We start from the raw sequence: 55,675 nt of genomic DNA on the forward strand, positions 1-55,675 counted from the left end.
ACCCCCTTCGACTCCCTCGGTGGCGATGGCGCAGCCGGGGGCCTGAAAGCGAGAACGCCCGCACACCGGGGAGTGCGGGCGTTCTCGTGCGTCCGGGCGGCGCGGCCGCCCGTCGTCGGAGTCGCGGGTCGTTACGCGAACAGGCGCTGCAGGCGCTGCACGCCCTCGAGGAGCGGTGCGTCGCCCAGCGCATAACTGAACCGAAGGAATCCGCTGGGGCCGAACGCCTCGCCGGGAACGGCGGCGACCTCGGCCTGGTCGAGGATCAGGTCGGCGAGCTCGAGCGAGTTCGTCGGCGTGACGCCGCCCCACTCGCGACCGAGCAGCCCCGAGACATCCGGGTAGACGTAGAACGCGCCCTCGGGCACGGGAACCGTGAGCCCGTCGATCTTCGACAGTTCCGACACGATGAGCCGGCGACGGCGGTCGAACGCGCGGCGCATCTCCTCCACGGCGTCCTGGGGGCCGTTCAGCGCGGCGATCGCCGCCCGCTGCGACACGTTCGACACGTTCGACGTGAGGTGCGACTGCAGGTTCGCGGCGCCCTTGATGACGTCGGCGGGGCCGACCATCCAGCCGAGTCGCCAGCCGGTCATGGCGTACGTCTTCGCGACGCCGTTGACGAGGATCGTCTGGTTCGCGAGCCCGGGCACGGCCTCGACGATCGACAGGGCGCGAGGCGCGGGCGCCTCGGCGTCGCCGTCGATGGGCGCGTACGTGAGGTTCTGGTAGATCTCATCGGAGACGACCCAGATGCCGTGCTCGAGCGCCCACTCGCCGATGGCGCGCGTCTGCTCGGGGGAGTACACCGCGCCGGTCGGGTTCGACGGCGACACGAACAGCAGCACCTTGGTGCGCTCGGTGCGAGCGGCCTCGAGCTGCTCGACCGTCACGAGGTAGCCCTGCTCGGAGCCGGCGAAGACGTCGACCTGCACGCCGCCGGCGAGCTTGATCGCCTCGGGGTAGGTGGTCCAGTAGGGGGTCGGCACGAGCACCTCGTCGCCCGCGTCGAGCAGCACCTGGAACGCTTGGTAGACGGCCTGCTTGCCGCCGTTCGTGACGACGACCTGGCCGGGCGAGACCTCGAGGCCGGAGTCGCGCAGGGTCTTCGCGGCGATCGCCTCGCGCAGCTCGGGCAGGCCGGGCGCCGGCGTGTAGCGATAGTTCTTGGGGTCGTGCACGGCTGCGAGCGCCGCCTCGACGATGTGCTCGGGCGTCGCGAAGTCGGGTTCGCCCGCGGCATACGAGATGACGGGGCGGCCCTCGGCCTGCAGGGCCTTCGCCTTCGCATCGACCTTGAGGGTCGCGGACTCGGCGATGGCGGCGATACGGGAGGACAGGCGCGGCTTCTCGGTCACCCGAGAAGTCTACCGAGCGGATGGCGCGGGCGACGGAGTGCGTCGCGAACGGTGTCGGATGCCGCGTGCCTGCGCCGCGGCATCCGTCGCCTGCGTGCCGGCCTGCCGCCGTCAGTCCGCGTCGCGCGCCGAGAGGGGCTCGGCGATGTCCTCGAGCGACTTGCGCTCGGCCGAGACGCCGAGGAAGACCTCGACGAGGCCGGCCCCGATCATGAGCCCGGCGCCGATGTAGTACCCGACCGCGACGGCCGGGATGCCGTCTTCGATCAGCTGGCCGAAGAGCACCGGGCCGATGATGCCGCCGATGCCGGTGCCGAGGGCGTAGAAGAACGCGATCGACATGGCGCGGGTCTCGAGCGGGAAGATCTCGCTCACGGTGAGGTACGCGCTGGACGCCCCGGCCGAGGCGAAGAAGAAGACGACGACCCAGCACGCGGTGAGCCAGAACGCGTCGAGCACGCCGTTGGCGAAGAGCATGCCCGTGCCGACGAGCAGCACGCCCGAGACGATGTACGACGACGAGATCATGACCTTTCGGCCGACGCTGTCGAAGAACCGGCCGAGCAGCAGCGGCCCGAGGAAGTTGCCGATCGCGATCGGCACGAGCGACCACGGGGCGATGTCGTCGGGAACCCCGAGCAGCTTCGTGAGCACGAGCGCGTAGGTGAAGAACACGGCGTTGTAGAGGAAGGCCTGGCCGATGAAGAGCGAGAGCCCCAGCACGAACCGCTTCGGGTACCGGGTCACCGCGGTCTTCGCGATCTCGACGAAGCCGGTGCTGGCCCGCTGCTTGATGCGGATGGCCCGGTCGTCGTCGACGGGATCGAGCTCGCTCCCCGTCTCCTCCTCGATCGTGTGCTCGATCTCGCCGACGAGCCGCTCGGCCTCCTCGTCGCGGCCGTGGATGAACATCCAGCGCGGCGACTCCGGCACGTTGCGCCGCACGAGGAGGATCACGAGCCCGAGCACGGCGCCGAGGCCGAACGCGAGCCGCCAGCCGACGTCGGGGGCGAAGAGCGCCGGGTTCAGCAGGAACACGGTGAGGACCGCGCCGAACGCGGTGCCGAGCCAGTAGGAGCCGTTGATGGCGAGATCGACGGCACCGCGCCGCCTGGCCGGGATCAGCTCGTCGATGGCGGAGTTGATCGCCGCGTACTCCCCGCCGATGCCGGCACCGGTGAGGAACCGGCAGACGAAGAACCACATCGGGGTGAACGAGAAGGCCGTCGCGACGGTGGCGACCAGATACAGGCCGAGCGTGATGATGAAGAGCTTCTTGCGACCGAACCGATCGGTGAGGTACCCGAAGACGAGTGCTCCGATGCACGCGCCGGCCACGTAGATGCCCGCCGCGAGGCCGACCTCGGCGGTCGTGAGGCCGAGGCCGCTCTCGGGCTCGGTCAGCCGACTGCCGAGGGCGCCGACGATCGTCACCTCGAGGCCGTCGAGGATCCACACGGTGCCGAGCCCCAGTACCACGAGCCAGTGCCACCTGGCCCACGGCAGCCGGTCCATGCGCGCCGGGATCTTCGTCGAGATCGTCTTGAGCGTGGTCGTCGTCATCGTCGCAGCCCTCCCCGTTCCGCGACGACGATAAGCCCATGCGCGCGGGGGCAGCTCGGGGTTGACAGCGGGCGGCGGGCGCTCCTCGAGGCCCGTGCTCGCGCAGGCCGGTGCTCCGACGGGCGCGTGCCCCTACAGGTTCTGCCCGATGTCCCACAGCCGGTCGGGACGCCCGTCGATCGCCTCGGAGACGGCGAGCGCCTGGTCGTCGCTGAGCGACGCGACGTAGTCGATGACGCCGCGCCCGACGCCGAGGCGGTGCACGTCGCCGGCATCCGGAACCGGAACGCCCTCGGGCTTCGCGACCCGCAGCAGGGCGTAGCCCTCGGTGGCGAGGTCGACGAGTTCGCGCAGGCGCTGCGGCACGCGGTGGCGGTCGATGTCGTCGGTGATCCACGCGGTGAGGCCCTTGACGGCGCGCGTGAGCACCCGGCTGAGGCCGCGCTGGTACATCGCGATGTCGGAGCGGTCGAGGATGAAGTGCCGATGCACGAACTTCAGCACCTCGACCTCGTGCCAGGCGAGCCGGTCGAGGGTCACGAGGCCCGTGCGGATCTCGTCGGCCGGAGCGGGCACGACCGAGGTCTGCAGGTGGCTGATCCACCGGTTCGTGAACGACGAGAGCGAGCGTTCCGACGCGATCGACCCGTCGAAGGGGATCGCGAGCAGCCCGTCGACGAGGTCGTCGGCCACCACGTCGACGGCCTCGCGGAACGCGTCGTCGGAGGCCATCCACGCGTCGGAGCGGTGCAGCTTGCGGCGCAGGCTCTCGAGCGCGGCGCCGGGGGGCGCCGAGCGGGCCGAGATCGCGTCGGCGTCGAGCTCGCGCAGCTCCGCGCCGTTCTCGATGAAGCCGCGGAACTCGCGGGCCACCGAGCCCTGGCTCAGCAGGCCCGCGCGATAGAAGTCGTCGACGTCGTGGATCGAGTACGCGATGTCGTCGGCGATGTCCATGATCGAGCACTCGAGCGACTGCTGCATGGGCGGCAGTCCCGTTCGGGCCGAGAACAGGTCGGCCGCGTCGAGGTCGTACGCCGAGAACTTCGCGACCTCGATGCCGCCGGAGACGCGGCGCATGCCGCGGGGCAGGGGGCCGGGCTGCATCGACGCGGCGTCGACGAACCTGGTCCACGGGTACTTCGCGACGGCCGCGCGCACCGCGGCGGTGAGGTTCAGGCCGTGCGGGGCGTTCGCCGAGACATCCAGCGTCGCGATGATGCGGTAGGTCTGCGCGTTGCCCTCGAAGCCGTCGGAGAGCCCCAGCGTCTCGCGGGCCAGGCGGTCGAGCACGCGCTCGCCGAGGTGTCCGAACGGGGGATGGCCGAGGTCGTGCGCGCTCGCGGCGGCCTGCACGGCCACGGCGTCGCAGCCGTGCTCGAGCGCGAGCGCGCGGCCGGGCGACGCGGGATCGGTCAGCCCGACGGCGATCGCGCGCGCGACCGCGGTGACCTTGATCGAGTGCGTCAGCCGGTTGTGGATCAGCGGGCCGGCGCCGGGCTGCGCGATGACCTGCGTCACCGCCGAGAGGCGCGAGAAGTACGGCGAGAACCGGATGCGCTCGAGGTCGAGCCGGAACTGCGAGTGCTCGCCGGTGACCTGCACGCTCGTGCTGGGCTCGGTCACGAGCCGGGTTCCGCGTTCGACGATCATCGAGCCCCCATTCGGCGCAGAGTCGGGTGCCGAGGGCGGATGCCGCGCCCCGGCGTGCTCCCAATCTACGGGTGGTGCGCTGCGCCGCCCGTCCGGTGGCGGAGATCACAAGTGGGTCACGCGACCCACTTCGGGGTATGATCCGCGCGTGACGAAGCACCCCGGCGCGATGACGCGCCTCGCTCGACCCCTGCTCGCGGTGGTCGCCGCCCTGATCCTGCTCGCGCTCGGCGCGGGCATCGCGTTCGTGCTGACCGACGCGCTCGGCATCAGCACCGAATCCGCCGACATCCCCACCGAGGAGCTTGTGGCCGCGCCCGCGTCGGCGAGCGTGCCGCCGCCGGTGTTCACGAGCATCGACGCGCCGGGCTCGCCCCGGCTCGACGCGGCAGTGGCCGAGCTCGAGTCGGCGGTATCGGATGCCGCGGCGACCGCCGCGACTGCGACGCTCTCGGTCGTGGCGGGCGGCGGCGACCCCGCCGACGAGGCCTACACGCTCGAGGGGGAGCCGAACGCGCTGCGCATCGTCGCCGCGAGCGAGACGGGCGCCGTCCGCGGCGTCTACGACCTCGCGCAGGCCGTGCGGGACGGCCGCTCGACGGCCGAGCGCCTCGGCGAGCGCGTCGAGTCGCGGCTCGGGTTCCGCATGGCCGACCTCGGTGCGGTCGGCGTCGAGGTCGACGAGGAGGCGTGGGCCGCCGGCGACGACTACTCGCACAACTCGAAGGCGTTCGAGGACGTCATCCTGCCCGACGCGCCCTACATCGACGAGGCGGCGCTCGCCGTCGCGCGCGAGGACTTCGACGCCTACGTCGACCACCTGCTCGCCGAGGGGTACACCGCGGTCGCGGTGCCCGGCCTGCTGGAGTACCTCACGTTCTCCGACGTCGGCGACGGCACCGAGGTGTACGAGCCCGACGACGAGCACGTGGCACGGGCCCTCGCCATGCGCGAGGCGTTCGGCCCGATGTGGCAGTCCGCGCGCGACGCGGGCCTGCAGGTGTTCCTCCGCACCGACATGCTCGTGGTCACGACCCCGCTCGAGGAGTACCTCACCGAGCGGTTCGGCGGGCTCGACACCGAGAACTCCGAGTTCTGGGAGGTCTACGCAGCCGGGCTCGACGAGCTCTACCGCGAGATGCCGGCCATCGACGGCGTGCTCATCCGCATCGGCGAGGCCGGCCAGGTCTACGACCTGCCCGACTGGGACTACAGCTCGAGGCTCGCCGTGACGACCGTCGCGGCCGTGCAGACGATGCTCACCACGCTGCTCGACCAGGCCGAGCGGGCCGATCGCGAGGTCATCTTCCGCACCTGGACCGTCGGGGTGGGCGCGGTCGGCGACCTCCACACGAACGCCGACTCGTACCGCACGGTCTTCGAGGGCATCGACTCCGACCGGCTCATCGTGTCGACGAAGTACACGCTCGGCGATTTCTACAGCCACCTGCCGATCAACGACACGCTCGAGATCGGCGACCAGCGCCGCATCATCGAGTTCCAGAGCCGCCGCGAGTTCGAGAACTTCGGCGCGTGGCCGAACGACCTCGGGGACCTCTACGCGCAGTCGCTCGATCGGCTGCTCGCCGCGAACCCGCACATCGAGGGCATCTGGACGTGGACGCAGGACGGCGGCCCCTGGCGGGCCGGTCCGCTCTCGCTCGAGCTGAAGGCGGGGTTCTGGCAGCTCGCCGAGCTGAACACCGAGCTCGCCGTGCGGCTCGCACGCGACCCGTCGCTGGATCCGGCATCCGTCACCGCGGACTGGGCGCGGCGGTGGTTCTCGGATGACGCGGCGACCGTGCAGGCCATCACGCAGGCGATGACCGACTCCCGCGAGGCGATCACCGACGGGCTCTACATCGGCCCGTACGCGGAGCATCGGGTGAAGGCGATCGGGCTCGAGCCGCCGCCCATGATGTGGATCTTCGAGTGGGACATCCCCACGGGCGACAGCGCCGCGCTCGACGTGATCTACGCGATCGCGCGCGACGACCTCGACGAGGCGATCGCCGGCGGACCGCGCGCCGTCGACGCGGTCGAGCGCATGCAGGCGCTCATCGACGGAACCGACGCCGCCACGTGGAAGGATGCCGGGCTCCGCGACGCGTTCCGGGAGTCGCTCGCGTACGAGCGCAGCACGCTCGCGATGCTCGCCGACTACCGCGCCATGGTGCTGCACAAGGCCCAGTGGCACGACACGCGGGATGCCGCGGCCTACGAGGAATGGCAGGAGGCGCGCACGGCGTTCCTCGCGTCGTCGGCGGAGCACGAACGGGACTACGCGGGTGACCCGTACCACCCCGCCTACAACCTCACCGCGGCCAGGCTCGGCCTCGATCGGGCCGAACGCGACCAGGCCATGGGCTGGGCGGCCGGTGCGACGCTCGTGCTGACCCTGCTCTGGATCGCGTACGGCATCGCCGCCCGCTCCCGCCGTGTGGGCGCGTGGCCGGGCGCCCGGCTCGCCCGGGCCATGTGGATCGCTGCCACGAGGCCCTGGCGGGCGCCGGAGGTCACGGCGGCCCTCGGCCGCGCCGAACGCGTGCTCCTCGTCGCGATCCCCGCCGTCGCGCTGGTGCTCAGTCGCTGCATCCTCACGTGGTTCGCGGCGCCCGCGCACCTCGTGGCGACGCTCGGGGCGTGGCTCGTGTTCGGCCTCGTCGTGCTGCTCCTGGCGCGCCGGCTCGGCGGCCGCGGGGCCATGGCCTCCGTCGCGGCATCCGTCGGCGGAGCCGTGATGCTGCGCGTCGCCCTGCTCTCGTTCGCGCTCGCGCCGACCGGACCCGGCGGGTACTGGTTCGGGTTCTGGACCGATCCGGTCGCGCGGTCGGCGTACTCGACCGTCGCGTTCGCGCTGTTCGCGTGGGTGATCGTGGCCGCCGGATGGGCGCTCGCCCGGTCGATCGGCGCCCGACGGGCGATCGGGGCCGTGGCGACCGCATGCGGCGCCGCGATCGCGGTCATCGCGGGCCTCGTCGCGATCATCGGCCTCGAGGCCGCCCTGACGGCCTGGAACGACCAGATGGCGCTGCTCCCGTGGGGGCTCTCGCGAATCCTCGGCATCACGGTCTACCTCGACATCCCGGCGGATTCCGCGTGGTGGGCGGCACTCGCCGGCGTCGTCGTGGCGGCCATCGGAGCGATGCTCCTGATCGCCCGACGAGCCCCGCGCGGAGCCCGGTTTGGCGGTGGGGCATCCGTCGCCTAAACTTGCTGAGGTTGCGCACGACGACCAAGCTTTCCCGTGCCCGAATCCTTCCGGATTTCGAGTAGGGTGAGCCGGTCACAAGGTGTGACCTTCGGAGGCGACGTCTCCGAAGGGCGGTGGCTCAATTGGTAGAGCAGCGGTCTCCAAAACCGCAGGTTGCAGGTTCGAGTCCTGTCCGCCCTGCGAGCCGGCAGTGATTGCCGGCCCACGAAAGGTGTACGAGGTGGCCCGGAAGATCATCGACGAACCCAGCGAGGATGTCGTCGCCAACGCGAAGCGCGAGCGCGCATCGCGGCGAAACCCCTTCGCGCGGATCGCGTTGTTCATTCGGCAGGTCATCGCCGAACTGAAGAAGGTCGTCACCCCGACCCGCAAGGAACTCTTCAGCTTCACCGTGGTCGTGCTCGTGTTCGTCGTCATCATGATGGCGCTCGTCTGGGCACTCGACTCGGTGTTCGGATGGGTAGTGCTGTACGTCTTCGGGTCGACAGGGGCCTGATCAGCCACTCGTCCTGAAGAACCGCGCGTCGCAGGGCGCACGCAAGAGAAGGAATCGAGAAATTGGCAAAGACTGAGCGCGACGACGTCGACTGGGCCACGGCCGCAGAGCAGTCGGCCGAAGACGACGAGGCCCAGGAGGGCAACTCGCTCGAGCACGACGAGCAGTCGGTCGAGCCGGCCGAGCAGCGTGCCGTCCACGTCGTCGACGACGAAGGAAACGACGTCGACCTCGATGCCGTTCTCGACGCCATCGCCGAGGCGAACGACCCCGAGGCCGACGCCGTCGTCGACGACGCCCTCGACATCGACTCGGTCGAAGAGGCCGACGCCGCACTCGAGGCCGTCACCGAGGAGAGCGAAGAGCCCGAGCACGACCCCTACGAGGAGTTCCGCAACGAACTGCGCTTCCTCCCGGGCAAGTGGTTCGTCATCCACTCCTACGCGGGCTTCGAGCGCCGCGTGAAGGCGAACATCGAGCAGCGCCGCGAGTCGATGGCCATGGCCGACTACATCTACCAGGTCGAAGTGCCGATGGAAGACGTCGTCGAGATCAAGAACGGCCAGCGCAAGATGGTCACCCGCGTGCGCATCCCCGGCTACGTGCTGGTCCGCATGGACCTGAACGAGGAGAGCTGGTCGGTCATCCGCCACACTCCCGGTGTCACCGGATTCGTCGGCAACGCCCACAACCCGGCGCCGCTCCGCTTCGAAGAGGCCTTCGGCATGCTGAAGAGCCTCGTCGAGATCAAGGACGTCGCCCCGGTCAAGGGCGCCAAGGGCGGCTCGTCCGCCGGCGCCGCACGCGCCGTCCCGGCCGAGGTCGACTTCGAGATCGGCGAGACCATCACCATCAAGGACGGCTCGTTCGCGGGCCTGCCCGGCTCGATCAGCGAGATCAAGCCCGAGAGCGGCAAGCTCACGGTCCTCGTCTCGCTGTTCGAGCGCGAGACCCCGGTCGAGCTCAGCTTCGACCAGGTCACCAAGCTCTAGCCACCAGCTCGGGTCGCGTCGGCGCGCGAGCGCCGTCTCGAGAGCCGAGCACACCTTCACAGGCTCCGCGCAGCGACACTCCGGTACACTCGGAGGGTTGTGCTGCGCGAGCACCACGATCCACCGCCCTCCGGAACCGCCGGTCGAGCGGGAGAGTGCCCAGGACTTGGGCGTTCGAACAGAAAGAGAGAAATCATGGCACCGAAGAAGAAGGTCACTGGTCTGATCAAGCTTCAGATCAAGGCCGGCGCCGCCAACCCCGCCCCGCCCATCGGCCCGGCGCTGGGTCAGCACGGCGTCAACATCATGGAGTTCTGCAAGGCGTACAACGCGCAGACCGAGTCGCAGCGCGGCAACGTCATCCCCGTTGAGATCACCGTCTACGAGGACCGTTCGTTCACCTTCATCCTGAAGACCCCGCCCGCCGCAGAGCTCATCAAGAAGGCTGCCGGCGTCGCCAAGGGTTCGGGCGTCCCGCACACCACCAAGGTCGGCAAGCTGACCCAGGCGCAGGTGCGCGAGATCGCCGAGTCGAAGATGGTCGACCTCAACGCCAACGACCTCGACGCTGCGTCGAAGATCATCGCCGGCACCGCCCGCTCGATGGGCATCACGGTCGAGTAATCGCCTCGCCGGTCGAAGCCGCGGTCAGCGTCGCAGATCGGCACCGGATGCCACGGCATCCGTCACGTCAGAATTTCACTCGTGGCAGCGCCCGCCAGGCGCGATGACCACACTCTCTCCAAGGAGAACCAACATGGCACAGAAGTCCAAGGCCTACCGGGCCGCGGCCGAGAAGATCGAGGCCGACAAGTTCTACACGCCGACCGACGCCGTCGCACTCGCGAAGGAGACCGGTTCGGCGAAGTTCGACTCGACCGTCGAGGTCGCGCTGAAGCTCGGCGTCGACCCCCGCAAGGCAGACCAGATGGTGCGCGGCACCGTCATCCTGCCGCACGGCACCGGCAAGACCGCTCGCGTCATCGTGTTCGCGACCGGCCCCGCCGCCGAGGCTGCCCTCGCGGCCGGCGCTGACGAGGTCGGCGGCGCCGAGCTCATCGAGAAGGTCGCCGCTGGCTACACCTCGTTCGACTCCGCCGTCTCGACCCCCGAGCTCATGGGCCAGGTCGGTCGTCTCGGCAAGGTCCTCGGCCCGCGCGGTCTCATGCCGAACCCCAAGACCGGCACCGTGACCCCGAACGTCGGCCAGGCCGTCTCCGACATCAAGGGCGGCAAGATCGAGTTCCGCGTCGACAAGCACGCCAACGTGCACTTCGTCGTCGGCAAGGCGTCGTTCACCGCCGAGCAGCTCGACGAGAACGTGAAGGCCGCCCTCGACGAGGTCGTCCGTCTCAAGCCGTCCAGCGCCAAGGGCCGCTACATCCAGAAGGGCGCCGTGTCGACCACGTTCGGCCCCGGCATCCCCCTGGACGTCAACGCCATCTAGTCGCACAGACTCCACCGTCGAGACGTGACGTCTCATGACGGCAGAAGGGCCCATCGGTTCGCCGATGGGCCCTTTTCTGTCCCCAGTCCGAGGGGGTGCGCTGGCCGCGCACCGGCCCCGGTGGCAGGATTCCGCCATGGGGATCATCGACGCGCACGTCGAGCGGGCAGCCGCAGGCAACCGAGCCGCGCTCGCGCGGGTCTACGCGGTCGCGCGCGAGTCGACGCCCGACCTCACCGAGGGTGAGAGCTACGGCATGCCGGCGCTCCTGTACCGAGGCAAGGGCTTCGTCGCCGCGCTCGAGGCGAAGACCCATCTCGGCCTCTACCCGTTCAGCGGCAAGGTGCTGCCCGCGCTCGAAGATCGGTTGACCGGCTTCGAATGGTCGCAGGGTGCGCTGAAGTTCACGGCGCAGCACCAGATCCCCGACGACCTGCTGCGCCTGATCTTCGCGACGCGTCGCGGCGAGATCGACCAGCAGCTCGACCGCAAGAAGCGCTAGCGCCGCCTGCCTGCCTGCCTGCCTGCCTGCCTGCCGCTCGCGCCCGCGCACGCACGCCCGCGCGACCGCGTCCGCGCCCGCCCCCACGACCTTTTGCGGCTTCACGGTGGCTCACGAAAGACCGTGAGGCCGCGAATCGTCGTGGGAGCGCGAAAAGGAAAAGAGGGTGCGGGAATGCGAACGACGGATGCCGCCCCGAGACGTCTCGGGGCGGCATCCGTCGTGTGTGCCGTGGGTTCAGTCGACCTTCGACAGCGACGCGGTCTCGGCGCGACGGGCGGTCAGGCGCTCGGCGACCTCGATCGCGTCGCCCGCTGGGGCGTCGGACTTGCGGTCGGGGCGCGCGATGAACAGGTACGCGAGGCCAGAGACGAGCACGACGCCGAGGCCGATCCACACCGCGTAGTCGGCGACGACATCGCCGGAGCTGCCCGGCGTGGCCATGAGCCAGATCGCGAACAGGCCGTACGCGAGCGCCGCGATGTTGATCACGAGGCCCCACGCGCCGAGCGAGAAGGTGCCGGCGGGCTTCCAGCCGCGGAGCCGCTGGCGCAGGGCGCCGAGCACGACCATCTGGAACGCGATGTAGATGCCGAGTACGGCGAACGCCGTGACGGGCAGGGTGATCGCGGGGTTCACGTAGATGAGCAGCGTGATGATCGCCGGAACCGTGCAGGCCACGATGAGGGCGTTGCGTGGCACCTTCGTGTTCGGGCTGACCTTGGCGAGCCACCGGTGGCCGGGGATCATGCCGTCCCGCGCGAAGCTGTAGAGCAGGCGGCTGGCCGCCGCCTGCAGGCTGAGCACGCACGAGATGAAGGCGAGCACGGCGACGACGAGGAAGATCTTCGCGCCGACCTCGCCGAGCGTGGCCTCGAGGATGCCGGGGATGGGGTCGGCGTCCTCGCCCGAGACGATCGAGGCCAGGTCGGGTGCGGCGAGCACGTAGCCGCCGAACGAGAAGAGCGCCGAGACCCCGCCGACGAGGATCGTGAGGATCATCGCCTTGGGGATTCGGCGTCCGGGGTTCGAGACCTCCTCGGCGACGTCGCCGCACGCCTCGAAGCCGTAGAACAGGAAGAGGCCGGCGATCGCCGCGCCGATGAAGGCCGTCGCGTACGAGCCGTCGCCCTCGACGTTCATGGTGTCGAAGAAGACGCTGAACTCCTGCTTGCGCTGGAAGATCAGCAGGTAGAGTCCGACGCCGATCACGCCGATGAGCTCGGCCGCGAGGCCGATCTGCGCGACGCGGGCGAGCGTCTTCGTGCCCGTGAAGTTGAAGACGAGCGCGAGCACCAGCAGGCCGAGCGAGAAGGCGAGGGTGATCTCGGGCGTCGCGACGATGTCGAACAGGCTCGCGACGAAGCCCGATCCGTAGCCGGCGACGGCCGTGATCGTCACGATCATCGCCCAGATGTAGATCCAGGCGGCCATCCACGCATAGCGGCGACCCCAGAGGCGACGCGCCCACGGGTAGATGCCGCCGTGGATCGGGTACTGCGAGACGACTTCGCCGAACACGAGCGACACGAGCAGCTGCCCGGCGCCGACGATGACGATCCACCAGATGGAGGGCGGGCCGCCGATGGTGAGCGCGACCGCGAAGAGCGAGTACACGCCGACGAGGGGGGACAGGTAGGTGAAGCCGAGGGCGAAGTTCGCCCAGAGGCTCATCGAGCGGTTGAAGGAGTCCTGGTAGCCGAGGACTTCGAGGTGATCGCTGTCGCCGAGGTCGGTCGGCTTGGCTGGTTCGACGGACATGTGCGCCTTTCGGGGTCGTCATGAGGTGCCCGCAGCGCCCCCCGCGCCTCGACCACCGCATCGTGGTTGCGCCAGCATAGCCATACATCCGGTCGTAAAGCTATAGATCTAGATGATTTGGTCGGGCGGATGCCGCACCTGCTCGCCGGCGAGGGGCGGCAGGCGTCTCAAGCGCGGCCGTGGGGCCGGGGACGGCAGCCGTCTCAGCTGCGGTCGTCGGGCCGGCGCGGCGTGGGGGAGAGGAGTCCGGGCAGCTCCGCCATGCTCGTGAACACGCGCGTCGCGCCCGCCGCGGCCAGGGCCTCGGGGCTCGTGGAGACGAGTCCGCCTGGTGCGAACGCGAAGACCGTCGCCCCCGCGGTGACGCCGGCCGTCACGCCGGCGACCGTGTCCTCCACGACGGCGCACGCGCGGGGGTCGACGCCCAGACCGGCGGCGGCGGCAAGGTACACGTCGGGCGCCGGCTTGCTGCGGGGCGTCTCCATGCCGCTGTACACGTGCTCGCCGAACGCGTCGGCCAGCCCGACCTTCGTCAGCTGCAGCTCGATCTTCGCCCGATCGGCGCCGGAGGCGCAGGCGGTGCGTCCGTCGAACGCGGCCGCGATGGACGTGACCGCCCTGACCGCGCCATCGATCGGCTGGAGGTCGGCCGCGAGCGCGGCATTGCGGCGTGCACGGAACTCGAGCAGCCACGCCTGGTCGGGTCGCACGCCCGTGTGCTCCTCGATCACGTCGAACTCGTCGCTCAGGGCGCGGCCGATGAAGCGGTCGACGCACTCCTCGACGCCGATCGGCCAGCCGAGTTCGTGCAACATGACGCGCAGCACGCCGTTCGTGATCGTCTCCGAATCGACGAGCACGCCGTCGCAGTCGAAGAGGACGGCCTGGAAACGCTGCGCGGGAGAGGGCACCCGATCGACGTTACCGGGCATGCGGCGTGCGCCGCTGCGGCGGAGGCGCGTGGTCCAGCCCTCGGCGCGCCGCACGGGCGACACGCCGCACGGGCGACACGCCGGGCCTGCCTCGTCGAGCGGTCGCGTTCGGCCGCCTCAGCGGCGCCGATGGCCGCAGATCGTGACCACTCGCGGTGGTTGCACGGAGTGTCGGCGGCGAGGGGCGAGGGGCGAGGGACGAGGGGCGAGGGGCGAGGGGCGAGGGAGGAGAGGGGCGGGGGCGAAGACGACGGATGCCCCGGGGCGACCGACGTGCATCGGCCGGCCCCGGGGCATCCGCTCGCTCGTGCGAGCCGTTCGGCGAAGGTCAGCCGATGCGGATCATCTTCTTGTTGACGAACTCGTCGGCGCCGAAGCGGCCGAGCTCGCGGCCCGAGCCGGAGCGCTTGACGCCGCCGAAGGGCAGCTCGGCGCCGTCGGCCCCGACGACGTTCACGAAGACCATGCCGGCCTCGATCCTGTCGGCGACGCGCAGGGCCTGCTCGTCGTCGGTCGTGAACACGTACGAGCCGAGGCCGAACGGGGTGTCGTTCGCGAGCTCGATCGCGGCGTCTTCATCGGCGACCTTGAACACCTGCGCGACCGGGCCGAAGAACTCCTCGTGGAACGCGTCGGAGCCGGGCTTGACGTCGGTGAGGATGGTGGCCGAGTAGTAGTTGCCGTTGCGGGCGCCGCCCGCGTGCAGGGTCGCGCCCTGCGCGACGGCACGGTCGACCTGGTCGGCGAGGCCGTCGGCGGCCTTGGCCGACGAGAGCGGGCCGAGGGCGGTGCCCTCCTTCGACGGGTCGCCCTCCTCGACGGCGTTCATCGCGGCGGTGAACTTCTCGAGGAACGGCTCGTAGAGGTCCTCGACGACGATGAAGCGCTTGGCGGCGTTGCAGGCCTGGCCGTTGTTGTCGACGCGGGCGAACACGGCGGCCTCGACGGTCGCGTCGAGGTCGTCGGTCGAGAGCAGGATGAACGGGTCGGAGCCGCCGAGCTCGAGCACGACCTTCTTCAGGTGGCGGCCGGCGATCTCGGCGACCGCGGCGCCGGCGCGCTCGGAGCCGGTGAGCGAGACGCCCTGCACGCGCGGGTCGGCGATGACCTGCTCGATCTGGTCGTGCGAGGCGTAGATGTTGACGTACGCGCCCTCGGGGAACCCGGCGTCGAGGAAGATCTGCTCCATCGCGGCGGACGACTCGGGGCACTGCTCGGCGTGCTTGAGCAGGATCGTGTTGCCGATGATGAGGTTCGGGCCGGCGAAGCGGGCCACCTGGTAGAACGGGAAGTTCCACGGCATGATGCCGAGCAGCGGGCCGAGCGACGACCGGCGGATGAGGGCCGAGCCCTCGCCGGCCAGCAGGTCGATCTTCTCGTCGGCGAGCAGGGACTCGGCGTGGTCGGCGTAGTACTCGTAGATCGCGGCGGCGAACTCGACCTCGCCGACCGCCTGCTCGATGGGCTTGCCCATCTCGCGGACGATGATCTCGCCGAGCGCCTGGGCGCGCTCGTTGTGCAGCTCGGCCACGCGGCGGATGAGGGCGGCGCGCTCGGCGACCGTGGTGTTCTTCGACCAGGTGCGGTGCGCGTCGGTCGCCTTGGCGATCGCGGCCTGCAGGCCCTCGTCGGTGATCGTGTCGAAGGACTTGACCGTCTCGCCCGTGGCGGGATTGATCACGGCATAGCTCATGGGGTTTCTCCTTATCGGGTGCACGCACGCAGAGCTTCGTCTGCCTCGGTGCCTACGCTCACCTCAAAGATATAACAACGAATGATTCAGTTCGACCCGGATGCGAGGGGGTTGACGAGCACGCGCAGGGGCGTGCCGGGACACGGCTCGACGAGGGCATCCGCAGGCAGGACGGGCGCGAGCTGGCCGACCTGCAGCGCCGGCTCGGTCGAGAGCACGACACGGCCCTCGTCGTTCACGAGGGCGAGCGGCACGTCGACGTCGAGGAACGCGGCGAGGAGCTCGCGTTCGAGGCGGCGCACCGCGACATCCGCCCCGATGACGCCGACCATGCGCGGTTCGCCGGACTCGCCGGCCTCGCCGCTCCCGGCCGTGCCGGCGGCATCCGTCGCATGCACCGGCATGGTGAGCGTGAGGATGTAGTCGCAGGTGCAGAGGTGGTCGACGTAGGGGCCGGTGACGTGCGCGTGCCGGGTGGTCGCGGGGATGCGGTACCACTCGAGCGCTCGGAAGTCGCGCAGGTACTCGGTGTAGCCGCGGGTCGTGAGGTCGAGGCGGGTCGGCTCGGTCGTCGAGCCGAGCACGGGGTTCGCGTCGAGCGGGCCGAGCCACCACGCGAAGTGCACGTCGCGGCCGCGCACGATCTCGCCGTCGGCGATGAACCCCGCGCCGACGAGGAGCGGCTCGGGCTCGGTGAGCCGGGGGAGCACGAGCGAGGCGACGACCTGGTCGATCTCGGCGGGCCGGGTCTCGGGGGAGGCGTCGATGACCTGCTCGACGGGCGTGCGCCAGGCGGCGAGCTGGTCGAAGACGCCGGCGAACACGTCGCCGACGGCGGTCGCGACGTCACGCGGTGAGCGGGGCATCGAGCACACCTCCGCGTTCGATGCGGGCCTTCGCGGCGAGGAGCGGCACGGTGAGGCCGCGGAGCAGGTCGCCGGCCGCCTCGCGCGCCTTCGCGGGGCGATGCGCGGCCACCGCGCGTACGATGCGACGGTCGTGGGCCGCGGCATCCGCTCGCTGCTGCGCGTCGTCGAGTCCGAGCAGCAGCAACGGGCCGAACTCGGCCTGCAGGCGGATCTGCTCGCGCACGAGCCTCGCCGACTGGCTGAGCACCGCGACCTCGAGGAAGAATCCGCCCTGGTTCGTGCGGGCGGATGCCGCGGTGTCGAACTCCGAGGCGGCGAGCCAGGCCGCGAGCCGCTCGGCGTCGCCGGCCGACGCTCGTTCGGCGGCTCGTTCGGCCGCACCCGCGAGGATGGCGCCGAAGTACACGGCCATGTCGCTGAGCTCGACCTGGGCGAGCGAGCGGAGCCGCGCGGCGATGAGCGCGTGGTGATCGTCGTCGACCGCGGTGACGAAGCTGCCGCCGTCGCGCCCGCGGCGGGTCTGCACGAGTCCGGCCTCACGGAGGATGCCGAGGCCCTCGCGCACCGTGATGAGCGCGACGCCGAAGCGGCGGGCGAGTTCGGGCTCGCTCGGCAGGCGTTCGCCGGGGCCCAGTACGCCGAGCACGATGCCGTCGGTGAGGCGCTGGGCGACCTGTTCGGCCCGGCCCGTGTCGGCGAGCTGGGCGAACACGGCCTCGCGCGCGCCGGGGCCCACCCTCGATTCCATCTGCTCAGGCTAGCCGAGCGACGCGGGCGCGGCTGGCGGCTCGCGGTGAAATCATTCAAGATAGGATGAATTCGAGCGGCATCGATGCCGCTCCACACCTGCGAAGGCGGAAGCGATGCACGACGAGCGCCAGGAGACCCGGCATGCCGCGCCCCGAGGGGTGCTCGGAGGCATCCGCATCGCCGACTTCTCGCGCGTGCTGGCCGGCCCGTACGCGACCATGATGCTCGCCGACTTCGGCGCCGACGTCGTGAAGGTCGAACCGCCGGCCGGCGACGACACCCGGCACTGGACCCCGCCCGTCGACGCGACGGGGCAGGCCACCTACTTCGGCGGCGTCAACCGCAACAAGCGGTCGGTCGCGCTCGACCTGACGGATGCCGCGGGCCTGGCCGAGGCCCGCAGGCTCGCCGCCTCGGCCGACGTCGTCATCGAGAACTTCCGGCCCGGCGTCATGGCCAGGTTCGGGCTCGCCTACGACGACGTGCGAGCGCGCAACCCGGGCGTCGTGTACTGCTCGATCACGGGCTTCGGCGCCGGCCGGGGTGCCGCCCTGGCCGGGTACGACCTGCTCGTGCAGGCCGTCGGCGGACTCATGTCGATCACGGGCGCGCCCGACGGCGAGCCCGCCAAGGCCGGCGTCGCCCTCGTCGACGTGCTCACCGGGCAGAACGCGCTCGCCGGGATCCTGCTCGCGCTGCGCGAGCGCGACCGCACCGGGCTGGGCCAGCTCGTCGAGGTCGACCTGCTCGGCAGCCTGCTCTCCGCGCTCACGAACCAGGCCGCCTCGACCCTCGCGACGGGCACGCCGCCCCAGCGACTCGGCAACGCGCACCCGAGCATCGCGCCGTACGCCGTCTTCAAGGCCGAGGATCGCGAGCTCGTCATCGCCGTCGGCAACGACAAGCAGTTCCGGGCGCTCGCCGGCGTGCTCGGGCTCGCCGGGCCCGGACTCGCCGACGACCCGCGCTTCGCGACGAACGCCTCGCGCGTCGCGCACCGTGCCGAGCTGACGGCGATCATCGAGGAGCGGCTCGCCGCGGCATCCGCTGCGCACTGGATCGACGAGCTGGCCGCCGCGAGCGTGCCGGCCGGACTCGTGAACGACGTGGCCGAGGCCATCGCGTTCGCCGAGGCGCTCGGACTCGAGCCGATCGCCGAGACGCGGCGCACTGCGGGCGACGCCGCCTCGGACGACGGCGAGCACGTCAGCCGCTCGATCGCCAACCCCATCCACCTCGCGGCGACCCCCGCCGAGTACCGCACGCCGCCGCCCGCGCTCGACGAGCACGCGGGCGCCGACTGGCATCCGCGCCCGGCGGTCGAATAGGCCGTCAGCCGTATCGAGACCTGACCGCAAGACCTGGCCGCAAGACCCGACCGCACCGAAACCGACATCCGCTCGACCCGCACCACCCCTCGGAAGGACCGCACGCATGACCGCCATCGCCCCCCGCATCGACACGGTGTTCGACCTCGACGCCCTCCTCACCGACGAGGAGCGCGAATGGCAGCAGCGTGCGCGCACGGTCGCCCAGGAGCGCATCCTGCCGATCATCGAGGACGACTTCGAGCACAAGCACTTCCGCCGCGAGCTCGTGAAGGTCATGGGCGACGCCGGGTTCCTCGGCATGCACCTGGAGGGCTACGGATGCGCCGGCGCGGGCGCCGTGGCGTACGGGCTCGTGTGCCTCGAGCTCGAGGCCGCCGACAGCGGCTGGCGCACGTTCGTGTCGGTGCAGGGCTCGCTCGCGATGAGCGCGATCCACAAGTACGGCTCCGAGGAGCAGAAGCAGCGGTGGCTTCCGGGCATGGCCGCAGGCGACCTGATCGGATGCTTCGCGCTGACCGAGCCCCAGGGCGGCAGCGACCCCGCGGCCATGACCACGGTCGCGCGGCGCGACGGCGACGAGTGGGTGATCGACGGGGCCAAGCGCTGGATCGGCCTCGCCTCGCTCGCCGACGTCGCCGTCGTGTGGGCGCGCGTCGAGGACCCCTTCGGTTCGTACGGAACGGGTGCCAGCGCCGTGCGCGGGTTCCTCGTGCCGACCTCGACGGCCGGCTTCACGGCGACCCCGATCGACGGCAAGCTCTCGATGCGCGCGTCGGTGCAGTGCGACATCGACTTCGAGGGCGTGCGCGTGCCCGCCGACGCGATGCTGCCGGGGGTCTCCGGACTCTCCGGACCGTTCGGCTGCCTCAACGAGGCGCGTTACGGCATCGTCTGGGGTGCGATGGGCGCCGCCCGCTCGTGCCTCGAGGCCGCGCTCGAGCGCTCGATGACGCGCGAGGTGTTCGGCAAGCCGATCGGCGCGAACCAGCTCACCCAGGCCAAGCTCGCCGACATGTTCGTCGAGTTCGAGAAGGGCGTGCTGCTCGCCCTGCACCTCGGGCGCCTCAAGGAGCGCGGGGCGCTCACGCCCGCGCAGATCTCCGTCGGCAAGCTGAACAGCGTGCGCGAGGCGCTCGAGATCGCGCACCAGGCGCGTTCGATCCTCGCGGGCGACGGCATCACGAACGCGTTCCCCGTCATGCGGCACGCGGCGAACCTGGAGTCGGTGCGCACCTACGAGGGCACCGACGAGATCCACCAGCTCGTGCTGGGGCGCGCCCTCACGGGCATCGCCGCGTTCTGACGGCCGGGCGAATCACCGGCACCCCGGCACGCCGCCGACGCCACCGACACCACTGCACGAGAACCGCAACCCCGCACAACCGCACCCGCACAACCGCACCCGCACAACCGCACCACAACCGCACCACCATCAAGGAGCCGTCATGAAGGCAATGGAGCCTCGACTCACCCGCGCCGTCGTCGAGTGGACCGGATGGGGCACCGCCCCTGTTCCGGTCCGCGACGATGCCCGCGTCATCGCCAGGTTCGGCGCAACGGCCGGCCCGGCACTCGCCATGGCCGCCCGCCGCCTCGAGGCCGACTACGGCGGATGCTCGGCGGAGTTCCGCACGCGGCATCCGGAACTCGGCATCGACGCCGTGGAGGCGCTCGCCTGGGCGAGCGGGCACGACGCGGCGTAGTCCGTCGCAGACGCCGAAGGGCGCCCGGGAGGATTCCCGGGCGCCCTTCGTGCGTGCGGTGCGGCGTCAGTTGAGGCCGGGCACCACGATCCACTGGTTGACGAGCACGAGCCAGATCGCGATGACGACCACGGCGGCCAGGGTGATGCCACGGCCTGTGCGGCCGCCGAGGAACAGGGCGACGACGAGGGCGATGAGCGTCGCGACGCCGAGCACGACGGCGCCCCACGGGATGCCGGGCACGAAGAACGCGAGCAGGAACAGTGCCGCGACGATGACCTCGATGACGCCGACGACGGTCGAGCCGCCGCGGGCGCGGAGTCGGAGGATGCCGTCGACGAGGGCGAGGATTCCGCCGATGAGGGCGATGAGCAGGAGCCAGGTCAGGGTGATCATGAGGTTCCTTTCGGGTGGTGCGGGTGACACCGGGGCGACGGACGGGGTTCCGTCGGTTCAGAACACTAGCGGCGGCCGCATTTCCGCTGCGAGGGGTTGCGCGGAGCCTCAGGTTCCGTGTATTCCGCGAGACGCATGTCATGGTGGGCGTCCCCGGGGAATGCAACCGGGGGTCATCCGGTTTCACCTTGCGTCGTCCGCGTGATGGACTCTTCACGACGGAGCGACCACGCACCAGTCGACCGAACACGGTCCAGGCACACGATGCCATCCCCACGAAACGGAGCACCACCGCATGTCACGCGCCCGCAGCATCCTCGGCCTCGCCGCCGCATCCGCCGCCGTCCTCGCCCTCGCGGCCTGCTCGAGCGGCACGACCGCGGCGAGCGACGACGCCGGCGACGACGAGTACGGACTCGTCAAGGCCGGCACGCTCACGGTCGCGACCGAGGGCACGTACCGTCCGTTCACCTTCCACGACGAGGGGTCGGGCGACCTGGTCGGCTACGACGTCGAGATCGCCGAGGCCGTCGCCGACGAGCTCGGCCTCGAGATCGAGTTCCAGGAGACCCAGTGGGACGCGATCTTCGCGGGCCTGGATGCCGGCCGCTTCGACGTCATCGCCAACCAGGTCTCGATCAACCCCGAGCGCGAGGAGTCCTATCTCTTCAGCACGCCGTACACGGTGTCGCCGAGCGTCGTCGTGGTGAACGAGGGCGACACCTCGATCTCGAGCTTCGACGACCTGGCCGGCAAGACCACCGCGCAGTCGCTCACGAGCAACTTCTACCAGCTCGCCGTCGACGCCGGCGCGAAGGTCGAGGCCGTCGAGGGCTGGGCCCAGGCCGTCGCGCTGCTCGAGCAGGGCCGCGTCGACGCGACCGTCAACGACAAGCTGACCTTCCTCGACTACGTGAAGACCAACCCCGACGCGAAGCTCGAGGCCGTCGCCGAGACCGACCCCAGCAAGAGCGCCCTCGCGTTCACGAAGGACAAGACCGACCTCGTGAAGGCCGTCGACGAGGCCCTCGAGACCCTGCGCGCCGACGGCACGCTCGCCGAGATCGGCCAGAAGTACTTCGGCGCCGACGTCTCGGAGTAGTACCTTCCAGAACAAGCGCGCGAGTGCATCGCGTCGCGCGAGCGCGTCCGCTCAGGCGGGCGCGCTCGCGGCGCACGCGGTCGCACTCGCCTGAGCGGAAGGGGTGGCCGACGTGGACTCCTCGGGCTGGCAACTGTTCCTCGACTCGTTCTGGCCGATCGTCTGGGGCGGGCTGAGCGGCACGATCCCGCTGGCGCTGGCCTCGTTCGCGATCGGCCTGGTGCTGGCGCTCGGCGTCGCGCTCGCCCGGCTCTCCAAGAACCGCGTGCTCTCGGGTGCGGCCAGGTTCTTCATCTCGGTGATCCGCGGCACGCCGCTGCTCGTGCAGCTGTTCGTCATCTTCTACGGCCTGCCCGCGGTCGGGCTCGTGATCGATCCGTGGCCGAGCGCGATCATCGCGTTCTCGCTCAACGTCGGCGGCTACGGCGCCGAGATCATCAGGGCCGCGATCCTCTCGGTGCCGAAGGGCCAGTGGGAGGCCGGGTACACGATCGGCATGTCGTCCGGCACGACGCTGCGCCGCATCATCCTGCCGCAGGCCGCGCGCGTGTCGGTGCCGCCGCTGTCGAACACCTTCATCTCGCTCGTGAAGGACACCTCGCTCGCGTCGCTCATCCTCGTGACCGAGCTGTTCCGCGTCTCGCAGCAGATCGCGGCGTTCAGCCAGGAGTTCATGCTGCTCTACCTCGAGGCCGCACTCGTCTACTGGCTGTTCTGCCTCGTGCTCTCGAGCGGGCAGACCGTCATCGAGAGGAGGCTCGACCGCTATGTCGCCGTCTGAGCAGGATCCGTCCGACCAGAATCCGTCCGGCCACGACCCGCGCGGCCACGACCCGCTCGCGCCACGCGCCACGCCAGACGATGCGGTGCTCCTGACCGCACGCGGCATCCGAAAGTCCTTCGGCGACAACGAGGTGCTGCGCTCGATCGACCTCGAGGTCCGACGCGGCGAGGTCGTCGTGCTGATGGGCCCCAGCGGTTCGGGCAAGACCACCGTGCTGCGCTCGCTGAACGGACTCGAGACGCCCGACGCCGGCATCCTGAGCTTCGACGGCGGGCCCGAGCTCGACTTCGGCGGCACGGTCACGAAGCAGGGCCGGTTCGCGATGCGCGACCGCTCGGCGATGGTGTTCCAGCAGCACAACCTCTTTCCGCACATGACGGTGCTCGAGAACGTGGTCGAGGGCCCGGTGCGGGTGCAGCGGGTGCCGAAGGCCGAGGCGATCGCCCGGGCCGAGGCGCTCCTCGACCGCGTCGGGCTCGCCGAGAAGCGCGATGCCTACCCGTTCGCGCTGTCCGGCGGCCAGCAGCAGCGCGTCGGCATCGTGCGCGCGCTCGCCCTGAAGCCCGACCTGCTGCTGTTCGACGAGCCGACCAGCGCGCTCGACCCCGAACTCGTCGGCGAGGTGCTGAAGGTCATCAAGGAGCTCGCCGACGAGGGCTGGACCATGGTCATCGTCACCCACGAGCTCGGCTTCGCCCGGCAGGTGGCCGACGAGGTGCTGTTCATGGACGGCGGCGTGGTCGTCGAGCGCGGTGCGCCCGAACGCATCTTCACGAACCCGCGCGAGCCGCGCACCCGGCGCTTCCTCGACCGGATCCTGCGCCCCCTCGACTGATCCGTTCACCTTTTCAGGACCACATCGGTCATGGCTGCAATATGCACGTATGACCGATGTGGTCCTGAAAAGGTGACGGGCGGCGTGATCGAAACCGGGGAACGGGGCGCACGGCCGAGCAGGGGTGCAGCCGAAGAGCGGTCCGGCCGCGTAGCGTGGAGGCATGCCCGCCGTCACGACCGGACTCTCGCCAGAGGCCCGGACCCGGCGGGCGCGGATGCTGCTGGGCGTGTTCCGGCTGGCGATCGCGGCGATCGAAGTCGTCGCCATCGTCGCCAACTTCCGGTACGTGCTGGGATTCCGCAGCTTCGCCACGGCCAACTTCTTCAGCTACTTCACGATCCAGTCGGCGTTCCTCGCGGTCGCCACGCTCTCGATCGCGGCGGTGTTCGCGCTGCGCGCACCGCGCGATCCGGCGTGGCTCGGCATCCTGCGCACGATGGTCACGGTCTACGTCGTGCTCTCGGGCATCGTCTTCGCGATCATCGTCGCGGAGTCGTCGTCGCACGGCTACCGGGTCGACGTGCCGTGGTCCGACACGCTGCTGCACTTCGTCGTGCCGGCCCTCGCGGTGGTCGCCTGGTCGATCGACAGCGTGCTCGGCGTGAACCCGCCCGTGCCGTGGTCGACGGTCGGCTGGGTGCTCGTGTTCCCGGTCGGATGGCTGGTCTACACGCTCATCCGCGGTGCGGATGTCGGGTGGTACCCGTACTTCTTCCTCGATGAGGCGCAGGTGGGCAGCGTGTTCGGCGTCGTGGTCTCGTGCGCGCTGGTGCTCGTGATCTTCCTCGCGTTGACGGCGACGCTCGTGGCCGTCAACCGCCGTCTGTGGCGAAGGGCTCGAGATCGGCGAGCACGGCGGTCAGGAAGTCCTGATCCGACAGCTGCTCCAGCCTGGTCGCCTGCGCCGCGGCGATGACGCCGACGAGCACCGGCTGGCCGGCGCCGGTCGCGGTGCCCACGTCGATCCACCGGGCGACCGTCGGGAACCCGCCGACCACGCTCAGCACGGAGGGCGGGGCGCCGACCTCGCCGGCGTCGTCGGTCTCGGCGTCGGATGCGACATCCGCTCGCCAGAACGGCTCCTCGAAGGCGAGCCACACGACGTCGACGACGCCCATGCCGAGCTGGGAGATCGCGAGCTGGTAGGGGCGGGGCAGTGCGGGCTGGAATCGCACCTGATCGGTCTTGAGCACGCCGAGCGGGAGGGTCACGACGACGCGGTCGACGGTGAGCGACTCGCCGGTGTCGAGTCGAAGGCTCACCCGGGTGTTGTCGTACGCGATCTGCGCCACGGCGCTCGCGAGCACGATGTCGAGGCCTTCGGCCAGCTGGTCGAGCAGGCCCGAGATGGGTGCCGTCGGCAGGCGCAACGTGGTGGGCTCGGCGGGGTCCGCCCCGAACGGCTCGAGCAGCGGCGCCGGATCCCACCGCTGCGCCGAGACCACCGTGGGCGCGGCGCCCGTGAGTGGCTCGAGGCCGCCCGTGATCGCATGCCGCAGCCACCCGGCCGGGCTCACGCCGTCGTCGCCGGGGGTCTCCGATGCCGGGACCTCGCCAGACTGCTGCAGCGCCGTCGCGACGGACACGTCGTGGGGGAGGGCCTGCGACCAGACGTGCGCGCGTTCGAGCGCCTCGGCGCCGGCGGGCGACGGCTCGATGGGGGTGCCGTCGGCGCGCACGACGGCCGGTGAGCCGAGGAACGCGGTCGTGCCGACGGATGCCGCGGCGAGCGCCTCGACGAGGCCGTCGTCGTCGGCGACGAGCCAGCTGCCGAGCTCTGCCGGGGTGCCGAATGCGTCGTCGACGATGGACTGCACCCGGCCGCCGATGCGGTCGCGCGCCTCGATGACGACGACCTCGAAGCCCTGGTCGGCGAGTTCGCGCGCGGCCGTGAGCCCGGCGAGGCCCGCACCGACCACGGCGATGCGCTCGCCCGGTTCGGCGAGCTCGACGATGTCGGCCGCCGCCCTGAGGCCTGAGCGCCGTGCGCCCTGCAGCGTGCCGGGCGCGAGCGACGAGGTCGCCTCGCCGGCGAACACGAGGCGACCTCCGACCGGCGTCGCGAGGCGCGTGCGCATCTGCTCGGTCGAGCCGAACTCGGCGAAGCTGAACGATCCGCGGGAGTACGGATCGGTGCCCCAGGCCGAGCGACGCATGTTCGTCGGGCGCGGCACCGCCGATGGGCTCGGAGGTGTGGGGGTGGGAGTCGCGGTGGGCGTCGGCGAGGGCGACGGGTCGTTCCACGAGCAGCTCGCCAGCACGATCGCGGCGGCTCCGGCGAGACCCGTGGCGAGGAACGTACGCCGGGGGATCCCGCCCGACGCGCCCCGTTCGTCCATGCGACTCAGGCTAGCCGAGGGCGTCGCTCACCACACGACGCCGCCCTGAACGCACGGTTGCCCGGGGCTGACGGTCTCGGGCGACGGCTCCGGCTGGAACGCCGAGTTGCCCGACTCTCTGAGCGGAATCGGGCAACTCGGGCGGCGTGGGCGAGGTCAGACGACGTACGAGTCGGCGACCGTGAGCGCCTCGTCGATGATGTCGAGGCCGCGCACGAGCTCGTCCTCGGAGATCACGAGCGGCGGGGCGACGTGCAGGCGGTTGAAGTGCACGAACGGCCAGAGGCCCGCCCGCTTGCAGGCCGCGGCCACGGCGCCCATGGGCGCGGCATCCGCGCCGCCGGCGTTGAACGGCACGAGCGGCTCCCGCGTCGCGGGGTCCTTCACGAGCTCGATCGCCCAGAACAGGCCGAGCCCCCGAACCTCGCCGACGCTCGGGTGCTTCGCCGCGATCTCGCGCAGGCGGGGACCGACGACGCGCTCGCCGAGGTCGCGCACACGCTCGAGGATGCCGTCGCGCTCGAACACCTCGAACGTGGCGACGCCCGGTGCGCAGGCCAGCGGGTGCCCCGAGTACGTGAGGCCGCCGGCGAACGCCACCGTGTCGAAGTGCGCCGCGATGCGCTGGGAGATCACGACGCCGCCGAGCGGCGCGTAGCCCGAGTTCACGCCCTTCGCGAACGTGATGAGGTCGGGCACGACGCCGAAGTGGTTCACCGCGAACCACTCGCCGACGCGGCCGAAGCCGACCATCACCTCGTCGGCGATGTAGACGATGCCGTACTTGTCGGCCAGCGCGCGGACGCCCTCGAGGTAGCCTGGCGGCGGCACGAGCACGCCGTTCGTGCCGACGATCGTCTCGAGGATGATCGCGGCGATCGTGTTCGCGCCCTCGAGCGTGATGACCTGCTCGAGGTGCGCGAGCGCACGTTCGGCCTCCTGCTCGGGGCTGTCGGCGTGGAACGACGACCGGTACGCGTACGGGCCCATGAAGTGCGCGACCGACCCGTCGGAGGGCTCGTTCGCCCAGCGGCGGGGGTCGCCCGTGAGCGAGATCGCCGTGGCCGTTCCGCCGTGGTAGCTGCGGTACATGGAGAGCACCTTGCGACGGCCGGTCACGGCGCGCGCCATGCGCACCGCGTACTCGTTGGCGTCGGCGCCGCCGTTCGTGAAGAACACCTTGTCGAGGTCGCCGGGGGCGACCTCGGCGATGCGGCGGGCGAGCTCGCCGCGCACGTCGTTCGCCATCGACGGCTGGATCGTCGCGAGGCGGCCGGCCTGCTGCTGGATCGCCTCGACGAGGTCGGGGTGCTGGTGGCCCAGGTTCAGGTTCACGAGCTGCGAGCTGAAGTCGAGGTACGCGTTGCCCTGGTAGTCCCAGAACGTCGAGCCCTCGCCGGCCGCGATCGGCAGCGGGTCGATGAGCGCCTGCGCGCTCCAGGAGTGGAAGACGTGCGCGCGGTCGTCGGCGCGCACCTGCGCCTCGGCCGCGGTGTCGGGCAGCGGATGCCGCGCGCCGGCGCGGTCGGTGAACGTCGGCGCCGCGGCATCCGTCGTCTGGGGGTCGTGGGTCAGGGTGTCGGTCATGTCTGCAGCCTCGTTCGTGCGTCTGGGATCAGTGGTTCTGGGGGAAGCCCAGGTTGATGCCGGTGTGCGCGGAGTCGCCGCGCGTCGCCGGGTCGAGCCAGCGGCTCGTGATGGCCTTCTCGCGCGTGAAGAAGTCGAAGCCGTGGGCGCCGTAGGCCTTCGCGTCGCCGAACAGCGACTGCTTCCATCCGCCGAACGAGTGGTAGGCGACCGGCACCGGGATCGGCACGTTGATGCCGATCATGCCGACCTGCACCTCGGTCTGGAACCGACGGGCCGCGCCGCCGTCGTTGGTGAAGATCGCGGTGCCGTTGCCGAACTGGCCCGAGTTGATGAGGTCGAGGCCCTCGTCGTAGCTCGCGACGCGGACGATCGAGAGCACCGGGCCGAAGATCTCTTCCGTGTACGCGCGCGACGTGGTGGGCACGTGGTCGAGCAGCGTCGGGCCGAAGAAGAAGCCGTCCTCGTGGCCGTCGACGGTGAGTCCGCGGCCGTCGACGACGATGGTCGCGCCGTCGGCCTCGGCGATGTCGACGTACGAGGTCACCTTGTCGCGGTGCACGTCGGTGATCAGCGGGCCCATGTCGGGCTCACTGAGCTTGCCGTCACCGGCGTCGACGCCGGCGCCGTTGCCGATCTTCAACTTCGCGATGCGCTCGGTGATCTTCGCGATCAGCTCGTCGGCGACCGGCTCGACGGCGAGCACGACCGAGATCGCCATGCAGCGCTCGCCGGCCGCGCCGTATCCGGCGTTCACGGCCTGGTCGGCGACGAGGTCGAGGTCGGCGTCGGGCAGCACGAGCATGTGGTTCTTCGCCCCGCCGAGCGCCTGCACCCGCTTGCCGTGCTTGGACGCGGTCTCGTAGATGTACTGGGCGATCGGCGTCGAGCCGACGAACGAGATCGACTGCACGAGCGGCGACGTGAGCAGGCCGTCGACGGCGAGCTTGTCGCCCTGCAGCACGGTGAACACGCCGTCGGGCAGGCCGGCCTCCTTCCAGAGCTCGGCGAGCCAGAGCGCGGCCGAGGGGTCCTTCTCGCTCGGCTTCAGCACGACGGCGTTGCCGGCGGCGATCGCGATCGGGAAGAACCACATCGGCACCATGGCCGGGAAGTTGAACGGGCTGATGATGCCGACCACGCCGAGCGGCTGCTTCAGCGAGTAGACGTCGATGCCCGACGAGGCGTTCTCGGAGTAGGCGCCCTTGATCAGGTTGGGGAACCCGGTGGCGAGCTCGACGACCTCCTGGCCGCGCAGGATCTCGCCCATCGCGTCGGAGAGGACCTTGCCGTGCTCGGCCGTGATGATGGCGGCCAGCTCGCCCTTGCGGGCGTTGAGCAGCTCGCGGAACGAGAACAGCACGGTCTGCCGCTTCGCGATGGAGTAGCCGCTCCACACGAGGAACCCGGCGTGCGCCGAGGCGATCGCCGCGTCGATCTCGGCCTGGTCGGCCAGGGCCACCTCGGCCTGCACGGAACCGGTCGCGGGGTTGTAGACGGGGGCGGTGCGCCCAGAGGTCGATGCGCGCAGCGCGCCGTCGACCCAGTGCCCGATCACGGGCGTCTCGGGGGTCGACGCGGGCGACGTGGCGGTCTCGGTGATGCTCATGGTGGTTCCTTCATGATGGGAAGACGGATGCCGCGGCCGCACTGCGGCGTTCGGCCCGGACATTCCGCCCGGTCGTCGGTTAGGCTGACTGCTCCAAGTTTTTCAGAGGGTGTGAGGGTGCGCCGATGTCAGAACGTCGCGAAGACCGAACGATCCAGACGGATCGTCCGAGTGGGGTGCGTCTCGGTGACGGCCTGCCGACCGTGCGCGAGATCCTCTCGCTCGAGGCGGTGGCGAACGGCCTGCCCGAGGTGCTCGCGGCCGACGAGCAGCTCGATGCGCGCGTGCGCTGGGTGCACGTGTCCGACAGCGGCGGCGTCGCCCGACTGCTCGACGGCGGCGAGCTGCTGCTCTCGACCGGATCGGGTTGGCCTTCCGAGCCGGCAGACCTGGACGCGTTCATCTCGGGCCTCGTCGACGCGGGGCTCTCCGGTCTCGTGCTCGAGCTCGGCGTGCACTACCGCTACGTTCCCGCCGTCGTCGAGCAGTCCGCGCGCGAGCACGGGCTCGCCCTCGTGGTGCTGCACCGCGAGGTGAAGTTCGTCGCGCTCACCGAAGCCGTGCACAACCGCATCATCTCGGAGCAGACGGCCGCCCTGCGGGCGCGCGACGAGGTGCGCGAGCGGTTCACCGCCCTCAGCCTGCGCGGCTCGCCCGCGGACTACATCGTGCACCAGCTGGCGCAGACGCTCGGCTCGGCCGTCGTGCTCGAGAACCTCGCCCACGAGGTCGTCGCGGCGGAGGTGCCGCCCTCCGTCGAGGAGGCGCTCTTCACGAACTGGGAGGCGCGCTCGCGGCTCGAGCACCGTCGCGCCGAGGCCGGCGAGTGGCTCCTCGTGCCCGTCGAGGCGCGGGGCACGCGCTGGGGCCACCTCATCGCGCTGCCGGGGCCGACGCACGCGGCGGGCCGCACGAGCGTGCTCGAGCAGGGCGCGATCGCGCTCGCGCTCGGACGCCTGGCCGACGGCACGAGCGACGAGTGGACCCGCATCGGACGCCAGCGACTGGTCGACGGCCTGCTCGCGGGCCGCTTCGCCGGGGTCGCGGGCGCGGCGGCCCGCGTCGAGGCCGCGGGGCTCCCGGTCGAGGGCGCGGTGCTCTACGGCGTCGTCGCGGCCGGTGCGCCGGTCGCTGCAGGGGCGGCGGATGTCGCGGCGCGGGCGCTCGCGGGGCGCGCGATCGACGGTGCCGCGAACGCCGCCGGCGCACCGGCCGGGGCGCGCATCGTGCTGCTCTCGGTGCCGCGGGCGTTGACCGACGCGCAGGTGCAGGCGTTCGGCCTCGCACTCGTGGGCGGCGACCCGGCGGTCGCCGATCGGCTCGTGCTCTCGATCGGGGCGGCGGCCGCAGGGCTCGAGGGGGCGCTCGGCTCGGTGCAGGAGGCCACCGACCTGGCGCGCGGTCCGCGTCCGCGAGGTGCGCGCGGACTCATCGTGCGGCGCGCCGACGACCGCCCGCTCATCCGGCTCGTCACGTCGCTCCGCGACGACCACCGGCTGCTGCAGCACAGCGAGCGCATGCTCGCGCCGCTCATCGAGTACGATCTCGCGCGCGACGGCGACCTGTTGACCGTGCTGGGTGCGATGCTCGCGCATCCGGGCAACCGCACGGCGGCGGCGGGCGCGTCGCACCTGTCCAGGTCGGTGTTCTACCAGCGGCTCGCGCTCATCGGCGACCTGCTCGGCGTCGACCTCGACGACGGCGAGGTGCTCACGGCGCTGCACCTGGCGCTGCTCGTGCGACGGAGCGCCGCGCGCTAGGCCGCCCGCCCGAGGCATCCGCATGCCATGCCGTGACGCAGGCCCGAGGCATCCGGAACCGTTATTACTTGCTATTGACAAGTGCACTTGCAAAGAGCAAGCTGGGTCGTACGAACATCCTCGACGACGCTCCTGAGGAGGAGATCATGACCGCGACCAGCATCTTCGTGAACTTTCCCACCACCGACCTCGATCGCGCGAAGGCGTTCTACGAGGCGCTCGGGTTCCGCATCAACCCCGATTTCACCGACGAGAACGCCGCGTGCGTCGTGCTCAGCGACACGATCTACTTCATGGTGCTGAAGCGCGAGTACCTCGCCACCTTCACCGACAAGCAGATCATCGACCCGAAGACGCACGCGCAGATGTCGATCGCGCTGAGCCGCGACTCGCGTGACGAGGTCGACGAGGTGCTCGCCAAGGGCCTCTCCGCAGGTGGCAGCGAGCCGCGCCCCGCCCAAGACCTCGGATTCATGTACTCGCGCGACCTCGACGACCCCGACGGCAACAACCTCTCGTTCCTGTTCATGGAGCAGGCGGCCGCCGAGCAGGGCCCCGACGCCTACCTGGCCGAGCAGGGGGCTGCGCAGTCGTCGTCCGCGACGGCGTAGCCGCCACCGCATGGCGACACGCGGCGCGCGCGGATACGGCCAGTACGGCGGAGCGGCGAGGGCGCTCGAACGGGTCGGCGACCGATGGGCACTGCTCATCGTTCGCGACCTGCTCGTCGGCCCCCGCCGCTACGGCGACCTGAAGGCCGGACTGCCCCGGATCCCGACCAACATCCTGAGCGATCGGCTCAAGGAGTTGCAGGAGGCCGGGGTGCTCCGGCGTGTGCCGACCGTGCGCGGCGGCTACGAGCTCACCCCGCTCGGCCGCGACCTGGAGCCCGTCATCACGGCGCTCGAGCGCTGGGGCTGGAGCGTGCTCGGCGTACCCGGCGACGACGAGACGGTCAGTGCCGACTCGCTCGCGTTCGCGCTGCGCGCTGCATTCCGACCGGATGCCGCGGCCGAGCTCCCGCCGACCGAGTACGTGCTGCACGTGGGGGCCGTGTCCCTGTCGGCGATCGTCGTCGGCCGCACGCTCGACGTCGTGCCGGTCGGCCACGGAGCCCTGCCGCAACCACGCCGGCGCTCGGCGCTGGAGCCGGTGCCGACGGGCGTGCTCGAACTCCTGCTCGAGCCCCGGGCGCTGCCCGGCGTGCTCTCGGGGGAGCCGGAGGGCGAGCGCGCCGCCGGCGGGCTCACGGTGGTGGCGGGCGGCGACGAGCTGCTCGAGCGGTTCGGTGCCACGTTCCGCATCGAACCGGCGACGCCGACGACGGATGCCGAGGCCGCCGTCGCGGCATAGTCGGCGCGCGGTCGATGTCAGGACGCCGTGCGGGTCAGACTCCGCTGCGGGTGGCCACGGCGCCGACCTCGACGAGGATCGCGGGGTCGACGAACGGCAGGGCGTGCGTGAGCGTGAACGCCGGGCGGATCTCCGAGTAGACCTCGCCGTGGGCGCGGGCCGCCTCCTCCCAGTTGGCGAAGTCGCTGACGGCGAGGCGGCTCTGCACGACGTCGCCGAGCGAGAACCCGTTCTCGACGAGTACCGACTCGATCGTCGCGAGCGCTGACCGCGTCTGCGCGTAGAGGTCGTCACCCGCGCCGGCGGTCTCGGAGATGTGGATCGTGTCGCCGACGACGACGGCCCGGGAGTACCCGATCTTGGTCTCCCACGGGGACCCGGTGGTGACGAGCTTGCGCATGCTGGTGCTTCCTGCCTGTTCGGGAACGGTTCCGCCCCTTCCTACCGGCGCCGGATGTCGCGTGCAAAACGAGTGACCCCGTGCGACCGGCTGGGGCGTGGCGTGGTTCGATCCGGTCGATCCGGCTACAGCTCGGTGCGTCCTGACCGGGCGAGGCGGTTACGGCGCGACGTACACCTTGCGCAGCGTCTCGCGCACGGTCCACACGGTGCGCATGCCGGCCTCGAGCCGCACGACCGAACCCGGGCCCAGCTCGATCGACGGCAGGTCGGGCGACTCGAAGTCCACCGTCGCGTCGCCCGAGAGCACCACGATCACCTCGTCGGCCTCGACGTCGCGCATCGCGCCGGGGGTCATCTCCCAGATGCCGACGGTGCGGGCATCGTCCTCCGCCCGGTCGAGCACGAGGTGGCCCGTGGCCGGCGACCCATCGACGAGCTGGCCGGCCGAGACGGGTTCGTGCGCCAGCAGTGCCGTCGCGGCATCCGTCACCGTTGCGGCTGCGAGCCGATCGATCCCGGTCACGAGTCGAACCCCAGCCCGAGGGCGTCGAGCGTCTTCAGCAGCAGGTTGCGACGGCCGCCGTTGTGGTCGGCGCGGTCGAGCGACCAGCGGGTCGCGTTGATGCCGATCGAGGCCGCGGGCTCCGGCGGGAACGGCAGGGGCCGCTTGCGCACCATCTCGAGCTGGGTGCGCTCGTTCTCGCGTCGCTCGAGCAGGTCGAGCATCGTCTCGGCGGCGAACCGCGTCGATCCGACGCCGAGCCCTGTGAATCCCGCCGCGTAGGCGACGCGGTGGTCGCGGGCCGTGCCGAAGAACGCCGTGAACTGCGTGCTCGTGTCGATCGCGCCCGCCCACTGGTGACTGAACTGCAGGCCCTCGAGCTGCGGGAACGTCGTGAAGAAGTGGCTCGCGAGCGTCTGCCAGGTCTGCGGGCGGCGCTCGTACTCGCTGCGCACCCGACGGCCGTAGTGGTAGATCGCGTCGTAGCCGCCGAAGAGGATGCGGTTGTCCTTCGACAGGCGGTAGTAGTGGAACTGGTTCGCCATGTCGCCGATGCCCTGGCGATCGTTCCAGCCGATGTCGGCCAGCTGCTGCGGCGAGAGCGGCTCGGTCATGAGCACGTAGTCGTAGACCGGCACGGTCATGAGCCGGTTGCGCTTCAGCAGCGACGGGAACACGTTCGTCGCGAGCACCGCGTGCGTCGCGTCGACGCGGCCGCCGTCGGTGATCACGCTGACGGCGCCCGTCGAGCCCGGCGTCTCGATGCCCTTCACGGGCGAGTGCTCGAAGATCTCGACGCCGAGCTCCTCGGCGACGCGCGCGAGCTCCGACGCGAGCCGCGCCGGGTGGAGCATGCCGTTCGTGCGCTTCTCCCACACGCCCGCGAGATAGGTCGGCGAGGCGACGGATGCCTGGACCTCGCGCTCGTCGAGGAACACGACGTCGTCGTCGCCCTCGGCGACCGCCTCGGCGTGCATCTCGCGCAGCCACTCGACCTGGTGCTCCTCGATCGCGGGAGCGAGCTGCCCGGTGCGCTCGAAGTGGAAGTCCATGCCGAGCTCGGCCTCGGACGCCTCGATCGCGTCGAGGTTCTCGAGCCCGAGCCGGTTGAGCGTGGCCATCTCGTCGGGCCAGCGCGACATTCCGTTCTCGTGGCCGTGCGTGAGGCTCGCCTCGCAGAAGCCGCCGTTGCGACCCGAGGCGGCCCATCCGATCGACTTCGCCTCGACGAGCACGACGCGCGCGTTCGGGTTGCGGCGCTTGGCCAGCACCGCGCTCCAGAGGCCGGTGTACCCGCCGCCGACGATCACCAGGTCGGCGACCCGCGTGCCGGTGAGCTTCGCCCGGCCGCCGACGGCGCCCTCGGGGAGGTCCTCGAGCCAGAAGACGGCCTGGCGGGTTGCGGCGAGCGAGTGCTCGACGACGCGTGCGGGTGGTTGACGTCGTTCGAAGACGGTGGTTCCCACGGGGTATCACTCCGATGCGGTTGTGGTGGAACCATCCTCCCGTGCCCCGCGCCGGCCGCGCCAGTGGCGGCTGTCTCGACATCCGCCCCGCGCCGGACAGGCTGTGCCGCGCGCACCGGCCGCCGGCCGACGACGGTCAGGCGGTCGGCGCGTGCGCCTCGAGGAACTGGAACACCTCGGTCTGGTCGACCCCGGGGAACGTGCCGGTCGGCAGCGCCGCGAGCAGCGAGGTCGGGGTTCGCGCGGCCGGCCACGAGGCATCCGCCCATCGCTCGGCGAGCCCTGCGGGCGCCTGGCAGCACGACGGGTCGGGGCAACGTGAAACCGCACGGTGGGGTGTCTCGCGCCCCCGGAACCACTTGACGTGCTCGAACGGCACGCCGACCGAGACCGAGTACTCGCCCTCCTTCGCCTTCTCGATGCGCGAGGTGCACCAGAACGTGCCGGACGAGGTGTCGGTGTACTGGTACCAGGGGCTGAAGCGGTCCTCGACGTCGAACACGGTGCGCGCGGTCCAGTTGCGGCACATCGTGGTGCCCTCGATCGCGCCCAGCGCGTCGGACGGGAACCGCACGCGGTCGTTCTCGTACGCCTTGATGATGGTGCCCGACTCGTGCACCTTCGTGAAGTGCACGGGGATGTCGAGACGTGCCGTCGCGACGTTCGTGAACCGGTGCGCGGCGGTCTCGTACGAGACGGCGAACGCGTCGCGCAGGTCTTCCATCGAGATGCGGCGCAGGTTCTTCGCCTCGGTGAGGAAGCGAACCGTGGCCTGCTCGGGCAGCAGGATCGCCGCGGTGAGGTAGTTCGTCTCGATGCGCTGCCGCAGGAACTCGGCGTAGTCGCGGGGCTCGTGGTGCCCGAGCAGGTGGGAGGCGAGCGCCTGCAGGATGGGGGAGCGCGAGTCGCGCGACGGCGACTGCGCCGTGGGCAGGTACACCCGGCCGTTGCGCTTGTCGGTCACCGAGCGGGTCGAGTGCGGCAGGTCGCCGACGTAGTGCAGCGAGTAGCCGAGGTGTCCGGCCATGTCGGCGACGAGCTGGTGCGAGACCGGGCCGCCGGTGTGCCCGACGGCCTCGAGCAGCTCGGCGGCCTTGGCCTCGAGCTCGGGGTAGAAGTTGTCGCGCGCCCGCATCTCGGCGCGCAGTTGGGCGTTGGCGCGCCGCGCCTCTTCGGGCGTCGCGGCGCGTTCGCGGTGCAGGCGGTCGATCTCCTGGTGCAGCGCGAGGATCGTGGTGAGCGTCTGGTCGCTCATGCCCTTCGCCACGCGGAACGACGGCAGCCCCAGTGCCGCGAAGACCGGCCCGCGCTGGGCGCGCTCGACGGCGATCTCGAGCGCCGCGCGCTCCGACGGGGCATCCGTCTTCAGCAGCTCGTCGGCGGTCGTGCCGAGCGCGAGCGCGATCGTGCGCAGCATCGACAGGCGCGGCTCGCGCTTGCCGTTCTCGATGGCGCTGACCTGCGACGGCGCCCGCTCGATGGCGGCGGCGAGCTCGCCGAGCGTCATGCCGCGCGCCGCGCGGCGTTCGCGGATGCGGCGTCCGAGCGTGAGCGCGTCGACCTCGGTGCCCGGCTCGTCGTCGGCCCCGGTGCCGCGTCCGAACCCGGGCCCGACGACCGCGCCGGTGGCCGCCTGCGCGGTCTGGCGAGGGTCGCGGGCGGTGCGGCTGGGGGGTCGATCGGCGGTGATCATCTTTCGATGGTCACACGGGCGAGCGGATGCCGCAAACGGAACTCTCGTGAATGTTCTGCGAATCGGCGGAGGATCGCGCCGATTCGAGGAGATCAATCGCAGAAGCGAGCGGAAGAATCACCGTCCTGCTGGCTGGGGTGCGGCGTCGTGGTCCAGCATCTCGAGGTGGTGCGTGTTCGTCATGACGCTGAGCACGGTGCCGAACGGGTCGATGACGGATGCCGTGACGAAGCCGGGGCCGTGCTCGTGGCGCCAGAGGTGCTCGAGGAGTTCCGCGGATGGGTGGGCGGCACCCGGCTCGTCGCCGGCGCCGCCCCCGACGGGGCTCGACCGACCTCGACCGGCCGGTCTGAAGACACGGTTCGTCATCGTCCGCGGTCATGGTCGGACACATCCGGCCCCTGACACGGCCCGGAACCGGTCCTGCCTGACGAACTGTGAATCCCGATGACCCGGTGTGAACCGTCGGTTGCACCTCGCTGACGCCCGTCCGTAGCGTCGCGGCCATGACACAGCAGGGATACAGGACCGTCGGCCGATCGGGGCTCGTCGTCTCCGAGGTCGGGGTCGGCGCCAGCACGTTCGGCCGCAGCGGGATGGCCGCCACGAGCCAGCGCGCGGCCGACGAGATCGTCGGCCGGGCCCTCGAGCTCGGCATCACCTACTTCGACGTCGCCGACGCCTACGGCGACGAACCGGGGCAGAGCGAGAGCATCCTCGGTCGCGCGCTCGGCGACCGACGCGACCGGGTCGTGATCGGCTCGAAGTTCGGCGTGCCCCTTCGCGGCCTGAACGGCGACGACTGGGGCGTTCGCGGATCGCGCCGGTACATCCGGCGCGCGGTCGAGGGGTCGCTCACCCGGCTCCGCACCGACTACCTCGACCTGTACCAGATCCACGTCCCCGACTCCGAGACGCCCGTCGAGGAGACCCTCTCGGTGCTCGACGACCTGGTCCGCGAGGGCAAGATCCTCTATGCGGGCAGCTCCAACTTCGCCGCGTGGCAGGTGGCCGAGGCCGAGCACGTCGCCCGCGCGAACCGGTCGACGCGGTTCATCTCTGCCACCAACGAGTACAGCCTGCTGTGGCGAGATCCCGAGCGCGAACTGCTGCCGGCGCTCGAGCACTACGGCGTCGGGTTCTTCCCCTACTTCCCGCTGCAGAACGGGTTGCTGACGGGCAAGTACCGGGCGGATGCCGCGCCGGCCGGCGCCAAGATCACCAACCTGAAGGCGCACCTGTTCGATCGCGCCCCGTGGGACGCGCTCGAGCGCTACCGGTCGTTCGCGGCCGAGCGCGGCGTCTCCGAGACGGCGCTGGCGATCGGCTGGCTGCTCGCCCGCCCGGCGGTCTCGAGCGTCATCGCCGGGGTCACCCGTCCAGAGCAGCTCGACGCGAACCTCGAGGCAGCCGCGTGGCGCCCGAGCCCTGACGACCTCGCCGAGCTCTCCGCCATCCTGCCCGGAGACCTGAGCGGCGCTCCCGGGAAGGAGACCGGGGCCGTCGCGGCTCCGCGCACGACCTCGGAGGTGGCGGCATGAGCGCCCGGCAGCTGCACCTGGGCTACATGTACTGGGCCAACGGAACCCACCCGGCGGGCTGGCGGTATCCGGGTGCCGAGCACGTCAGAGCCTTCGATCCCGACTACATCGTCGAGCTCGCGCGCATCGCCGAGGCGGCCGCGTTCGACTTCTTCTTCTTCGGCGACCGCCTCGCGACGGGGGTCGAGTACGAGCTCACCAACACCTCGGTGATCGCTCGCATCGAGCCGTTCACCACCGCGTCGTACCTCGCGACGAAGACGAGCCGGATCGGCCTCGTCGTCACGGCGAATCCGACGTACTCCGAGCCGTTCAACCTGGCCAGGCTCACCGCCTCGCTCGACCACATCTCGCACGGTCGCGCCTCGTGGAACATCGTCACGGGCGCCGACGGTCGAGCCGCGGGCAACTACTCGCGCGACGAGCACGGCGACGCGAACGCCAGGTACGACCGCGCCGACGAGTTCGTGGCCGTCGTGCGCGCCCTCTGGGACAGCTGGGAGGACGACGCCTTCATCCGCGACAAGGAATCCGGCGCGTTCGTCGACGGCTCGAAGGTGCACCGGCTCGACCATGACGGCGCCGCCTTCCAGGTGCGCGGGCCGTTGAACGTCGCCCGGCCGCCGCAGGGCCATCCCGTCATCCTCCACGCCGGCACCTCCGATCGCTCTCGCGACCTCGGCGCGCGCGACGCCGACGTGCTCTTCGCTGCGGCCGCCACCATCGAGCAGGGGGTCGCGTATCGCGACGACATCCGCCGCCGCGCGCTCGGCTTCGGCCGCGACCCAGACGACCTCGCCGTGCTGCCGGGCCTCACCCCGATCGTCGCCGAGACGACCGAACGCGCCCGGGAGATCTACGAGGAGCTGAACGCGCTGATCATCCTCGATGACGACATCCGATTCGGCGGCCGCGAGCCCGGCCACTGGGCGCCGTCGGAGACGATCGGCCGCCGCGAGGACCAGGGCCCCGGACTCCGCAACCTCGGCGCGCTGTCGCAGCGCGTCGGGTACGACGCGACCGGACACGACCTCGACGATCCCGTTCCGGCGTCGGTGGCGACGGGCTTCACCCCGGTGGGCCGGCAGCTCGTCGGCGCCGTCGAGCGACGCACCGGGCGAACGGTGGGCGGCGACCACGCGACGACCTGGCGCGACCTGCTCCACGCGCACATCGTCGCCGGCCACCTCGTGGTCGGCAGCGCTTCCGACGTGGCCGACTACATCGAGGAGTGGTTCACGTCCGGGGCATCCGACGGATTCAACATCCAGTCGGCGTTCCTGGTCGAGCAACTCCACGCCTTCGCCGACCTCGTCGTGCCCGAACTGCGACGACGCGGCCTGTTCCGCACCGAGTACGCGGGCACCACGTTGCGCGAGCACCTGGGGCTCGCGAGGCCGGAGAGCCCCTGGACCGAGACCGACATCGCCGCGACCGCGGCCCGAGCGTAGGAGCATCATGACCACCACGAGGCAGCTGCATCTCGGGCTCATGTTCTGGGCGACCGGGACCCACACCGCCGGCTGGCGGTACCCGGGGTCGAAGGCCGACGGCGCCTACGACATCGAGTTCATCCAGGCGGTGACGCGCATCGCGGAGGCGGCCAAGTTCGACTTCCTGTTCCTCGGCGATCGCCTGGCCACGGATCCGGCGCTCGCCGCCACGAATCCCGCGCAGATGAGCCGGCTCGAGCCGTTCACGGCTGCCGCGGCCATCGCCGCCGCGACCGAGTCGATCGGCATCGTCGTGACCGCGAACCCGACCTACTCCGACCCGTACACGATCGCGCGCCTGACCGCCTCGCTCGACCACCTCAGTCGAGGTCGGGCGTCATGGAACCTCGTGACCGGTGCGGATGCCGCGGCCGCGGCGAACTTCAGCCGGGCCGAGCACTGGGATGCCGAGCACCGGTACGACTGGGCCGACGAGTTCGTCGACGTGGTGCGCGACCTCTGGGACAGCTGGGAGGACGGCGCGCTCGTCCGCGACCAGGAGAGCGGTCGCTACATCGACCCGTCGGCCGTGCACGCGATCGACCACGACGGCGAGCACTTCCGCGTGGCCGGCCCGTTGAACGTCGCCCGGCCGCCGCAGGGCCAGGTCGTGCTCCTGCACGCGGGAACCTCCGAGCGCTCGCGCGAGCTCGCCGGGCGCGAGGCGGACGTCGTCTTCGCCGGGCAGTCCGACATCACGTCGGCGCGGGAGTACTACGCCGACATCAAGGCGCGGGCGGCGGCGAACGGCAGGGGCGCCGAGGAGGTGCTGATCCTCCCCGGCCTCAGCGTCATCGTCGCGGAGACCACGGCGGAGGCGGTCGCGGTCTACGACCGGCTGAACGCGCTGCTCCCGCTCGACCCCGAGGACGAGGTCGTCGAGTCGGTGCGGTTCGGCGGACTCGGACAGGCGCTCAAGCGCAACCTCGCCTCGGTGAGCCGGATCATCGGCGTCGACGTCACGGGCAACCCGCTCGACGCCGCCGTGCCGAGTTCGATCGCCGACGAGGTGAACGAGGACGGCGCACGCATCCTCGCGCGCATCACGACGCTCACCCGCCGCACGCTCGACGCGACGGGCGATGCTCGGATCACCTACCGCGACCTGATCGACGGCATCGCGCGACAGGGTGCGGTCGTGGTGGGCGACCCGATCGAGGTCGCCGACCACCTGCAGTTCTGGTTCGAGACCGGTGCGGCCGACGGATTCAACATCTTCCCCGACTTCGTGCCGGGTTCGGTCGACGCGTTCACCCGGCTGGTGGTGCCGGAACTGCAGCGTCGCGGGCTCTTCCGCACGGAGTACGAGGGACGCACCTTCCGCGAGCACCTCGGCCTCAGCGTGCCCGAGAACCGGTTCGCGTCCGAGGGGGCGGCGACATGAGCGTCGGGACCGCCGAGGCCCCGCGCGCGGCATCCGTCGACGCCATCGCCGGCGAGCGCTCGGAGCGCCGCGGAATCGTGGGGGCCGCAGGTGCCGCACGTCGTCGCCCAAGGGGCCTTCGCATCGGCATCGTGACGGCGCAGCTGATCGTGGTGGCCGCGGGGCTCGGACTCATGCAGTGGGCGGTCGACTCCGGGACCGTCAAATCGCTCTACCTGGCGTCACCGACGCAGATCGTGGAGGCGTTCCCCGACCTGATCGTCGAGGGGAACCTCTTCGGCAACCTCCTCGTCACCCTGTGGGAGGCGACGCTGGGCGTCGTGCTGGGCTTCGCCTTCGGTGTCGGCACTGGCGTGATCATGGGGCTCTCCAAGACCATCGAGCAGTTCCTCCGACCGTTCGTCTCGGCCGCGATGGCGGTGCCGAAGGTCACGCTCATCCCGTTGCTGACGTTCTACATCGGCATCGGGATCGAGCACAAGGTCGCGATCGTCTTCCTGTTCAGCTACTTCCTGTTCGTGTTCAACACGCTCGCGGGCATCCGGCAGGTCGACGCGAACCACCTGAAGATCGCGCGGGTGAACCGGGCGAGCCAGTGGCAGACCGTGACCAAGGTGATCCTGCCGTCGGCGTCGCCGACCATCGTCGCGGCACTCCGCATCGAGGCCGGCACCGCCCTCGTCGCCGCCCTCTTCGCCGAGATCATCGCCTCGAAGGCGGGCCTGGGGAACATGCTCAACACCGCCGTCGGCAAGTACGACACCCCGAGCATCTTCGGGCTCGTGCTCGCCATCACCGTCTTCTCGGTGCTCATCATCGCCGCCGTCGACCTCCTCGAGAAGAAGGTCCTCCTGCGGTGGAAGTACCTCCAGTAACTCCACGCTCAACATCAGAAACGAAACGGGAACCATGTCACGCTCACGCAGATCCTCCGCCCTCCTGGCCGCCGGCGCCGCCCTGCTCCTCGCCGCCGGGCTCAGCGGGTGCTCCGCCGCCGCCGAGGCGGCGGACGACTCGGACTCGGCCGCCTCGGTCGAACGCAAGACCCTCGTGCTGCAGGACAGCACGAGCTACACCCAGCTGCCGCTGCGCTTCGGCGTCGAGAAGGGGTTCTTCGACGAGGAGGGCCTGGACGTCGAGTTCACGCAGGTGCAGGATGCCGTGACCGGCGTCGCCACCGGGGAGCTCACGCTCGCGTTCGGCCCCACGTCGAACTACCTCCGTGCCGCTGCCCTCGGATCGCCCATCAAGATCGTCTCCTCGGCGTTCCGCAGCAAGGGGCCGTTCTGGCTCATCGCCCGCGACGGCATCGACTCGATCGAGGACCTCAAGGGCAAGACCATCAACAACGTGGCGGCGGGCTCGAGCATGGAGACCTATCTCGTCACGATCCTCGAGGAGAACGGCGTCAGCCGCGACGACGTCACGTTCGTGAACACCGGCACCGCGGACCAGGCCTACGGGTCGATCCTGGCGGGCACGGTCGACGCCTCGATCATCCACCAGCCGTTCCCGGCGCTCGGCGAGATCGAGGGCGAGACCACGACCCTGGCGCGCGGCTGGGACTACCTGCCGACGTACCACACGGGTGTCCTCATCGCGAGCGACGCGACGATCGCCGACGACCCCGACCTGCTCGAGCGCGCCCTCCGCGCGTACTTCGAGACCTACACGTACACGAAGGCGCACTACGACGAGTACGTGCCGTGGCTCCAGGAGCAGCTCGACACGATCGACCCGGAGGCCGTCGCACAGGCGATCGAGGCCGAGGACGAGATCTGGGACAACAACCCCGACGTCGACTTCGACGCCATTGCGGACACGCAGGAGATCGAGATCGCGGTCGGCAACCAGGACGAGGAGTACGACGCCGAGAAGTTCATCGACCTGCGCTTCATCCCGCAGGAGTTCGTCAAGCCGTTCGAGTACCCCGAGTCGAAGGCCGAGTAGCGACATGCCGGTCTTCGAGGTCAGGGGCGTCTCGCAGCGGTACGGCGGAACGCCGCCGGTGACGGCGTTGGAGTCGATCGACCTCGCCGTGGGCGAGGGCGAGTTCGTTGTGCTGCTCGGGCCGAGCGGCTGCGGCAAGAGCACGCTGCTCGAGCTGCTCGCCGGCCTCCAGGAGCCGACCGAGGGCGACGTGCTCCTCGACGGCGCCCCGATCTCGGGACCGGACCGACGGGTCGGCGTGGCCTTCCAGGACGCATCGCTGTTCCCGTGGCGAACCCTCCAGCAGAACGTGGAGGTCGGGCTCGAGTTCCGCGGCGTCCCGGCGGGCGAACGCCGGCGGCGCTCACGCACGCAGCTCGAGGCCGTGGGCCTCGCCGGGTTCGAGGGCAAGTACCCGCATCAGCTGTCGGGCGGCATGCGCCAGCGCGCCGGGATCGCGCGGGCGCTCGTGAGCGACCCTGAGGTGCTCCTCATGGACGAGCCCTTCGGGGCCGTCGACCACCTGACGCGCATCACGCTGCAGGAGGAGCTGCTGGAGCTCTGGGAGCGGCACCGCCGAACCGTCGTGTTCGTCACGCACGACGTGGGGGAGGCCGTCTTCCTCGCCGATCGCATCGTGCTGCTGTCGCCGAGGCCCGGACGCATCTTCCGCGAGTTCTCGATCGACGAGCCCAGGCCGAGGACCCGCGGCGACCGCGGCCTGCTCGACCGGGAAGCAGAGGTGTACGCCGCACTGCACGAACTGGACCGCATCGCCGAACTGGAAGAGGTGGCCCGATGAGCGGCTGGCAGAAGTCATTCGTCGGCGTCGCCGAACTCGCGGCGGACATCGATCGCGGGGAGACGCCGATCCTGCTCGACGTGCGCTTCGATCCGCGTGTCGGCGCCGTACCCCATGACTACGCCGACGCCCACCTGCCGGGTGCGGTCTTCGTCGACCTGCCGCGGGACCTCGCCGCCCGCCCGGGCCCCGGCACCGGCCGGTTCCCGCTTCCCGCCGTCGAGGAGCTGCAGGTCGCGGCGCGACGGTGGGGCATCCGGAACGACTCGGTCGTCGTCGTGTACGACGACCGGAACGGGGTGTCCGCCGCGCGGGCCGCCTGGGTCCTGCGGTGGGCCGGGTTCGACCGGGTCCGCGTGCTCGAGGGCGGACTTCGCGCCTGGATCGCGGCCGGACATCCGACCTCCGACACGATCGTGCCGCCGGAACCGGGCGACGTGGTGCTGTCCGGCGGTCGGCTCGGGCCGATCGGGGCGGATGACGTCACCGGATTCGCCGAACGGAGGGCGCTGCTCGACGCCCGTGGCTCGCGCCAGTTCGCCGAGGGGCGGATCCCCTCGTCCGTCAGCCTGCCGGCGACGGACCTCCTCGACGAGGACGGCGTGCTCCGGCCCGCCGACGACGTGCGTCGGCGCCTGGTCGATCTCGGGGTCCCGCTCGGCTCGCCGATCGCGGTCTCGTGCGGTGGCGGCGTCGCGGCGACGTTCAACGCCCTCGCGCTCTCGGCGCTCGGCGAGGACGTCGCGGTCTACGTCGGCTCGTGGTCGGAATGGAGCGCGGATGCCTCGCGCCCCGTCGAGCGCGACGAGCCGAGCCTCGTCGGCTGAGCTGGTCGTCGGCCGGGCGGACCGTCGGTCGAGCGGGTCGTCGGTGGAGGCCAGTCGGCGGCCCGGCCCGTCAGCCGAGCAGGTCGTCGACGCTCACGACCTCGGCGTAGCTGTCGCCGAGCGCCGCCATGAACGCCGCGTGCACCTGGGCGGCCGGCACGACCTCGTCGCCGAACGTCAGCTCGGGCGCGGCGCATGCGTCATGCGCGACGGTCACCGAATAGCCGCGATCGGCGGCGGCGCGCACGGTCGCGTCGACGCACATGCTCGACATCATGCCGGCGATCACGACGCCGTCGACGTCGGCGCCGACCGCGCGCAGGCGCTCCTCGAGGTCGGTCTCGAGGAACGAGTTCGGGTGCGCCTTGACCACGACGGGCTCGCCGTCGGCCGGGGCGACGAGCGGATGGATCTCGACGCCTGCGGTGCCCGGCGCGAAGAACGCGGCATCCGGGGCATCCCACACGTGCTGCACGTGCACGACCGGCTGGCCGGCCTCGCGGTGCGACGCGAGCAGGCGGGCGGCAGCGGCGGCGGCGGCCTCCGGCCCGACCAGCGGGTGCGCGCCGCCGGGGAAGTAGTCGTTCTGGATGTCGATGATGAGCAGGGTGCGGGTCACGCGAGTCACGCTAGCCCACCCGGCCGGTTCTGCGCCGGATGAGTCGTGCGCCCGCTGGTCAGGCCGACGTCGCCCGCTCGCGCGCGGCGAGCACCTCTGGCACATGCCGTTCGGCCCACTCGCGCATGGCCTGGATCGGCTCGAGCAGCGACACCCCGAGCGGAGTCAGCGAGTACTCGACGCGCGGCGGCGAGTCCTGGAAGGCGCGTCGGTCGATGAGCCCGTCGTCCTCGAGCGCGCGCAGCGTCTCGGTGAGCACCTTCGGCGTCACCCGCCCGACCTGCGCCTTCAGCTCGGTGAAGCGGAGGGTGCCCGCACGCGCCAGCGCGAGGATCACGAGCATCGTCCAGCGCTCGCCGATGCGGCCGAACACGACGCGGCTCGGGCACTCGGGCGAGAGCACGTCGTTGGCATCGGCGGAGGCGCGGTCGATCCCGGCCCCGCCAGGCACGGCCTCGGATGTGACGGCGTACCGCATCATGTGACCCCTGGTTTCGTCGAGGGAAGTTCCGTTGAAGATACCGGACGTCGATCCGTAGCGTGATCGACATGACCATTCTCCTGACCGGTGCAACCGGATACATCGGATCCGCAGTCCTCGACGCACTCCTCGCCGACGGGCACGACGTGCTCGCCGTGGTCCGCAGCGAGGGCTCGGCCGAACGCGTCGCGTCGCGCGGCGCGACCCCGCTCATCGGCGACGTGACGGATGTCGCGTGGTTCGCGCGCGTGCTCGCCGACACCGACGGCGCGATCCACGTCGCCGCGCCCGATGCCGACGCCGCCGCCTTCAACGACGCCGTCGTCGACGCGGCCGTGCAGGCGTATGCCGGGACCGCCAAGCGGTTCGTGCTCACGAGCGGCGTGTGGGAGTACGGCGACGGCGACGCGATCGCCGACGACGGCCCGCTCGCTCCGCCGGCGCTCGTCGCGTGGCGGGTGCCGATCGAGGAGCGGCTGCTCGCCTCGGGCATCGACGCGGTGATCGTCGCACCCGGCATCGTCTACGGCCACGGCAAGGGACTGCTGAACCTCGTGACCGATGCCCCCGTCACCCCGTCAGGTGAGCTCGTGCTGCTCGGCGACGGCGAGCAGTACTGGTCGTTCGTGCACGTCGACGACCTCGCACGGCTCTACGTGGTGGCGCTCGCGAACGCCGACGCGGCCGGTCGCGTGATCGCCTCGGACGGCGCGCCGCAGCGGGTGCGCGTGATCGCCGAGGCGGCGGCCGCGGCATCCGGAGCCTCTGGCGTGGTGGCCGAGGGCGCCGAGGCGACACGCGATCGGCTCGGCGCCGCATTCGCCGACGCGCTGCTGCTCGACCAGGCCACCGACGGCGCGAAGGCCCGCTCGCTCGGCTGGGTTCCGCAGCGCGCGAGCGTGCTCGACGAGGTCGTGCCCGCGAACGCCTAGCGACACCGCTCGGGCGCGCGAGGATCGACGCGCGCGCCCGAGCGTGGTCGGCGACCGTGCGATCAGGCCGACCACGCTCAGGCGATCTCGCGGGGGTCGCGCGTCAGCCGCCGCCCATCGTGCGGGCGATGTCGGCCGCCGAGTCTCCAGCGCGGCGCAGCACGTACGCGACGAGGCCGAGCGCGATGAGCGTCAGCACGAGCATGACCGTCGAGACAGCGGCGATCTCGGGCCGCAGCCCGCTGCGCAGCGCACTCAGCACGTAGACCGGCCACGGCGTCGAGCCCGAGACCGAGACGAAGGCCGCGATGACGGTGTTGTCGAGGCTCAGCGTGAACGAGAGCAGGAAGCCGGCGAGCACGGCCGGCATCGCGAGCGGCAGGGTGACCTTGGCGAACGTGCGCGGCGGTGTGGCGTAGAGGTCGGCCGAGGCCTCCTCGAGGTTCGCCTCCTGGCCCACGAGGCGTGCGCGCACCAGGTACGACACGACCGCGACCGAGAACAGCGAGTGGCCGATCACGAGGCGCACGATGCCGTCGTTGAAGAGCGACATGCCGAGGTCCTGTCCGAGGAACACCATCCACGGCAGCAGCGCCACCGCGTCGACGATCTCGGGCGTCACCGACACGAGCAGCAGCAGGCCGAGGAACCACCACACCCACTTGCCCGGATTCCGCGACATCGCGATGCCGGCGAGGGTGCCGAGCACCGTGGCCACGAGGGCGGCGATGAAGCCCGTCTGCACCGAGATCCAGACGGCGTCGCGGATCGCGGGCTTCGCCAGGAGTGCGAGGAACGAGTCGAAGCCGAAGTGGTCCCATGAGACGAGCAGGCGCCCCACGTTGAACGACGACACGATGATCACGAGGATCGGCGCGAAGAGGAAGAGCATCACGAGGATGCCCCACACGCTGAACGCGACATCCGACCACGACCTGCGCGGCCGCCGGGTCAGTCGATCGCTCATGCGCCGACCTCCTCACGAATCGAAGCGGATGTCGCGGCCGGGCCGGAACCCGGAGCCGGCGCCGACGGCACGGGCGCCGGCGGACCGATCACCAACCGGTTGCGGGCGCGGAACGGCAACGTCACGAGCCACACGATCCCGGCGCCGATCGCCGCGCTCAGCAGGATCACGAAGATCAGCACGACGGCCATCGCCGAGCCGAGCGCCCAGTTCTGCGCGGTCTGGAACTGGCTCGCGACCAGCTGCCCGACCATGTTCCCCTTGGCTCCGCCCAGCACGGTCGCGGTGATGTAGTCGCCCATGAGCGGGATGAACACGAGCAGGACGCCCGCGATGACGCCGGGTTGCGCGAGCGGCAGGGTGACTCGGAAGAAGGTCGCCCACTTGCCGGCACCCAGGTCCTTCGACGCCTCGCGCAGGGGGCCGTTGACCCGGTCGAAGGCGACGAAGAGCGGCAGGATCATGAGCGGCAGGTAGTTGTAGACGACGCCGAGCAGCACCGCGCCGCGGGTGTTCAGGATCGCGAGCGGCTCGAACCCGATCACCTGCAGCGCCGACGACAGCCAGCCGTCGGGCGAGAGGATCACCTGCCAGCCGATGGTGCGCACCAGGAAGTTGGTCCAGAACGGCACCATGACGAGCGCGACGAGCAGGCCGCGACGCGACGGCGGCGCCTTGACCGCCATCCAGTAGGCGACCGGCAGGCCGATGAGGAAGCAGAGCACGGTGCCCGCCACGCCGACCCAGAGCGTGTTCAGGAACGTGGCGAAGAAGGTCGGGTCGAGCACCTCGGCGTACCGGTCGAACGAGAGCCGGTCGGTCGCCTGCGTCGCGAAGATGCTCGGCTTGTAGCCGAAGCTGAACCACACGACCATGCCGACGGGGGCGATGAAGAAGACCAGCAGCCACGCCCACGCGGGCAGCGCCAGCAGGAATCCGGGGGATCGTCTACGCACCGGCGGCCGCCTTCATCTTGTTCCAGATCTGCACGATCCGTTCCTGCGCCTCGGTGAGCTCGCCCTCGTGCATCGTGGCGAGCTGCTCGCGCGTGAAGAACACGAGGTCGAGCAGCGGCAGCCCGGCTTCCGTCGCGGCCTGCTCGGCGTCCTTCGCGCCGGTGTGGTACCCGATGTAGTCGAGTTCGTCGAGGGCGTTCTCCGGCGTGAGCACGTAGTCGATGAACGCGTGCGCGGCCTCGGGGTGCGGGGCGCCCGCGGGGATCGCCCAGTTGTCCATCCAGAGCTCGGTGGCCGGCGAGCCGAGCACGAACTTCCAGCGTTCGGGGTCGGGGCTCTCGAGGATCCCGAGGCGCGCGTCGCCGTTGTAGGACTGCATGAGCATCTGCGTGGCCTGCGGGATCGCGCCGCCGCCCGGGTACGGGTCGAACGCCGAGATGTGGGGTGCGAGCTCCTCGACGAGGAACTTCTCGGCCGCATCCAGGTCAGCCTCGGCCGTCGTGTTCCACGGGATGCCGTTGGCCCAGAAGTACAGCCCCGTGAGCACGGCGGGGTCGTCGAGGACCGAGGTCTTGCCGCTCGCCTCGTTCTGCGCCGCGTCGATGAAGTCGTTCCAGTCCTTGAGCTCGCGGTCGATCAGGGTCACGTCGTACACGAACCCGGTCGTGCCCCACGCCTTGCAGATGGAGTATTCGTTGTCGGGATCCCATGCCCGGCCGAGGAACGCGGGGTCGAGGTACGCGATGTTCGGGATCAGGTCGCGATTGAGCTTGGACAGGAGCCCGTGCTCGGCCATCTGCGCGACGAACGTGCCGGTGGGCACGACGATGTCGTAGCCGCTCGTGCCGCGTGCGCCGACGAGCTTGGCGACCATCTCCTCGTTCGAGTTGAAGGCGCTCAGCGAGATCTTCGGCCCGAGGTCGGCCGTGAACGCCTCGAGCACGTCGGGGGCGTCGTAGTCGCCCCACGTGTAGATCGAGAGCCGGTCCTCGAGTGGGGCGCCGGACGCGCGCGTCGTCGTCGGCGAGCCGGTCGGTGCGCACGCGGCGAGGGCGGCGGTCGTGCCCGCCGCTGCGGCGAAGCTCAGGAAACGGCGACGCGTGAGTTCGCGGCGGATCGTCTTGGCGGCGCCGGCGGGCGCGAGGATGCGGACGTCTGGTTCGGATGCCATTCGGTGCTCCTGCTCGGGTTCAGGCCGTCGGGGGTGCGACGTAGCCGCCCGCGCTCGCCGCATCGTCGGACGGGAAGAGCAGCACGCTCTCGGCACGCCAGGAGCACACCACCTGGTCGCCGACCGCGAGCCGCGGCGCGTCGGGCGACGGCCGGCGGGCGATGAGGCTCTGGTCGTCGCCGAGCTGCACGAGGTACTGCATCGTCTCGCCCTGGTGCGAGATGCCGATCAGGGTGCCGCGAGCGGTGTTCACGGCGCCGGATGCCGCGGCGGGGTCGGCTGCGGAGATCTCGACGAACTCGGGGCGCACCGCGGCCTGCCCGCTGCCGCCCTCCGGCAGCGTTGCCGTCGAGGCGCTCACCTTGGCGTGCGGCGCGTCGATCGACGAGCCGCCCTCGACGACCCGCCCGTGGAAGAAGTTCTGCTGGCCGACGAAGGCCGCGACGTAGGCCGAGGCCGGCCGCGCGTAGACGGTGTCGGCATCGGCGAGCTGCTCGATGCGCCCGCTGCGCATGATCGCGATGCGGTCGCTCATCGAGAGCGCCTCGCCCTGGTCGTGGGTGACGAATACGAACGTGATGCCGAGGCGCGACTGGAGCAGTTTCAGCTCGAGCTGCATCTCCTCGCGCAGCTGGCGGTCGAGCGCGCCGAGCGGCTCGTCGAGCAGCAGCACCGACGGGCGGTTCACGAGCGCTCGGGCGAGCGCGACCCGCTGCTGCTGGCCGCCGGAGAGCTGCGTCGGCTTGCGGTCGGCGAAGCCGCGCATCTGCGCGAGGTCGAGGGCGTCGACCACGCGCTCGCGGATCTCGGACTTCGGCGTGCGCTTCTGCTGCAGGCCGTAGGCGACGTTCTCGGCGACCGACAGGTGCGGGAAGAGCGCGTACGCCTGGAACACCGTGTTCACGTCGCGCCGGTACGGCGGCACGCCGAGCACGGACCGGCCGGAGACGCGGATGTCACCGGCATCCGGATGCTCGAAGCCCGCGATCATGCGAAGCGTCGTGGTCTTGCCGCACCCGGACGGGCCGAGCAGCGAGATGAACTCGCCCGCCTCGATCGTGAGCGAGAGGCCGTCGACGGCGATGGCATCGCCGTACCGCTTCGTGACGGCGTCGATGACCACGGTTCCGGGTGCTTCGCCGCGAGGTGCTCCGACGCCGGGAGCCGTTCCGCCACCGGCCTCGATCGTGGTTGCCGTGGTCATCTGATGACGCCTCCTGTTCACCCGCGCAGCGTCGCGCCGGAGGCCCATTCAATCCCCGCGGTCGCCGCCGTGCAACGCCGCGGCACGGAATGAGACACTCCATCGGGTGCGGATGCCGCGCCCCGACAGTCCGTCTGGTCGGTCGGTCGGTCGGTCCGTCCGTCCGGCCGGTCAGTCCATCGGTCGGATCGATCAGGGTGCCGGGGCCCGGTGCCGCCGCGGAGCGATCCCGCGGCCACCGGCGCCCCGGCGCCCCGCGGCGTCAGGCGCTGAGCGCCTCCGTGGGCGACGTGCGCGCGGCTCGCGCCGCAGGGAGGGCCCCCGCGACCGCACCGACCACGACGGTCGCAGCCACGCCCGCGACGAGGACCCCGGCCGGCACCGAGACCAGCCAGCCGTTGGCCGCGGCGATGACCGCCGTGATCGCCCACCCGATCGCGGTGCCGGCGATCCCGCCGGAGAGCGCGAGCAGCATCGCCTCGATCAGGAACTGCGACCGGATGTGGCCCCTGGTCGCCCCGAGCGATCGACGCAGGCCGATCTCCTGACGTCGCTCGAGCACCGAGATCACCATCGTGTTCGCCACCCCGATGCCGCCGACGAGCAGGGCGATGGAGCCGACGCCCACGAGGAGGCCCGTGAACGCCTGGTCGATCGTGTTCTTCGCCGCGAGCGCGTCGGACGGACGGCTCACCTTCACCTGGTTCGGCGACTCCGGGTTGATCGTGGCCGGCAGGAGATCGCGCACCTGCCCGACGAGGTCGTCGGCCGAGCGCTCGGAGATCACCGTCGGCGACCCGTTGAACCCGAAGAGCTCGGTGGCGATCGGCCCGCCCATCATGGCGACGGAATCGAGGTCGGGGGCGAGCGGCGAATGCTCGAGGATCCCGGCGACCGTGAACGGCGTTCCACCGATCTCGACGGTGCTGCCGATCGTGACGATGCCGAGCCGCTCGGCGGCCGTGTCGCCGAGCACGACGACCGGGAACTGCTCGGTGGCGCCGTTGAGCCACACGCCGGAGGCGAGCTCGGTGCCCGTCGTGGTCAGCAGATCGAGATCGGCGGCGACGGCGGACAACCCGCCCGTGGCGCCCGGATCGATGAGGGCGTTGCGGTACACGTTCACGTCGGCGAGCGTCGCGTGCCAGCTCGCCTGCTCGACGCCGTCGATGCGCCGCACGCGATCGATCGCATCGGCGGGCAGCTCCGATTCCGCGCCGAAGAAGTCCGAGCCCGCCGACGCGGTGAGCAGGTTGGTGCCGAGCGCGGCGAGCTTCTGCTTGACGAGCGCCTCGCTCGACGTCGAGATGCCGATGACGGCGATCATCGCGGCGATGCCGATCGCGATGCCGAGGGCCGAGAGCATCGCCCGCATCGGCCTCGCGCGAAGGCCGTGCAGGCCGAGCCCGAGCAGGTCCGTGGCGCGGAGACGTGAGCGCAGGCCGTTCACGAGCGGGCTCCGGCCATGACACCGGACGCGGCGCCCGAAGCGACTCCGGCTCCGCTCGACAGCACGCCGTCGCGGATGCGGACGCGCCGAGGCATCCGCTCGGCCACCTGCGGGTCGTGGGTGATCACGACGACCGTGGTGCCGGCGGCGTTGAGCTCGGCGAGGATCGCGACGATCGCCTCGCCCGAGCGCGTGTCGAGCGCGCCCGTCGGCTCGTCGGCGAGGAGCAGCGCCGGTTCGCCCACGACGGCACGTGCGATCGCGACGCGCTGGCGCTCGCCGCCGGAGAGCTCGTTCGGGCGGTGGCGGGCGCGGGCGGCGAGGCCGACCCGCTCGAGCGCGACCGCCGCTCGCGCCCGGCGCTCCGCCTTCGACACCCCGGCGTACAGCAGGCCGGTGGCGACGTTGTCGAGCGCGGTGACCCCCTCGGCGAGGTGGTACTGCTGGAAGACGAACCCGATGGTGTGCGCGCGGAGCCCCGAGAGGTCGGCGTCGTCCATCGCGCCGGTGTCGTGTCCGTCGATCTCGATCTCGCCCGAGCTCGGCCGGTCGAGCGTGCCCATGAGGTTCAACAGCGTCGACTTGCCCGAGCCGCTCGGCCCGACGATCGCGAGCATCTCGCCGCGGTCGACGTCGAGATCGGCGTGCGCGAGGGCCACGCTGGGCGGCGAGCCGTAGGTCCGGGACACGCCGCGCATCCGGATCAGCGGGGCGCTCACTCGGGCACCACGACCTCGTCGCCTGCCTCGAGCTCGCCGCCCGTGACCTCGACGAGTCCATCGGCGAACAGGCCGAGCTCGATCGGAACGGTCTCCACGACGCCATCCGCCTCGACCTCGACGGCGAATCCGCCGCCCGTGCGTGCGAGCAGGGCGGTGACCGGCACGAGCAGGGCGTCCTCGCGACGCACGGCGGTGAGCTCGCCGTTCACGGTGACGTCGTCGAGTCCATCGGCCGCCGCCGGATCGTCGAGCGTGATCGTGAGGGGGAGCTTCAGCTTCTTCCCGCCCTGATCGTCGTCCTGCTCGACCGGTGCTCCGACGGCACTCACCGTTCCCGGCACCGTGGCACCGCCGGGCAGCGTCAGCTGCACCGGCGTGCCGACCGGGGCGATCGGCTCGAGGTTCGGTGCGATGAACGCGGTCACGCGCTTCACCGTGTCCGAGACCGCGATGACGGATGCCCCGGCACCGCCGCCGATCTGCGCCTTGTGCTGGGCGACGCGCACCGCCGCGGGTGCGAACACGATGCGGCCCGGCTCGATCGCGCCGGTCTCCTCGAGGCCGAGTGATCTCTGCCAGCGCTCGATCGCGTGGGCCGTCGAGCCGGCGAACTCCTCGTCGGGCTCTCGTTCGAAGAAGCCGAGCACCGCGAGGTTCTGCTCGAGCTGCAGCACGTCGGGGCCGTCGTCCATGCCCTCGGCGAACCCGCGCCACATCGGCAGTGCACCGGTGAGGAGCACCACCGGGTCGTCGTCGACGCGGAACAGCGTCGCGCCGCGGTCGAGCACGGCGCCGGTGTCGGGCAGCCAGGTGATCGTGCCGCCCAGGCTCGTGCCGAGCTCCTGCGGGGAACCGTGGCCGAGCCGCCCGTTCAGGCGCACCCGCTCGGTGAGGTCGCCGCGGACGACCGGGGTCGTCGCGACGTCAGCTGTCGCGTTCGCCGCGTCGCCGTCGTCCTTCGAGGATGCCGGCAGCGTCACCGCGAGCACCGCGCCGGCGATGCCGAGCACGGCGACGCAGGCGCCGGCGATCAGCCACGGGGTGCGGCGGCGCCGACGGGCGGGCTGGGGCGCCGCGGCATCCGTCATCTGGTCCTCGGTCGGCGAGTGCTCGGTCATTCCTCGTCCATCGTCGGGAAGTCGGCCTGCTTGCCGCACTCGTCGGCGTCGACCGGATCGATCTCGTCAGCCGACATCGCCTCCGTCATGCCGGCCGCGCCGTCGGGCGAGATCTCCGGGTCGTCGAAGTCGTAGCCGCGTTCGCGCAGGCACGCGGAGAAGCGAAGCGAGGCCTCGTTCATCGCCTCCTGATCGGGCTGGCCCGGCACCGGGGGCGGATCGCCCACCTTGTCGAAGCAGGTGCGCTCGGCTGCCGCCATCGCATCGAGGTCGATCTCGTCGGGGTCGACGGCGTCGCTCGAGTCGCTCGTGCCGCCGCCGCTCGCGGAACCGCCGGCGGCGTTCGTCATCCCGATGTCGATGCCCTCGTCCTTCATGCAGGAGGTGAATTCGGCCGACCACTCCTCGTAGGCGGCATCCGAGTCGCCCGACTTCAGTTCGGCGGAGTCGGCTCCGTTGGGGGCGCAGGCGGTCAGCGCCAGGAGCAGGCCGATGCCGGCGAGGGCGAGCCCGGTGCGGGCGCCGCGAGAGGTTCGTGAGGTCATGGGTGAGTCCTTTCGATCGCGCCGCGATGGGCGCAGGACCCAGCTCACTCCCAGCGCGGTTGCCGCGGGGTAAAGCGGAGACTTGACGATTTCCTTACGGTCGACGGGATTGACTGGGAGACTCGGATGCTGGAATCGAACGGAGTGGGACATGCGGGTGCTGATCGTCGAGGACGAGCCGTACCTCGCCGAGGCCGTGCGCGCCGGGCTGGCACTCGAGGCGATCACGGCGGATGTCGCCGCCGACGGCGAAGCCGCGCTCTTCAGCATCGACGTCAACGACTACGACGTCGTGCTGCTCGATCGAGACCTGCCGGGCATGCACGGGGACGAGGTCTGCCGCATCCTCGCCGCGCGCGAGGAACGGCCCGCCATCCTCATGCTCACCGCCGCCCGCAGGCTCGGAGACAAGGTCGGCGGTTTCGAGCTCGGCGCCGATGACTACCTCTCCAAGCCGTTCGAGTTCCCCGAGCTCGTGGCACGGGTACGGGCGCTCGGCCGGCGCCGGTTCACCGCATTGCCGCCGCAGCTCGAGGCCGCCGGCGTCGTGCTCGATCCGTTCCGCCGCGAGGTGCTCCGCGACGGGAGGTTCGTGCACCTGACCAGAAAGGAGTTCTCGGTGCTCGAGGTGCTCATGCGCGCCGGCGGGGGAGTCGTGAGCGCCGAGACGCTGCTCGAGAAGGCGTGGGACGAGAACGCCAACCCGTTCACGAACTCGGTGAAGGTGACGATCTCGACGCTCCGGCGCAAGCTCGGCGAGCCGTGGATGATTCGCACCGTGCCTGGCGCGGGATACGCGATCGATGCGGCCGATGACTGAGCCCGCGGCATCCGTCCCCCGCACCTACCGGCTCACCGTGCGAGCGCGTCTCGCGCTGACGTACGCGGTGCTGCTGACCGTCGCCGGCGCCGTGCTGCTCGCGATCGTCGCGTTCGTCATCGGCCTCGTGCCGAGCTACGAGTTCGCCGAGCCGGCCGCCACGACGACGACGGCGATCGAGGCGACCCCCACCGATGCGACGCCCGCCCAGTCGACGCTCCCGTCAGATGCCCCGGAGGTCGCCTCCGACCCCGGGCTGCTCGCCTCGACGGCGAGCGAGGCGGCCGTGGTCGTGAGTTCGCGTTCGGACATCCTGCAGCTGCTGCTCTGGGTGTCGGTCGGGGCGCTCGCGTTGCTCGCCGCGGGCGGCGCATGGGCGGGCTGGTTCGTCGCCGGTCGCATGCTCCGGCCACTGCAGGAGGTCAACGAGGCCGCGCATCGAGCTGCGCGCGGCCACCTCGACCACCGCATCGCGCTCGCCGGACCGCGCGACGAGATCACCGACCTCGCCGACACCTTCGACGGCATGCTCGACTCGCTCGAGCGCTCGGCGAACGCCGATCGCCGCTTCGCCGCGAACGCCTCGCACGAGTTGCGAACGCCGCTCGCCACGACGCGCACG

54 protein-coding genes and 1 tRNA gene (2 of these 55 running past the window's edge) are annotated in these 55,675 nt (G+C 71.1%); 28 read left to right on the forward strand and 27 right to left on the reverse strand.

Annotated elements, in window-relative coordinates; all coding sequences use genetic code 11:
• Window position 1 carries a 1-nt sliver of a CsbD family protein gene (locus tag ABIC29_RS01790; protein WP_082462533.1) on the forward strand. The gene continues 173 nt to the left of window position 1, outside the view, so just 1 of its 174 coding nucleotides falls inside the window; its start codon lies beyond the left edge, outside the window; the stop codon is cut by the window's left edge — 1 of its three bases falls inside, at window position 1.
• A gap of 130 nt (window positions 2–131) precedes the next feature.
• On the opposite strand, the gene ABIC29_RS01795 is transcribed toward ABIC29_RS01790, so the two are convergent.
• The 3 genes from ABIC29_RS01795 to ABIC29_RS01805 form a co-directional block, all read right to left on the reverse strand.
• On the reverse strand, window positions 132–1,358 hold the full coding sequence (locus ABIC29_RS01795) for a pyridoxal phosphate-dependent aminotransferase (RefSeq protein ID WP_116080589.1): 1,227 nt from the start codon (window positions 1,356–1,358) through the stop codon (window positions 132–134).
• Between the two features lie 111 nt (window positions 1,359–1,469).
• Entirely contained in the window at window positions 1,470–2,873 is a 1,404-nt protein-coding gene (locus ABIC29_RS01800) for an MFS transporter (protein ID WP_116082183.1), read from the reverse strand.
• A 180-nt stretch (window positions 2,874–3,053) separates the two neighbouring features.
• The gene (locus ABIC29_RS01805; protein ID WP_116080590.1) at window positions 3,054–4,571 is read right to left on the reverse strand and encodes a deoxyguanosinetriphosphate triphosphohydrolase family protein; all 1,518 of its coding nucleotides are present in this window, start codon (window positions 4,569–4,571) and stop codon (window positions 3,054–3,056) included.
• A gap of 148 nt (window positions 4,572–4,719) precedes the next feature.
• On the opposite strand from ABIC29_RS01805, the gene ABIC29_RS01810 reads away from it, so the two are divergent.
• From ABIC29_RS01810 to ABIC29_RS01840, 7 genes are all read left to right on the forward strand, one after another.
• Window positions 4,720–7,782: a hypothetical protein gene (locus tag ABIC29_RS01810; protein ID WP_354242187.1), complete on the forward strand. Its 3,063-nt coding sequence runs from the start codon at window positions 4,720–4,722 to the stop codon at window positions 7,780–7,782.
• Window positions 7,783–7,892: 110 nt separating this feature from the next.
• Window positions 7,893–7,965: transfer RNA gene (locus ABIC29_RS01815), tRNA-Trp, on the forward strand.
• A 40-nt stretch (window positions 7,966–8,005) separates the two neighbouring features.
• Window positions 8,006–8,281 carry a preprotein translocase subunit SecE gene (secE, locus tag ABIC29_RS01820; protein ID WP_116082187.1) on the forward strand — a complete coding sequence of 92 codons (276 nt, stop codon included), beginning with the start codon at window positions 8,006–8,008 and terminating at the stop codon, window positions 8,279–8,281.
• A 62-nt stretch (window positions 8,282–8,343) separates the two neighbouring features.
• A complete protein-coding gene (gene nusG, locus ABIC29_RS01825) occupies window positions 8,344–9,273 on the forward strand; it encodes a transcription termination/antitermination protein NusG (protein WP_116080591.1) in 930 nt (309 codons plus the stop codon).
• 195 nt (window positions 9,274–9,468) lie between these two features.
• A complete protein-coding gene (gene rplK / locus ABIC29_RS01830; RefSeq protein WP_067872872.1) occupies window positions 9,469–9,897 on the forward strand; it encodes a 50S ribosomal protein L11 in 429 nt (142 codons plus the stop codon).
• A 133-nt stretch (window positions 9,898–10,030) separates the two neighbouring features.
• Window positions 10,031–10,720 carry a 50S ribosomal protein L1 gene (gene rplA / locus ABIC29_RS01835; RefSeq protein ID WP_116080592.1) on the forward strand — a complete coding sequence of 230 codons (690 nt, stop codon included), beginning with the start codon at window positions 10,031–10,033 and terminating at the stop codon, window positions 10,718–10,720.
• Window positions 10,721–10,856: 136 nt separating this feature from the next.
• Entirely contained in the window at window positions 10,857–11,222 is a 366-nt protein-coding gene (locus ABIC29_RS01840) for an iron chaperone (protein WP_116080593.1), read from the forward strand.
• Between the two features lie 237 nt (window positions 11,223–11,459).
• Here ABIC29_RS01840 and ABIC29_RS01845 read toward each other — a convergent pair whose 3' ends face one another.
• The 5 genes from ABIC29_RS01845 to ABIC29_RS01865 all read right to left on the reverse strand — a co-directional run bounded on the left by ABIC29_RS01845 (window position 11,460) and on the right by ABIC29_RS01865 (window position 17,225).
• Entirely contained in the window at window positions 11,460–12,983 is a 1,524-nt protein-coding gene (locus tag ABIC29_RS01845) for an APC family permease (protein WP_116080594.1), read from the reverse strand.
• Between the two features lie 203 nt (window positions 12,984–13,186).
• Window positions 13,187–13,894 carry an HAD family hydrolase gene (locus tag ABIC29_RS01850; protein WP_354242194.1) on the reverse strand — a complete coding sequence of 236 codons (708 nt, stop codon included), beginning with the start codon at window positions 13,892–13,894 and terminating at the stop codon, window positions 13,187–13,189.
• A 349-nt stretch (window positions 13,895–14,243) separates the two neighbouring features.
• Entirely contained in the window at window positions 14,244–15,608 is a 1,365-nt protein-coding gene (locus ABIC29_RS01855; protein ID WP_354242197.1) for an NAD-dependent succinate-semialdehyde dehydrogenase, read from the reverse strand.
• An 86-nt stretch (window positions 15,609–15,694) separates the two neighbouring features.
• Window positions 15,695–16,474, reverse strand: a complete 780-nt coding sequence (locus ABIC29_RS01860) for a PDC sensor domain-containing protein (protein WP_116080596.1) — start codon at window positions 16,472–16,474, stop codon at window positions 15,695–15,697.
• Entirely contained in the window at window positions 16,455–17,225 is a 771-nt protein-coding gene (locus ABIC29_RS01865; protein ID WP_354242200.1) for a FadR/GntR family transcriptional regulator, read from the reverse strand. Before ABIC29_RS01865 ends, ABIC29_RS01860 begins: the two co-directional genes overlap by 20 nt.
• Window positions 17,226–17,340: 115 nt before the next feature.
• Between ABIC29_RS01865 and ABIC29_RS01870 the strand changes: the two genes are divergently transcribed.
• The 3 genes from ABIC29_RS01870 to ABIC29_RS01880 all read left to right on the forward strand — a co-directional run bounded on the left by ABIC29_RS01870 (window position 17,341) and on the right by ABIC29_RS01880 (window position 20,261).
• On the forward strand, window positions 17,341–18,555 hold the full coding sequence (locus ABIC29_RS01870; RefSeq protein ID WP_354242203.1) for a CaiB/BaiF CoA transferase family protein: 1,215 nt from the start codon (window positions 17,341–17,343) through the stop codon (window positions 18,553–18,555).
• Between the two features lie 106 nt (window positions 18,556–18,661).
• Window positions 18,662–19,861: an acyl-CoA dehydrogenase family protein gene (locus ABIC29_RS01875; protein WP_502915439.1), complete on the forward strand. Its 1,200-nt coding sequence runs from the start codon at window positions 18,662–18,664 to the stop codon at window positions 19,859–19,861.
• Window positions 19,862–20,003: 142 nt separating this feature from the next.
• Window positions 20,004–20,261 (forward strand): hypothetical protein, encoded by a 258-nt coding sequence (locus ABIC29_RS01880; RefSeq protein WP_147309110.1) that lies wholly within the window; start codon window positions 20,004–20,006, stop codon window positions 20,259–20,261.
• 66 nt (window positions 20,262–20,327) lie between these two features.
• Here the strand turns inward: ABIC29_RS01880 and ABIC29_RS01885 are convergent, their stop codons facing one another.
• Complete coding sequence (locus ABIC29_RS01885; protein ID WP_116080599.1) at window positions 20,328–20,657, reverse strand: hypothetical protein; 330 nt, start codon at window positions 20,655–20,657, stop codon at window positions 20,328–20,330.
• Between the two features lie 295 nt (window positions 20,658–20,952).
• Here ABIC29_RS01885 and ABIC29_RS01890 point away from each other — a divergent pair, with 295 nt between their 5' ends.
• The 4 genes from ABIC29_RS01890 (at window position 20,953) to ABIC29_RS01905 (ending at window position 24,297) form a co-directional block, all read left to right on the forward strand.
• A complete protein-coding gene (locus ABIC29_RS01890; protein WP_116080600.1) occupies window positions 20,953–21,759 on the forward strand; it encodes an amino acid ABC transporter substrate-binding protein in 807 nt (268 codons plus the stop codon).
• A 112-nt stretch (window positions 21,760–21,871) separates the two neighbouring features.
• Window positions 21,872–22,540, forward strand: a complete 669-nt coding sequence (locus ABIC29_RS01895; protein ID WP_200921798.1) for an amino acid ABC transporter permease — start codon at window positions 21,872–21,874, stop codon at window positions 22,538–22,540.
• Window positions 22,527–23,378 carry an amino acid ABC transporter ATP-binding protein gene (locus tag ABIC29_RS01900; protein ID WP_354242209.1) on the forward strand — a complete coding sequence of 284 codons (852 nt, stop codon included), beginning with the start codon at window positions 22,527–22,529 and terminating at the stop codon, window positions 23,376–23,378. The genes ABIC29_RS01895 and ABIC29_RS01900 overlap by 14 nt, the downstream gene beginning before the upstream one ends.
• 163 nt (window positions 23,379–23,541) lie before the next feature.
• Window positions 23,542–24,297, forward strand: a complete 756-nt coding sequence (locus tag ABIC29_RS01905) for a Pr6Pr family membrane protein (protein WP_116080602.1) — start codon at window positions 23,542–23,544, stop codon at window positions 24,295–24,297.
• Here ABIC29_RS01905 and ABIC29_RS01910 read toward each other — a convergent pair.
• The 3 genes from ABIC29_RS01910 to ABIC29_RS01920 form a co-directional block, all read right to left on the reverse strand.
• Window positions 24,194–25,720: a flavin monoamine oxidase family protein gene (locus tag ABIC29_RS01910; protein WP_354242213.1), complete on the reverse strand. Its 1,527-nt coding sequence runs from the start codon at window positions 25,718–25,720 to the stop codon at window positions 24,194–24,196. The two genes, ABIC29_RS01905 and ABIC29_RS01910, sit on opposite strands and share 104 nt — an antisense overlap.
• Window positions 25,721–25,876: 156 nt before the next feature.
• The gene (locus ABIC29_RS01915) at window positions 25,877–27,307 is read right to left on the reverse strand and encodes an aspartate aminotransferase family protein (RefSeq protein WP_354242216.1); all 1,431 of its coding nucleotides are present in this window, start codon (window positions 27,305–27,307) and stop codon (window positions 25,877–25,879) included.
• A 28-nt stretch (window positions 27,308–27,335) separates the two neighbouring features.
• Window positions 27,336–28,916 carry a CoA-acylating methylmalonate-semialdehyde dehydrogenase gene (locus ABIC29_RS01920; RefSeq protein ID WP_354242219.1) on the reverse strand — a complete coding sequence of 527 codons (1,581 nt, stop codon included), beginning with the start codon at window positions 28,914–28,916 and terminating at the stop codon, window positions 27,336–27,338.
• Between the two features lie 125 nt (window positions 28,917–29,041).
• Between ABIC29_RS01920 and ABIC29_RS01925 the strand changes: the two genes are divergently transcribed.
• The 3 genes from ABIC29_RS01925 to ABIC29_RS01935 all read left to right on the forward strand — a co-directional run bounded on the left by ABIC29_RS01925 (window position 29,042) and on the right by ABIC29_RS01935 (window position 32,029).
• The gene (locus ABIC29_RS01925) at window positions 29,042–30,676 is read left to right on the forward strand and encodes a PucR family transcriptional regulator ligand-binding domain-containing protein (protein WP_354242221.1); all 1,635 of its coding nucleotides are present in this window, start codon (window positions 29,042–29,044) and stop codon (window positions 30,674–30,676) included.
• 146 nt (window positions 30,677–30,822) lie between these two features.
• Window positions 30,823–31,287, forward strand: coding sequence for a VOC family protein (locus ABIC29_RS01930; protein WP_354242224.1), 465 nt, complete (start codon window positions 30,823–30,825; stop codon window positions 31,285–31,287).
• Between the two features lie 10 nt (window positions 31,288–31,297).
• Window positions 31,298–32,029: a winged helix-turn-helix transcriptional regulator gene (locus ABIC29_RS01935; protein ID WP_116080607.1), complete on the forward strand. Its 732-nt coding sequence runs from the start codon at window positions 31,298–31,300 to the stop codon at window positions 32,027–32,029.
• Window positions 32,030–32,063: 34 nt separating this feature from the next.
• On the opposite strand, the gene ABIC29_RS01940 is transcribed toward ABIC29_RS01935, so the two are convergent.
• From ABIC29_RS01940 to ABIC29_RS01960, 5 genes are all read right to left on the reverse strand, one after another.
• On the reverse strand, window positions 32,064–32,429 hold the full coding sequence (locus ABIC29_RS01940; RefSeq protein WP_354242227.1) for a RidA family protein: 366 nt from the start codon (window positions 32,427–32,429) through the stop codon (window positions 32,064–32,066).
• Window positions 32,430–32,588: 159 nt separating this feature from the next.
• A complete protein-coding gene (locus ABIC29_RS01945; RefSeq protein ID WP_354242230.1) occupies window positions 32,589–32,954 on the reverse strand; it encodes a cupin domain-containing protein in 366 nt (121 codons plus the stop codon).
• A complete protein-coding gene (locus ABIC29_RS01950) occupies window positions 32,951–34,399 on the reverse strand; it encodes an NAD(P)/FAD-dependent oxidoreductase (RefSeq protein WP_354242233.1) in 1,449 nt (482 codons plus the stop codon). The genes ABIC29_RS01945 and ABIC29_RS01950 overlap by 4 nt, the downstream gene beginning before the upstream one ends.
• Before the next feature lie 136 nt (window positions 34,400–34,535).
• A complete protein-coding gene (locus ABIC29_RS01955) occupies window positions 34,536–36,092 on the reverse strand; it encodes a helix-turn-helix domain-containing protein (RefSeq protein ID WP_116080610.1) in 1,557 nt (518 codons plus the stop codon).
• A gap of 117 nt (window positions 36,093–36,209) precedes the next feature.
• Entirely contained in the window at window positions 36,210–36,461 is a 252-nt protein-coding gene (locus tag ABIC29_RS01960) for a hypothetical protein (protein ID WP_354242236.1), read from the reverse strand.
• Between the two features lie 137 nt (window positions 36,462–36,598).
• Between ABIC29_RS01960 and ABIC29_RS01965 the strand changes: the two genes are divergently transcribed.
• Genes ABIC29_RS01965 through ABIC29_RS01995 form a run of 7 tightly spaced genes read left to right on the forward strand, consistent with a single transcriptional unit; the run spans window position 36,599 to window position 44,068 of the window.
• Complete coding sequence (locus tag ABIC29_RS01965; protein WP_354242239.1) at window positions 36,599–37,633, forward strand: aldo/keto reductase; 1,035 nt, start codon at window positions 36,599–36,601, stop codon at window positions 37,631–37,633.
• On the forward strand, window positions 37,630–39,084 hold the full coding sequence (locus ABIC29_RS01970; protein WP_116080613.1) for an NtaA/DmoA family FMN-dependent monooxygenase: 1,455 nt from the start codon (window positions 37,630–37,632) through the stop codon (window positions 39,082–39,084). The genes ABIC29_RS01965 and ABIC29_RS01970 overlap by 4 nt, the downstream gene beginning before the upstream one ends.
• Before the next feature lie 7 nt (window positions 39,085–39,091).
• Window positions 39,092–40,510 (forward strand): NtaA/DmoA family FMN-dependent monooxygenase, encoded by a 1,419-nt coding sequence (locus ABIC29_RS01975; RefSeq protein WP_116080614.1) that lies wholly within the window; start codon window positions 39,092–39,094, stop codon window positions 40,508–40,510.
• The gene (locus ABIC29_RS01980) at window positions 40,507–41,385 is read left to right on the forward strand and encodes an ABC transporter permease (RefSeq protein ID WP_116080615.1); all 879 of its coding nucleotides are present in this window, start codon (window positions 40,507–40,509) and stop codon (window positions 41,383–41,385) included. Before ABIC29_RS01975 ends, ABIC29_RS01980 begins: the two co-directional genes overlap by 4 nt.
• Before the next feature lie 34 nt (window positions 41,386–41,419).
• Complete coding sequence (locus tag ABIC29_RS01985; RefSeq protein ID WP_116080616.1) at window positions 41,420–42,460, forward strand: ABC transporter substrate-binding protein; 1,041 nt, start codon at window positions 41,420–41,422, stop codon at window positions 42,458–42,460.
• 4 nt (window positions 42,461–42,464) lie between these two features.
• Window positions 42,465–43,241: an ABC transporter ATP-binding protein gene (locus ABIC29_RS01990; RefSeq protein WP_116080617.1), complete on the forward strand. Its 777-nt coding sequence runs from the start codon at window positions 42,465–42,467 to the stop codon at window positions 43,239–43,241.
• Window positions 43,238–44,068: a sulfurtransferase gene (locus tag ABIC29_RS01995; protein ID WP_354242245.1), complete on the forward strand. Its 831-nt coding sequence runs from the start codon at window positions 43,238–43,240 to the stop codon at window positions 44,066–44,068. Before ABIC29_RS01990 ends, ABIC29_RS01995 begins: the two co-directional genes overlap by 4 nt.
• A 70-nt stretch (window positions 44,069–44,138) precedes the next feature.
• Here ABIC29_RS01995 and ABIC29_RS02000 read toward each other — a convergent pair whose 3' ends face one another.
• Complete coding sequence (locus tag ABIC29_RS02000) at window positions 44,139–44,687, reverse strand: cysteine hydrolase family protein (RefSeq protein ID WP_354242248.1); 549 nt, start codon at window positions 44,685–44,687, stop codon at window positions 44,139–44,141.
• Window positions 44,688–44,745: 58 nt separating this feature from the next.
• Complete coding sequence (locus ABIC29_RS02005) at window positions 44,746–45,165, reverse strand: winged helix-turn-helix transcriptional regulator (protein WP_116082201.1); 420 nt, start codon at window positions 45,163–45,165, stop codon at window positions 44,746–44,748.
• A gap of 71 nt (window positions 45,166–45,236) precedes the next feature.
• Here ABIC29_RS02005 and ABIC29_RS02010 point away from each other — a divergent pair, with 71 nt between their 5' ends.
• Window positions 45,237–46,100 (forward strand): NAD-dependent epimerase/dehydratase family protein, encoded by an 864-nt coding sequence (locus tag ABIC29_RS02010; protein WP_354242251.1) that lies wholly within the window; start codon window positions 45,237–45,239, stop codon window positions 46,098–46,100.
• A 103-nt stretch (window positions 46,101–46,203) separates the two neighbouring features.
• Here ABIC29_RS02010 and ABIC29_RS02015 read toward each other — a convergent pair whose 3' ends face one another.
• The 8 genes from ABIC29_RS02015 to ABIC29_RS02050 form a co-directional block, all read right to left on the reverse strand.
• Entirely contained in the window at window positions 46,204–47,067 is an 864-nt protein-coding gene (locus ABIC29_RS02015; RefSeq protein ID WP_354242253.1) for an ABC transporter permease, read from the reverse strand.
• Complete coding sequence (locus tag ABIC29_RS02020; protein WP_354242256.1) at window positions 47,064–48,023, reverse strand: ABC transporter permease; 960 nt, start codon at window positions 48,021–48,023, stop codon at window positions 47,064–47,066. The genes ABIC29_RS02015 and ABIC29_RS02020 overlap by 4 nt, the downstream gene beginning before the upstream one ends.
• Complete coding sequence (locus ABIC29_RS02025) at window positions 48,016–49,194, reverse strand: polyamine ABC transporter substrate-binding protein (RefSeq protein ID WP_354242259.1); 1,179 nt, start codon at window positions 49,192–49,194, stop codon at window positions 48,016–48,018. Before ABIC29_RS02025 ends, ABIC29_RS02020 begins: the two co-directional genes overlap by 8 nt.
• 19 nt (window positions 49,195–49,213) lie before the next feature.
• Entirely contained in the window at window positions 49,214–50,398 is a 1,185-nt protein-coding gene (locus ABIC29_RS02030) for an ABC transporter ATP-binding protein (protein ID WP_116080622.1), read from the reverse strand.
• Between the two features lie 262 nt (window positions 50,399–50,660).
• Window positions 50,661–51,848, reverse strand: coding sequence for an ABC transporter permease (locus ABIC29_RS02035; RefSeq protein ID WP_354242263.1), 1,188 nt, complete (start codon window positions 51,846–51,848; stop codon window positions 50,661–50,663).
• Window positions 51,845–52,567: an ABC transporter ATP-binding protein gene (locus ABIC29_RS02040; RefSeq protein WP_354242265.1), complete on the reverse strand. Its 723-nt coding sequence runs from the start codon at window positions 52,565–52,567 to the stop codon at window positions 51,845–51,847. Before ABIC29_RS02040 ends, ABIC29_RS02035 begins: the two co-directional genes overlap by 4 nt.
• Window positions 52,564–53,688 carry a peptidoglycan-binding protein gene (locus tag ABIC29_RS02045; RefSeq protein WP_354242268.1) on the reverse strand — a complete coding sequence of 375 codons (1,125 nt, stop codon included), beginning with the start codon at window positions 53,686–53,688 and terminating at the stop codon, window positions 52,564–52,566. Before ABIC29_RS02045 ends, ABIC29_RS02040 begins: the two co-directional genes overlap by 4 nt.
• Window positions 53,685–54,233 (reverse strand): hypothetical protein, encoded by a 549-nt coding sequence (locus ABIC29_RS02050; protein WP_116080624.1) that lies wholly within the window; start codon window positions 54,231–54,233, stop codon window positions 53,685–53,687. The genes ABIC29_RS02045 and ABIC29_RS02050 overlap by 4 nt, the downstream gene beginning before the upstream one ends.
• A gap of 151 nt (window positions 54,234–54,384) precedes the next feature.
• On the opposite strand from ABIC29_RS02050, the gene ABIC29_RS02055 reads away from it, so the two are divergent.
• Complete coding sequence (locus tag ABIC29_RS02055) at window positions 54,385–55,053, forward strand: response regulator transcription factor (RefSeq protein WP_116080625.1); 669 nt, start codon at window positions 54,385–54,387, stop codon at window positions 55,051–55,053.
• On the forward strand, window positions 55,046–55,675 hold the beginning of the coding sequence (locus ABIC29_RS02060; protein ID WP_354242271.1) for a sensor histidine kinase. It continues 669 nt past the right edge of the window; the window shows 630 of its 1,299 coding nt (coding positions 1–630); it begins with the start codon at window positions 55,046–55,048; the stop codon falls past the right edge of the window. Before ABIC29_RS02055 ends, ABIC29_RS02060 begins: the two co-directional genes overlap by 8 nt.

The sequence above is a fragment of the Agromyces sp. PvR057 genome (assembly GCF_040547485.1).
In the GTDB taxonomy this organism is placed as follows: domain Bacteria; phylum Actinomycetota; class Actinomycetes; order Actinomycetales; family Microbacteriaceae; genus Agromyces.

Excerpts from the sequence above, each read along its gene's own strand:
- ABIC29_RS01885 (WP_116080599.1), bottom strand. The coding sequence starts at position 20,657 with ATGATCACCCTGACCTGGCTCCTGCTCATCGCCCTCATCGGCGGAATC.
- rplA (WP_116080592.1), top strand. The coding sequence starts at position 10,031 with ATGGCACAGAAGTCCAAGGCCTACCGGGCCGCGGCCGAGAAGATCGAG.
- ABIC29_RS02055 (WP_116080625.1), top strand. The coding sequence starts at position 54,385 with ATGCGGGTGCTGATCGTCGAGGACGAGCCGTACCTCGCCGAGGCCGTG.
- ABIC29_RS01935 (WP_116080607.1), top strand. The coding sequence starts at position 31,298 with ATGGCGACACGCGGCGCGCGCGGATACGGCCAGTACGGCGGAGCGGCG.
- ABIC29_RS01970 (WP_116080613.1), top strand. The coding sequence starts at position 37,630 with ATGAGCGCCCGGCAGCTGCACCTGGGCTACATGTACTGGGCCAACGGA.
- ABIC29_RS01940 (WP_354242227.1), bottom strand. The coding sequence starts at position 32,429 with ATGCGCAAGCTCGTCACCACCGGGTCCCCGTGGGAGACCAAGATCGGG.
- ABIC29_RS01880 (WP_147309110.1), top strand. The coding sequence starts at position 20,004 with ATGAAGGCAATGGAGCCTCGACTCACCCGCGCCGTCGTCGAGTGGACC.
- ABIC29_RS01995 (WP_354242245.1), top strand. The coding sequence starts at position 43,238 with ATGAGCGGCTGGCAGAAGTCATTCGTCGGCGTCGCCGAACTCGCGGCG.
- ABIC29_RS01890 (WP_116080600.1), top strand. The coding sequence starts at position 20,953 with ATGTCACGCGCCCGCAGCATCCTCGGCCTCGCCGCCGCATCCGCCGCC.
- ABIC29_RS01965 (WP_354242239.1), top strand. The coding sequence starts at position 36,599 with ATGACACAGCAGGGATACAGGACCGTCGGCCGATCGGGGCTCGTCGTC.
- ABIC29_RS01980 (WP_116080615.1), top strand. The coding sequence starts at position 40,507 with ATGAGCGTCGGGACCGCCGAGGCCCCGCGCGCGGCATCCGTCGACGCC.
- ABIC29_RS02005 (WP_116082201.1), bottom strand. The coding sequence starts at position 45,165 with ATGCGGTACGCCGTCACATCCGAGGCCGTGCCTGGCGGGGCCGGGATC.
- ABIC29_RS01805 (WP_116080590.1), bottom strand. The coding sequence starts at position 4,571 with ATGATCGTCGAACGCGGAACCCGGCTCGTGACCGAGCCCAGCACGAGC.
- rplK (WP_067872872.1), top strand. The coding sequence starts at position 9,469 with ATGGCACCGAAGAAGAAGGTCACTGGTCTGATCAAGCTTCAGATCAAG.
- ABIC29_RS01865 (WP_354242200.1), bottom strand. The coding sequence starts at position 17,225 with ATGGAATCGAGGGTGGGCCCCGGCGCGCGCGAGGCCGTGTTCGCCCAG.
- ABIC29_RS01800 (WP_116082183.1), bottom strand. The coding sequence starts at position 2,873 with ATGGACCGGCTGCCGTGGGCCAGGTGGCACTGGCTCGTGGTACTGGGG.
- ABIC29_RS01875 (WP_502915439.1), top strand. The coding sequence starts at position 18,662 with ATGACCGCCATCGCCCCCCGCATCGACACGGTGTTCGACCTCGACGCC.
- ABIC29_RS01985 (WP_116080616.1), top strand. The coding sequence starts at position 41,420 with ATGTCACGCTCACGCAGATCCTCCGCCCTCCTGGCCGCCGGCGCCGCC.
- ABIC29_RS01845 (WP_116080594.1), bottom strand. The coding sequence starts at position 12,983 with ATGTCCGTCGAACCAGCCAAGCCGACCGACCTCGGCGACAGCGATCAC.
- ABIC29_RS01930 (WP_354242224.1), top strand. The coding sequence starts at position 30,823 with ATGACCGCGACCAGCATCTTCGTGAACTTTCCCACCACCGACCTCGAT.
- ABIC29_RS02015 (WP_354242253.1), bottom strand. The coding sequence starts at position 47,067 with ATGAGCGATCGACTGACCCGGCGGCCGCGCAGGTCGTGGTCGGATGTC.
- ABIC29_RS01990 (WP_116080617.1), top strand. The coding sequence starts at position 42,465 with ATGCCGGTCTTCGAGGTCAGGGGCGTCTCGCAGCGGTACGGCGGAACG.
- ABIC29_RS02050 (WP_116080624.1), bottom strand. The coding sequence starts at position 54,233 with ATGACCTCACGAACCTCTCGCGGCGCCCGCACCGGGCTCGCCCTCGCC.
- ABIC29_RS01910 (WP_354242213.1), bottom strand. The coding sequence starts at position 25,720 with ATGGACGAACGGGGCGCGTCGGGCGGGATCCCCCGGCGTACGTTCCTC.
- ABIC29_RS01920 (WP_354242219.1), bottom strand. The coding sequence starts at position 28,916 with ATGAGCATCACCGAGACCGCCACGTCGCCCGCGTCGACCCCCGAGACG.
- ABIC29_RS02025 (WP_354242259.1), bottom strand. The coding sequence starts at position 49,194 with ATGGCATCCGAACCAGACGTCCGCATCCTCGCGCCCGCCGGCGCCGCC.
- ABIC29_RS01870 (WP_354242203.1), top strand. The coding sequence starts at position 17,341 with ATGCACGACGAGCGCCAGGAGACCCGGCATGCCGCGCCCCGAGGGGTG.
- ABIC29_RS01925 (WP_354242221.1), top strand. The coding sequence starts at position 29,042 with ATGTCAGAACGTCGCGAAGACCGAACGATCCAGACGGATCGTCCGAGT.
- ABIC29_RS01955 (WP_116080610.1), bottom strand. The coding sequence starts at position 36,092 with ATGATCACCGCCGATCGACCCCCCAGCCGCACCGCCCGCGACCCTCGC.
- ABIC29_RS02045 (WP_354242268.1), bottom strand. The coding sequence starts at position 53,688 with ATGACCGAGCACTCGCCGACCGAGGACCAGATGACGGATGCCGCGGCG.
- ABIC29_RS01915 (WP_354242216.1), bottom strand. The coding sequence starts at position 27,307 with ATGACCGACACCCTGACCCACGACCCCCAGACGACGGATGCCGCGGCG.
- ABIC29_RS01855 (WP_354242197.1), bottom strand. The coding sequence starts at position 15,608 with ATGAGCTATGCCGTGATCAATCCCGCCACGGGCGAGACGGTCAAGTCC.
- ABIC29_RS01900 (WP_354242209.1), top strand. The coding sequence starts at position 22,527 with ATGTCGCCGTCTGAGCAGGATCCGTCCGACCAGAATCCGTCCGGCCAC.
- ABIC29_RS02010 (WP_354242251.1), top strand. The coding sequence starts at position 45,237 with ATGACCATTCTCCTGACCGGTGCAACCGGATACATCGGATCCGCAGTC.
- ABIC29_RS01960 (WP_354242236.1), bottom strand. The coding sequence starts at position 36,461 with ATGACGAACCGTGTCTTCAGACCGGCCGGTCGAGGTCGGTCGAGCCCC.
- ABIC29_RS02030 (WP_116080622.1), bottom strand. The coding sequence starts at position 50,398 with ATGACCACGGCAACCACGATCGAGGCCGGTGGCGGAACGGCTCCCGGC.
- ABIC29_RS01860 (WP_116080596.1), bottom strand. The coding sequence starts at position 16,474 with ATGCCCCGCTCACCGCGTGACGTCGCGACCGCCGTCGGCGACGTGTTC.
- ABIC29_RS01840 (WP_116080593.1), top strand. The coding sequence starts at position 10,857 with ATGGGGATCATCGACGCGCACGTCGAGCGGGCAGCCGCAGGCAACCGA.
- ABIC29_RS01905 (WP_116080602.1), top strand. The coding sequence starts at position 23,542 with ATGCCCGCCGTCACGACCGGACTCTCGCCAGAGGCCCGGACCCGGCGG.
- ABIC29_RS01975 (WP_116080614.1), top strand. The coding sequence starts at position 39,092 with ATGACCACCACGAGGCAGCTGCATCTCGGGCTCATGTTCTGGGCGACC.